Genomic DNA, 57,671 nt, shown 5'->3' on the forward strand with positions numbered 1-57,671 from the left:
AATTTCGACCTAACTCAGTCAAGGTCAGTGTCTTACATTCAATCAGTGCCTTAGAGGCCAGCATCAAGCTGTTTAATCGTTTTAGGTGAAGTTCTGGGCAGTATTGGTGTAAAGAATGTTGTAGGATATTGGCTTCGCGCATCTTGTTGTCCAAGTGTAGTTTTTAGCGAAACCATTTGATCATGCAACAAGATGCGCTTCCACCCTAATTTGATGATTTATTTGTAAATCATCAGGGGATTCTTCAGAACAAAATGCTCAATCAGTATTTTACGGATTTTGGCTGGCGTATGGTTCGCAAAGAATTATCTCAAATAAAAAAACGGCAAAAAAAGTCTCATATTGAGCTAAGCAGGGATATTATTTTGAGGTTAAAACATTATATGGAAACTCAAAAGTTAGACAGTTTTGACGAAGCCATTGATACCCTATTGTCAGAGCATAATGAAAATATTTCGCTTAATGTTTTACAACATACTGATGAGGATGTTGTAGACGACATTGTTGATGAATAGAACAAAAAAACGCGGATCTATATTTTGAAGAATATGATTTTAAAGTTGTTTTATTGCCTAAAATGGATTATCTAATAAGGGTAAGTTAGCCGTGACTTATCTGTGCAGACACGTAAAATTACTGTTAAAATCTTATGTTTACGACTAGATAACGCGGGGCATTAGAGATGAGTTTAAGTATTGCAAACGATAGGAAAATTGCGGTTTTATGCCGAATTGAACCTGGCTGTCTCGGACCTGATGGCGTAGATCATATTGAGGCTTTTTGTGCTTTAGCCCAGAAAGCGATGCAACATTTTGACGTCGATGTCGGCACTTGGGTGTTGATCCCAAGATATGATAAAACCTTAGAAGAGATGCAATATAGTCTTGCAAATAAGCTGCTTTCGCGTGAGCAGGCAACTAAATATTTAGTTTCTATAGGGCGTGACATTGATGGTTTTGAAGAAAGATTTCAGGACAAACTGACGTCGCTGATCAATCTATATCTTGCTAGAAAACCTTAAATGCTCAATTTATCGGAGATGTATTTTTTGCTGAGATTCATCTGACGTCTTGTTTTTTTATAGGAGATATTGGATCGAATTTTTACAAATCGGTTTTATTTTCATATTTAATTGCTGACTAAAAAAGTAAATTAATTGTATATTAATCATTGTGTTTCAATGAAATCCGCACCTATAATTACGCTCCTGATGAGCAGTTAAGTTGGCTTGAAAACTCAGTTGTTGCTAATTAACTCCGTAAAGTACGTCAAAATTTGCTAGACTAGTCGACTCACTTAATGCTGAATCTTTTTCTTGCGGTATACCCGAATTTTGTGGGTGGTAAGGATAAGTGTAAAGGACGGTTGATGTTCAATCCCATTCCGGAAACCAATCCATACGTTAGTTTATTGCAGCAGGATTTCGGGTTTTCTGAATTTCGCCCTGGTCAAGCGCAAACGATAACACAACTGTTAGCAGGGAAGTCGAGTTTAGCGATTTTCCCGACAGGTTCTGGTAAATCCCTTTGTTATCAATTTACAGCATTGCAGTTACCCCATTTGAGTTTAGTGATTTCGCCTTTACTCGCCTTGATGAAAGATCAGCTGGAATTTTTGCAATCTAAGGGAATTCATGCGGCCAGCATAGATTCAACCTTAAGCGCTGAGCAGAGTCAGCAAGTGATGACAGATGCACGCTCTGGCAAACTGAAAGTTTTAATGGTGTCGGTGGAGCGTTTCAAAAATGAACGCTTTAGGCAGTTTATTCAATCGGTTCCGCTGTCTATGTTGGTCGTCGATGAGGCGCATTGTATTTCAGAATGGGGTCACAATTTTCGGCCCGATTATCTTAAATTACCCGATTATCGGCGCGAGCTTGAGATCCCGCTGGTACTGTTACTGACGGCCACTGCGACACGTAAAGTGAAACTGGATATGGCCAAGCGCTTCGATATCGCGCCCGAACACATAGTACAAACGGGATTTTATCGACCCAATTTAGATTTGACTGTTCTGCCCGTGTCGACGCAAGAGAAAAATGCCTTACTGGTTAACCAGATAACATCATTCTCAGGTGCTGGTATTGTGTATGTGACGTTACAGCAAACCGCCGAAACAGTCGCACGACTCTTGTGCCAACAAGGCATAGTCGCCAGTGCTTATCATGCTGGATTTGAAGATGAAAAACGTCAACAAATTCAAAATGATTTTATGCAGGATAAGCTGCAAGTGGTGGTAGCTACCATCGCCTTTGGTATGGGAATCGATAAGAGCAATATCCGTTTTGTGATCCACTATGATTTGCCTAAATCCATTGAAAACTACAGTCAAGAAATCGGCAGAGCAGGGCGTGATGGTGCCTTATCCCATTGTGTGACTTTAGCCAATCTTGACGGACTCAATACCGTTGAAAATTTTGTGTATGGCGATACGCCTGAGCGAGAAGGTATAGCGCAAGTCATTGAAGCAATTCGACTTGAACAAGATTCTGGTCAGTGGGAATGTCAGCTTAATGGCGTGTCGATGGTGAGTAATATTCGCCAGTTGCCATTAAAAACGTTACTTGTACAGCTAGAGATTCTAGGTGTGGTTAAGCCGTTATTTGCTTATTACGCCGATGTTAATTACAAATTTTTAGTGGATAAACATGTCATTCTGAGCCGCTTTAATCCAGAGCGGCAGGCCTTTTTGACGCAAATTTTTAATCATACGCAGATGAAGAAAATATGGGGCGCGTTAGATTTTGATGCCTTGTACAGTGCGACGGGCCATGAACGCAGTCGTGTATTGGCCGCGCTGGAATATTTAGCTGAACATCAGTTGATTGAATTAGAAACCAAACGAATTACCGATGTGTATCGGGTGGATGTTGCCGCATTAGCGCGTCCGGAACTCATCGATGAGCTGTACCATTATTTTATTGATAAAGAGCAGAAAGAAATTGCGCGAATAGCGCAGTTAGTCCGCTTTTTTGAACTTGAGACGTGCTTAAGCCACAATTTATCCCGTTATTTTGATGATAATAAGACGCCGGCTATCTGCGGTCATTGCAGTGTCTGCCGCGGTCATTTCGCTAAGTTGAGTTATTCGACGGAACCGACTTGGCCGACAGATCTGCAGATGTTGGCTGATTTACATGAGTTGAAGCATCATTTAACGGCCAAAGGTATTGATGCTTTATCACTTGATACCTATTGTCGTTGCCTCGCTGGTATGTCAGTTCCTTTGGTTAGTCGTTTTCAAGTGCGTAAGTTGAGTGGTTTCGGCCGCTGTGAAAAATTGAGATATGCTGAAATTAAACAGAAAGTTGAGTCACTGTTGTCGCAACTAGATGATAAAAGAGTTGAACATGAATAAGGCCGTAAAAAAGATGTTAGCCACCCATGAACATTTGGTTCACTCTGAAGGTGTGACTGTGGTTTCGCATATGCAAAGGGAAAAAGCGGAGTGGATACAACATACTGTTATGATTGAAGATTGTGACGTGCCGTTTAAATTTAGACGGGTCAAAAAGTATCGTAATCTGCAAGGGCAAAAGATCAATGTCATCTATTACCCAGAGACAGAAACTGTGGCAGGTTTTGAAATAGAAATTATGCAAGTTGTTAGAATCAAACGATTCTAGTTAATGCGCTTCGAGTCTTTGCTTTTATCAATCAGCAAAGACTCGAAGCGCATTTGATTGATGACGCAAGAGTTAAATTCGGCTATTTACTTGGAATATTGATAGGTTGAATCTACTTTCCAAGTTCTGAAACGCAGTTCAGCGCCTTCTGGTAGATAAAACACCTTAGGCAAGCGACTGTCATAGCGCATTTTTAGTTCACCCGGAATACGTACAAAAGCTTCTTTCTTCGCCAATTCGAAACAGGCCATCATAGTGCTTGGGCCTTCAGCGATTTCATCCACTTGATAGTAGTTATAACCCCAACCTTGCACTGTCAGTTCCTTCAATTCCCCGTTTAATCCATGCTTATTGCAATCAACCATTTGAGTCTGACCAATTTGGATTTCGACCATGTAGTCATCTTCGTTTTCTAATTTAGGTAAACTTAAAATGTGCTGCACCATACCTGCTGCCGGAGCAGGGAACATCTTAGTGGCTTCCTGTGCGCTGTAATCTTTTGGATCGAAACGTTGAATACTGATCATAGGCGCATTTAACCCTGTTGGATGTGGTGGGTTCACCGCCGCGGCATTGAATGACAATAGTGCAAATGCAAGGTGAACAGTGCTAACGCTAAATAAGGTCTTCAATTTCATTTTGTTTCTCCTAATCGAACTGAATTGATGTCGATAAATTTGTCTGTGTTCTGCTCCCTATAAACGCAGCAGAGGTAAAAAAGGGTTAAATTATTCAATAAAAAATCGATTTTTTATTCAAATAATTCTTTATCAATCTGAATAATAAGGGTTAATTATACTTTCCAATGACTTATTTTGTTAAGTTCGCAGCTATTTCAATTCTTTGCTGTGGCTGTTTTATGACTCCATATCATGCGAAAAATATACGAAACAGCCTAGATAAAAACCTTAAAACTTGGATTTCAACTTGCACTGAAAAGCCACCGCTGTGTCTGTCTATAACTGCATAAGGCTGTAATAAAGCCAATCTAACTCTGCTATGTGAGCTGTTTTTACTCATAAATCAAGCGCTAATCCATTAAACCTTGCCTGATATCCTTTGCCTAGTCTAGCTGCCTATCTTAATTCACATATCAGTGTCTCGACTGATGGCAGGAGAGCAGATGCATTATGGGGATTCAAATACACGTTTAAAAGTTTGAAAACAGTATATCTTGATAAATAGTTAATTTGATCTTCATATATTTTGATTTTCAAACTATAATTCAAGCGACGAGTTTTTCACCATTAATAGCGATAGAAATGGAACAGGGGCCATACAATGAAATCAATGACAGCCGAGCAAGCGACAGGGCATCAAGCTACTACGGGAAGCCGCCAAGGGCACTCACTCGCCCAGTGGCAGCACGCCCATGAGTTTTCGAGTCAGAACCGCGATGGCGAGAAGAACACTCGCTATGTACTGTATTTAACCGTGATCACTATGGTGGCTGAAATTGCTGCCGGAACCATCTACGGTTCTATGGCACTGCTCGCCGACGGTTGGCACATGGGAACCCATGCCGCGGCCTTTATGATCACGTTATTCGCCTATTCGTATGCCCGTAAACATGCTAACGATCCTGCATTTGCTTTCGGTACTGGCAAAGTGAGTGTACTTGGCGGTTATACCAGCGCAATAGCGCTAGGACTTGTGGCACTGGTGATGTTAATTGAATCGGGAATGCGACTGATTAACCCTGAGCAAATCCATTTTAACGAAGCCATATTTGTGGCTGTCATAGGTTTGAGCGTTAATGTGCTGAGTGTATTTTTACTCAAAGATCACCATACCCACGACCATGGGCACACTCATGGTCATAGTCACGATCATGGACATCAAGATGATCATGAAGACGAGCATGCTCATCACAGCTGCGAAGCACACTCCTCCCATGACGATCACGTCCATACGGCTCATTCACATGGTGCGGGTCCACATTCACATGATGACTCACATGCACACGATGAAAGTCATCAAGATCATAGCCATTGCCATCATAAACAGGAGCACCATACTGCTGAGCATGAGAGTCAGAAGGCACACGGTGGTCATGATCACAACCTACGCGCCGCCTATTTTCACGTATTAGCCGATGCGTTAACGTCAGTGCTCGCCATTGCGGCCTTGTTGTTTGGTAAATACATGGGACTGACTTGGCTCGATCCAGTTATGGGTATCGTGGGTGCTGTGATTATTAGTCGTTGGTCATGGGGCCTCATTCAGCAAACGAGTCCTATCTTACTTGACGGTGGTGTTAAAGCGTCATTGCAGCGTAAGGTCGTGGAAACTCTTGAGGCCGTACCGGATCATCAAGTGGCCGATTTACATCTTTGGCGAGTGAGTGCCGATCACCATGCTATTATGGTGTCTATCGTGTCCCATTCACCGAAAGATGTCAGTTATTTTAATCAGTTACTGTCACAATTTCCTGAATTGGCCCATATCACTATTGAACTCCATACTTGCCGTCAGCGCGAGTGTATGGCTAAGGAAGCCTAAATGACTGTTGAACATCATCATTCATCAAACCTGAATTCAACGACTGCTCATTCAACGGCCGCACATTCAACAGATCATGCATTAAATCATGTGATTATTGAATTTTACGAAAAGCTGTCGTCTTGGGAACACGCCATTGTACGTGACAAAGGTTTTAGCCTATCGCAGGTGCACACCATTGAGTTACTCGGCGTGCACGGTGCCATGAGGATGAAAGAACTGGCGGATAAAATTGGTGTCACAACAGGCACACTAACGGTCCAAATCGACAAAATGGTAGAAGCTGAGTGGGTTGTACGTCGTCCCCATGAAACCGATCGTCGTTCGATTCTGGTGGAGTTAACCGAAAAGGGCCAAACTTTGTTCCTCGAACATGATGCATTACATCTACAACTCACTACAGATCTCACCGCTAAAATGAGCAGTGAGGAACGAATCGTACTGCTTAATTTGTTGTCTCGTATGAATAACGAGTTTTAATTTACCCTATTTCATCCACTAAAAAGCGTCCCTCGTGGACGTTTTTTTATAGCATGACATTTTTAAAAACGCGATTCATTCTAGATTAATCATCAGCTATTACAGTATCTTACCTTTTGTTACATTCTTGTTGGATTAATAGTTGAACTGGATATTAATTAAGGTAATGTAAGGGCAGATCTCAAGATGGACTTTGTTTAAAAGGAATAGAATGAATAATAAATTACTGCCTTTGTGCATTGCAGGAGTGCTCGGTATGAGCGGTCAACTTCACGCAGAAGAAGATAAATACATTTGGTTAGAAGATGTTGAAGGCGCAAAGCCGATGGAATGGGTGAAAACCCAAAATGCTGCATCTGCCGCCGAAATTAAAGCGTTTAAAGGTTTTGATACCTTAGTGGCGAACAGTCTCGCCATCCTGAACGATAAAGAACGCATTCCCTACGCGACCCACATTGGCGACAAGTTATACAACTTTTGGAAGGATGACACCCATGTGCGCGGTATTTACCGCCGTACTACCATGGAAGAATATGCTAAACCCGATCCCAAATGGGAAACCGTGCTTGATATCGATGCCCTAGGTAAAGCTGAATCCGTCAATTGGGTATTTAAGGATATTAGCTGTCAGTATCCCGAAAATGAGCGCTGTTTTGTCTCACTGTCTCGCGGCGGTGCCGATGCGGTGGAAGTGCGAGAATTTAATTTAAACACTAAATCCTTTGTTGCCACCAAAGATAAGCCATTCTTTTTGAAAGAAGCCAAATCAAGTCTGAGCTGGATAGATAAAGACCACGCCTTTGTTGGCACTGATTTTGGTGATGGTCAAAGCATGACTGACTCAGGTTATCCACGGGAAGTGAAACTCTGGCAACGTGGTACAGCACTCGAGCAAGCGAAACCGATTTTCACTGGTGACAAAACCTCAGTCGCAGTATCAGGCTGGGTTTTATTCGATGATAAAACGCCGCTGAGTTTAGTCACCGAGGCACATACTTTTTATACCGCCAGCCAATATGTCTATCAAGATGGCAAACTCATAGGGTTACCATTACCTCAAGATGCTGAGATTAAAGGTTATTTTAAAGGTAAGTTATTTATTGAGTTAAAGAGCGATTTAACCAATAAAGACGGTAACTTTAAGCAAGGTGCGGTCGTGTATGCCGATGTGGCGGATCTTATCGCCCAAAATGCCAAATTCAGTTTATTTGTGAGCCCGACTCAGACCGCATCGATAGCGCAGCTTAGTTTTAGTAAGAGTGCGATTTTCGTGAATTGGCTCGATAACGTGAAAAGCAAATTAGTGCGGTATGAGCAAGACGAAAAGGGCGCTTGGCAAAGCACCCAAGTCCCATTCGAAGCGAATGGCGCCCTGACGGTAATGGACGTTGAGCAAGACAGTGATGATTTTTTCGTGAATTACACTAGTTTTCTTGAGCCTTCAAGCCTCTATACGGTTAATGCAAAAACCTTAAATCCGAAGAAAATTAAAGGTATGCCGCAACAGTTTGCTGCGGATAAGTTTAAAACTGAGCAATACTTTGCGACGTCTAAAGATGGCACTAAAGTACCGTACTTTGTGGTGATGGCTAAGGATCTTAAGTTAGATGGCACTAATCCTACGCTACTTTATGGCTATGGTGGGTTTGAAGTCTCACTGCGTCCATCCTATTCGGCCACCATTGGTAAGAACTGGTTAGAGCAGGGCGGCGTATATGTGTTATCTAACATTCGTGGCGGTGGCGAATATGGCCCAGCTTGGCATCAAGCGGCGTTAAAGCAAAATCGACATAAAGCCTATGAGGATTTCGAGGCAATAGCGGAAGATTTGATTGCCCGTAAAATCACGTCAAGCAAACATTTAGGCATCCAAGGTGGCAGTAACGGTGGCCTGTTAATGGGGGCGGCGTTTACCCGCAGGCCTGATCTGTATAACGCTGTAGTGTGTCAAGTGCCTCTGCTTGACATGTTTAGATTCAATAAGTTACTCGCCGGTGCCAGCTGGATGGGCGAATACGGTAATCCGGATATTCCTGAGGAATGGGCTTACATTAAAACTTATTCTCCGTACCATAATCTGCATAAAGACGTGCATTATCCAAAGGTCTTTTTCACCACATCGACCCGTGATGATAGGGTTCACCCAGGTCACGCCCGTAAGATGGTTGCTAAGATGAAAGACATGGGAATTGATGTCTTGTACTACGAAAATATCGAAGGTGGCCACGCCGGCGCTGCAGATAATAATCAAGCCGCGGAACTTAATTCAATGGCGTTTGCCTACTTATTACAGCAATTAAGATAATTACCGCTGGGTTAGCATGAATTGTTAACTCTTCACTGGTAAAACCGAGCAAGACCCTAATAGGTTGGGGAGCAGAAAACGGTCGAACTTATTGAGGTTCGGCCGTTTTTTTAAGTTTATTATTTAATGTTAACAATACCCACAGATAATTTGAGCCATTGCCAAGAGCTTGCTACTATTGCGAAAAATTTCACTGTCAAAGGCCTAAGACTACCTTAAGAATACTAAGTTATTCTCGACAAACAACTAATTTGAGTGAGAGCTATCAGTGTTAGCAAGATTTAAGACTCTATCGGTGAATCGATTCACTTTTATCACAGCGTTATTTTACGTCTGTATTTTCAATATCCCATTGTTTGGCATCATTAAGAAAGGCATTGAAAAACAACCTGATGTCGATCCTATCTTCATCGCTACTGTGCCGTTGTTTTTAACCTTTGCACTCAGTTTTGTATTTTCCTTATTTACGGTAAAGTATCTCGTTAAACCGTTTTTCATCTTACTCACCTTGTTATCATCGAGTGTGTTCTTCGCTGCCTATCAATACAATGTCGTCTTCGATTACGGCATGATAGAAAACACTTTCCAAACCAATCATGCCGAAGCGTTCATGTATGTGAATTTTGCTTCGATAATGAATATGTTACTGACAAGGATTTTACCCGCGTACCTTATCTATAAAGCGGATATTCAGTACAAACCTTTCCTAAAAGAACTACTGCATAAAGTGCTTTTTATGCTAGCGATGTTGGCAGGACTGGGCATTATTGCTTTCTTCTATTTTCAAGATTACGCGGCCTTTGGCCGTAACAACGACGAGCTAAAACGTTACATCGTGCCGACATATTTTATCGGCGCTGTCTCTAAGTACATCAATGTGCAGTACTTGCAAACGCCAATGGAATATCAGCAACTTGGCCTCGATGCAAAAAATGTCAGTGCCAACTCAAATGGTAAACCGAATTTATTAGTTCTAGTCGTGGGGGAAACCGCGCGTTCAATGAGTTATCAGTATTATGGCTACGACAAGCCAACCAACTCCCATACCCAAGACCAAGGATTAATAGTCTTTAAAGATACCCATTCATGTGGCACGGCAACGGCGGTATCTTTGCCTTGCATGTTTTCTCGCATGGGACGGGAAGATTACGATTCACGCCGTGCCTATGCTCAAGACACCGCCGTTGATGTGTTGGATCATGGCGGTATTAAAGTGCAGTGGTTTGACAATGATTCTGGCTGTAAAGGGGTGTGTGACCAAGTTGAAAACATAACTATTGATTTGAACAGTGATCCTAAGTTGTGCACTGGCCAATATTGTTTCGACCAAGTATTACTGAACAAATTAGATGAAGCCTTAGCCAACGCAGAACGCAAAGATACTGTGATTGTATTGCATGTCATTGGTAGTCATGGCCCGACTTATTTCTTACGTTATCCAGCAGAACACCGTAAGTTCACACCGGATTGTCAGCGCAGTGATATACAAAACTGCAGTGAAGATGAGCTGATGAATACCTATGACAATAGTATTTTGTACACTGACTATATTATTAGCGAAGTGGTTAAAAAGTTAGAAAACCAACAAGATAAATTTGATCCAGCCATGTTGTATCTGAGCGATCATGGTGAGTCATTAGGCGAAAAAGGCATGTATTTACATGGCGCGCCTTACAGTATCGCACCGATTGAGCAGACGAGCATTCCTATGCTTGCTTGGGTGTCAAAAGATTTTAGCAAAGATAATCAATTGGATATGGATTGTTTGGCTGAGCATGCGGCGAAAGGTGGTTTCTCCCATGACAATTTATTCGATAGTCTATTGGGACTAATGAATATCAAAACTGAGGTATATCAGCCTGAATTAGATATCTTTGCTCGCTGCCGCGGTTAATTGTGGACTTAATTGTCGCGAGGTTTAGTTCGTTCTAGTTGGTTCGACACCATGATGAGGAAGAGGATGGCAACATCCTCTTTTCTTTTGCTCCCTGTCATAATAATTGATTTCTCCCATATCCAAATCGAATCAGTTGAGTTAACTTAATGCATACAAAAACATAACAAATCTATGGTTCGCGATTTATGTCTTCTACTGCAGAAAATAGAGAACTTGATTCTGCCGCGCAAATTTTGCGTTTGGCCGTGCCGCAAATGTCTGCCCTCGATATTCCTGTTACTCCTGAAAATTACACTGTTTGGTATGAATATTTTGCAGGTACAAATCTCGATTTAAATCGCGCGATTGATGGTTTTTTGGCGAATTCGGTCTCTTTTACCAAGGAAGTTAATACCAGTCTTTATAAAACCTTTATCCAAGAACAGTCACCAGAAGTAATTGAAAATGTTCAGATTGAAACACAAATCTTGATCAATAGCCTGTTGAATAAAATCAGCCAGTTGAGTCAAGGAACCGCGGCATTTTCTGGCTCATTAGCCGAGTTTGGTTTGCGATTACAAACTAATCCCGATATCAATACCTTAAACGAGCTGGTTGATGGTGTGGTCGATGAGATGCAGATGCTACTTATCAACAACCGTGAGATGGAGCAAAGTCTGTGTACCATGGGTCAAGAAGTGCAAAATCTTAAATCTGAAATGGAAAATCTTAGCCTCGCAGCGATGACAGACCAATTAACGTCTCTGCATAATCGCCGCGCCTATGAATTGAGTATTCAGGATCAAATCTACCGTTCACAAGATCACCAGACCCGCTGTAGTCTCTTACTGATTGATATCGATAACTTTAAAGCCTTTAACGACACCTATGGCCATTTGACCGGCGATAAAGTATTGGCCTATGTCGCATTAGCCTTAAAGCAATGTGTGCGTGGGGATGACTTTGTTGCGCGTTATGGCGGCGAAGAATTTGTGGTGGTGCTACCTAACACCCATTTTCACGACGCATTGCAAGTGGCTGAAAATCTGCGTGAACGTATTTCTGAGCGGCGCTTAACGGTAGGGAAAGACAAAAAGCTTTCCCTTGGCGCGATTACTGTCTCGATTGGGATGGCCTCATTGCAACAGGGGGATGATGCTGAAACGCTGTTTAGTCGCGCCGATAAAGCACTGTACCAAGCTAAGTCCGAAGGCCGTAACTGTGTTAGAGGCTGAGAATGTGATGCGAGTGTCGATGTTTCAAGGCGTTAAGTATTAGCTCGGTCGCTATTTCGTTAAATAATCATTTACTTAGGATAACAAAATGCCGCAATGATTTGCGGCGTTTTTGTTCGTCTGGATAGGTGCTATTGATCACTGGGCGGTTTTAAATCCATGTGCATTTTGATCAAATGCTCCTCCATATCGAAGGTCACTTTAAAACCGAGACTCTTGGCAAGACTGGCCATATTGCGATTCTCAAACATGGTAAAGCCGGTGAGCACGGGCGTGTCGTTGGCCTGATAATATTTGATTAATTTTTCGAGTAACAACTTGCCTAACCCTATACCTTGATGATCGCCACGCACCGCCATGGCAAACTCGGCCTCGGTATTATCAGGGTCAATAGATGCACGCACGGCACCTAAGGTGATGTCATCGCCATCGGGTCCCTTCGCCGTGGCGATAAAGGCCATCTCACGGGCGTAATCGATTTGAGTTAATACCGCCATTTCTTCATGGGTCATTTTCGAGCGCACCCCAAAATAGCGTTTGTATCTGTCTTCATCGGATAGCGAATTATCGAAGGCCAAATGTTTAGGTTCATCTTCGGGCAAAATCGGCCTTAGCATTACCTTAAGGCCATTTTTTAGCTCGGCGAATTCTTCTAATTCCTTCGGATAGGGCATGATGGCCATCCGCGATGAACTGTCGGCATTGGCATCATGCAAACGGATATTCACATCGAGCAGAGTGATGTTTTCACCCGCGGCCAGTACTGGGTTTAAATCTAACGAGGCGATTTCAGGGCAATCGATAATAATATGGGATATTTGCGTTAACATCACGCACAGGGCATTCATGTCTAGGCCCAGTGGTAAATGTCTGTCTTTTAACTTATGGGTCTTTAACGCTTGGATCACCATATAACGCGCCAGTGCCATATTCAGGGGAGGCAGGGCAACGGCAGCATCATTGGTGGGGTCCCATTCTGAGCCACCTTCGCCAAGGCAAATCGCCGGACCAAAGACGGGATCGCTTATCACGGCCACGCGGATTTCCTGTGCGCCAGCGGTCAACGCCATTTTCTGCACTATCATGCCTTCAATGATCGCTTCGGGATTGGCCTGATGCACCCTCTGGGTAATCGCATTCGCGGCGTGGCGGATATCTTCAGCCGAGGTTAAATTGAGCATTACTCCGTGCACATCGGACTTATGCAAGATGTTAGGGGATTGCACTTTTAACGCTAAGGGATAGCCCGCTTCATTCGCAATGGCCACCGCTTCATCGGCATCTTTCACAAACCAAGTGTCTATGGTGTTAAGCCCATAAGCACGCAAAATAGGGCTGGCCTCATGGGTTTCCAGTACCGATTTTCCTTTAGCTTGAGCCGCTTGTAGTAATTTGCGCGCCGTGAGGCTATCTGTCGGAATATTATCGGGGATCGATTGCGGCACTTCTTGCAGCAGTTTTTGGTTACGACGGTATTCAACCATGTGCATAAAGGCACCCACAGCACCTTCGGGTGTACGGTAGGTTGATATACCGCCCTTAGTGAAGCGTTTTCGTGCCTGATAAGCCGAGTCTTCACCGCTCCAGTTCGTCAAAATATTGAGGCGATTCTTTTTGGGATGCGCGTGGATCACACTCACCAAAGCATCAGCTATCTCAACACTTTCACCGAGTGCTGAAGGGGAGTGCAAGACCAAAATAGCGTCAAGTTCATTGGAATCCATCAAGATAGTCAAAGCTTTAGCATATCGTGATGCGTTCGCATCACCAATGATATCGATGGGGTTTTGCCTTGACCAAGTATTCGGTAACACGGCTTCTAATTTGGCTATGGTGTCTTCTGATAACTCCGCCAGTTTACCGCCGCGCATAATGAGTTCATCTACCGCTAATACGGCAGGACCGCCACCATTACTGATAATCCCTAAGCGCTCACCTTGCAGCGGATTGGAATGCGCTAAACTTTCAACCGCGGCAAACAGTTCAATTAAATCGTTAACCCGCAACATACCTGCACGGCGAAACGCCGCTTCATACACGGCATCGTTACCGCCAACACCGCCCGTATGCAATTTTGCGGCGCGGGCACCTTCGGCGCTACGGCCCGATTTAATCACTAGAATTGGTTTATTGCGTGAAGCGGCTCGAGCGGCCGAGAGGAAATGGCGCTTCTCATTCACCGAGTCGATATAAAGCATGATGGCGCTGGTGCGGCTATCGCGGCCGAGGTAATCGAGCAGTTCGTCAAAGTTAATGTCGGTGGCATCACCGAGGGAGATAAAGGAGGAAAAGCCAATACCTTTGTTATTGGCCCAATCGAGTACCGTTGTACAAATGGCGGCAGATTGAGACACAAAGGCAATTTTGCCCGGTAGGGCGCTGGCGTGTGCTAAGCTGGCGTTTAATCCCAATGGGGGTAATAGCATTCCTAAGCTATTTGGCCCCAGAATGCGCATCCCGTAACGCTTAGCATTTTGCATGGCAAGGTCGAGCAGGCTCACGCCATCTTCGTTAAATTCCTGTGCCATTCCCGCTGCCATAATAATGGCCACCTTACAGCCAAATTGCGCAAGGGTTTCAACGATGGCGGGCACACGGCAAGCGCGGGTACAAATAACCGCTAAATCGGGTTTGATGGGTAAGGCTTCAATATTGGGATAGGCGAGCACACCCATCACTGCCCGATACTTAGGGGTGACTGGCATGATAGGCCCCGAAAAACCACTCGATAGTAGGTTTTTCATCAGCACATTACCCGCGCGTTTTTCGGTATTCGAAGCGCCGATAATAGCAACGGAAGTCGGTTTAAATAAGGAGTTTAATGTACGTTGACTCATAAGCGATCCCATCCCAATCCATGACGCTTCCAGTGTAACCTAGGGTATGAGGACTGCACAGTTAAGTTTCGGGTTCCATTAAGACAAGTTTATTAGCAAATCATGAATTTACGGCAATTTACTGAGAATTAGCGCTCAATGCTGAGGATTTATATCGCGATAACTGCATTTTCCGCATTGCGACACGTAACAATGTGAATAATTTCACTTTCGTGTTTGAAAATCACCCAATATGAAACTACTTTTTAATCACTGTACAATTATTGTGAAGTCCATATGACATACAAGGATGGGGTCGTTGCGGTGCTCGCGGCAGGCGTTGGATATTCGCTGAGTTTGATGACATTGTGGGTTATCGGTCCGGTTATTTCTGTGTTGATTATGTTGCTGTGGCAATTTTATCAGCATAAGCAAATGCAGTCAGTTCAACAGCATGATGATAAGTCCTTCAACAACCAACTTGCCGCGGACTGGCAAGCCCATGTCAGTCTGTATCAAGAGTCAATCACGACGCTTAACGGCTGCGAGGCTAACATTGACAGTGTGCTAGCGGTGCAAGGTGACGCAGTCAATTTGCTCGGTGAGTCATTCGATGGTTTAGGGCGGTTAATGACGGAGCAGACAGGATTTATTTCAGATCTCGTTAAGAGTACTGATGATGCGGAGTTATTCCATTCAGATCAAATGAAGCAATTTGCCAATAATACCTCAATGACCTTAGAGCGCTTTATTCAATCCACCATAGAAATGTCGGCATCAACTATGGAATTGTTGGAAAAAGTGAATCTCATCTACGAGTCTATGCCTCAAGCAATGAAAGCCTTGCAAGACATAGATCAAATCTCGTCCCAGACTAATTTGCTCGCTTTAAATGCGGCAATTGAAGCGGCGCGGGCGGGTGATGCGGGTAGAGGCTTTGCCGTTGTGGCAGATGAAGTGCGCGCTTTATCCACTCGTAGCGCAGGTTTTAGTGAAAGCATACAAAAACAGCTTAAATCAATTCAAATTCAGATTGAGCAATTAACCGTACACGTGAGTAAAGTCGCCGCTCAAGATATGACTTATATTATTGATGCAAAAAAGGATATAGATACTGCACTAAGGCAGATTATCGTTAAAGCAGAGAAGGATTCTCAAGTGATTGAACGTATCGATTCATCGGCACATGAACTAGAACAAGCCATCTCGGATACTATTCGGGGATTGCAGTTCAGTGATATTACTTCCCAAAGCCTGATTTACACAAATCAGTCCCTAAACCATTTAAAAGAATCGCTCAATCACGTCACCACTATGTCACAACAGGAGTTTGGCATTAAGGGGGATGACATCACAATACAAATGAGTCGCCGACGTCAGGAGACTCATAATCCCGTTTCAAGGGATCAAATTACCTGTGGTGAAATTGAACTCTTTTAATTAGGGATAACACAATGTCAAATATTAAAGTTATTTCATTACCAGAGCGCTTTGACTTTTATTACCACAAGAAATTCACCAGTGATTATCAAGATATTTTAACGCATCCAGAGGTTAACCATATTATTTTAGATTTTAGTCGAGTGCTTTACCTCGATAGTTCTGCTTTAGGCATGATGGTATTGCTGCATCGTAAGGCGCAGGAGTTACATATTTCTACGTCTGTAAAAGGTGCACATGGTCAGGCGAATGAAATTCTTAGTATTGCCAATATGCAGAAAATCTACATCATAGAGTAACACTCATTATGGTATCGCTTACTCAGCCGGAACATTTTATTTTAGTTATCGATGATGACGCTATTGCGAGTCAAAGGATCAGTGACTTTATTCATAGCAAAGGTTACAACGTCATTGTCTGTAGTGATCTAGAAGAAGGTTTATTTGAAATAACGCAAAATACGGTTGATTTAATTCTGATTAACTATTGGTTAAAGGATGGTACCGCACTGGCGTTACTGGACAAGTTGAATAAGGATAAAAAAGAAACACCTGTTATCGTCATGAGCGAGACAAAAGAAAATCAATCCGTGTTAGCCTGTTTTAGAATGGGGGTTTTGGATTTTGTTGTTAAACCGATAAATGTTGAAATATTTTGGTACAAGGTTGAATGTTTACTTACCCGGGTGCAACTTCAGCATAAAGTAGAGCATCAAAGAATTGAACTTGAAAAAATGCTTTATGAAAAGGCCCGAGAAGAACACATGGCCCGGCATTTATTTGAGCACTTGGTCAATATTGATAATACTGACTTTGATTTTGTACATACTTATTGCCAAGCCAGTGCCAATTTTAGCGGTGATATTATCCTCAATGGCATAGCGCCTAATGGCAATTTCTTCTTAATTCTTGCCGATTCAACGGGTCATGGCCTGAGTGCAGCCATGCCCATCATGCGTGTTGCCAGTACATTTAGGGCCATGGTTTCAAAGGGATTTTCTTTAGTTACGTTTATTTATGAACTGAATGCTAAGCTCCACCGAGAAAACCCTGAAGACAGATTTGTTGCATGTATTATTTTAGAAGCCGATTTTAATCGTAATAAATTACACATTTGGAATGGTGGTATGCCACCCGTGTATATTCAAACGGGGGGAATTGACTGTTTAACAAACCACAATATTAAAGAAACTGACCTTTCTCGTTCAGTCAGTAATCAATCCATCGATAAATTTAAATCGACAAATATGGCCCTTGGTATTTTACCTCCGCATACTTTTATAGCAGATATTGTTACGGTTGATTTACCATCCCATGGGCATGCTTGCCTTTTTAGTGATGGTTTAATTGAGCAATATACCCATGACGGCAATCCATTTGGCATTGATAAATTAAAAGATCTATTTATTCATTTGTCAGGTGGTCTAGTTAAATATTTAGAGAGCAATATGCATGAGTACTGTTCTGCTGAAAATATTGCCGATGACATCACTATTTGTACCTTAGATTTTGAACGATTAAACACTTGGCATCAAGATCGTGATGTTAGTCGTATTAAAGCCATTATGGATGGTGAGTTCTGCTGGGATGTCAGTATTACAGGGCCTATGCTACTCAGCGCTGATTATTTAAGTTCATTGAATCAGTTTCTCAGCATATTGGGATTTGCGACTAATTTCTGTCAACGGGTTTTTACTGTTGTCGCCGAGTTATTTAGCAACGCTATTGATCATGGTGTACTAAAATTAGATTCTCGACTAAAAAATGATCCAGAAGGCTTCGAACTGTACCATAGTATTAGGGACAGTTTTACAGATAGGCTCACGGAAAATGATTGGGTAAAAGTGAGCATCATCTGGCGTTCATCGCAGGATGAATTACATATTAGCGTGGCTGACAGTGGCAAAGGCTTTGAGGGTGATGAAAATTTGATGGCGGACATTCCTCAGTTGTCTGGGCGCGGTCTCTTACTGGTGAAAACATTATCTAAGACCTACGAATTAGTACCGCCAGGGAATATAACTAAAGTCATAATGGAATAGTGCATGAGTAAAAGAATATTAATTGTTGATGATTCCGCAGCGATTCGACAAATGGTCGAAGCGACCCTTAAATCGGCTAATTATCAAGTGGTACTGGCCAAAGATGGTCGAGAAGCACTCGATATCTGTAATGGGCAGAGATTTGACTTCATTCTGACAGACCAAAACATGCCTCGAATGGATGGGCTGACCTTAATTAAATCCTTACGTGCTATGTCGGCATTTATGCGTACGCCGATCATTATGCTCACCACGGAAGCGGGCGATGACATGAAAGCCCAAGGGAAAGCCGCGGGTGCGACGGGATGGATGGTAAAACCCTTTGATCCTCAAAAGTTGTTGGCTATTACGGCTAAAGTGCTGGGTTAACTGCAACGGGGTGCGCTATGTCCATCAATATGGCCGAGTTCCATCAGGTCTTTTTTGAAGAAAGTCATGAACATCTTGAAAATATGGAACAATTGCTATTGGCATTGGACCTTGCTTCTCCCGATCCTGAAGAACTGAACACCATTTTCCGTGCTGCACATTCTATAAAAGGCGGCAGTGGTATTTTTGGTTTTACCGCATTAACCAGTGTCACCCATGTGATGGAAAACCTGCTGGATAAAACGCGTAAGGGTAACTTCCAATTAACGTCATCTATTATCGATTTACTGCTGAGTACTGTGGACACGTTATCCCATATCTTGAGCTTGTACCGCGAAGAAGAGCAGATTGATTGGCAGGAGGTCGAATACAGTAAAAGTCAGTTGGTTGCGGCGTTAAATGGTGAGCCTTTTAGTTCATCAGTTGCGATACGTAATGGTACAGACGCCGCTAGCACTCCCATCATAAATGCAACACCCACCGAACCAGTGGAGGCAGAAGATCTGGGTTTTGGATTTTTTGAAGATGAAATAGCACGTGATATTGCCATCGAAGGTGAAGACTTTGGATTTTTTGATGAGGCTTATCAAGCGGAAGACATCAGCGCTGACAGTGTGGCAAATAATAAAGAGTGTAATGCTGATCTGTGTGATGTGACAATTGACGATGATGAGTTAGGCTTTGGTTTCTTTGAAGCATTAACGCCAGAATCCTTCGCCAATGAAATCGAGTTATTAAGTTCGAAACCGCTAGTGCAGAAGGTTTATAAGCCAGCGACCACTCGAGCACATCAAGCCAAGGAAACTGGAAGTAGCCAATCCAAAAACATCTTATTTAAAGCCAAAGCGACTGAGCCCGCCGCACCTGATTCAACCGTGCCCACGAGTCCTTCTGTGAAAGCAAGCTCGCCTGCAATACTGAGTTCAAACGCAACATCAAACTCATCCGTTGCCCCAAAGCCCAATACCACAGAGGTGAAAACAGCGACAAAAAAACCAGCCGTGTCGGCTCAGGATGCCACCTTAAGGGTCGAAACCTCCAAAATAGATACCCTGGTTAATCTCGCGGGCGAGCTGGTGATCACTCAGTCCATGCTAACGCTTATCGGCAATGAAATGACGGGCGATTTAGGCGAGCGACTCAAGACCGCACTCAATGAATTGGAACGTAATACCCGTGAGATGCAAGAAGCTGTGATGTCGGTGCGTATGCTGCCGGTATCTTTTGTGTTTAACCGTTTTAACCGTTTGGTGAGGGATCTTTCTGAGCAACTGGGTAAAAACGTCAATCTCGTGATTGAAGGTGGCAACACAGAAATAGACAAGGGCATGATTGAAAAGCTCGTCGATCCGCTGACTCACTTAGTGCGCAATAGTTTAGATCACGGTATCGAAAAACCTGAAAAACGGCTCGCAGCGGGTAAATCCGAAGTAGGTGTGTTATCCCTTAAAGCCAGTCAAAGGGGCGGCAATATCGTTATCGCTGTGCGCGATAACGGCGCAGGCTTAAATCGTGAACGCATTATTCAAAAGGCGCGGGAAAATGGTTTGCAAGTGGCAGATAACAGTAGCGACAAGCAAATTTGGCAATTGATTTTTGCCGCAGGATTTTCAACTGCGGAGGAAGTCACAGATGTGTCAGGCCGCGGTGTCGGTATGGATGTGGTGCGCCGTAATATTGAAGCCTTAGGTGGACGCATTGATATTGAATCCACTGAGGGCCAAGGCTCAACCTTTGAAATCCAGTTGCCACTCACGCTCGCCATTGTCGATGGTATGACGGTTTCTGTGGGAAATCAGATCTACATTCTGCCCTTAGTGCACATCATAGAATCTATTCAGCCGCAAACGGAACAACTTAAATTTCTCGCCAAAGAAAGACTCTTAAAAGTACGTGAAGAGTACTTACCTCTGCTCAATCTTTATCAGCTGATGGAAATTGAGCCCAATGCCCGCTGCCCAGAAGAGGGCATAGTCGTATTGCTCGAAAGCAACCACAAGCGCTTTGGCCTGTGCGTTGATGCCTTAGTTGGCCAGCAGCAAGTGGTGATTAAAAGTCTTGAAAAACATTATCGCAGGATCCCCGGTGTTTCCGGCGCCACCATCATGGGCGATGGCAGCGTCGCGTTGATCCTCGATGTCGAATCGCTCGCTCTGCACATTAAAAATTAAGGAAATAGCCATGGAGAGTCGATCAACTATGACCGCCAAAGTGGAATACAACGCCCATGATGAGGTGGAGTTTTTAAGCTTTATGTTAGGCGAAGAGCACTATGCCCTCGATATTATGTCCGTCAAAGAAATTCGCGGTTATGAGTCGGTCACTAAAATCGCCAACGCCCCCAGCTTTATAAAAGGCGTGATTAATTTGCGCGGCGACATAGTGCCCATAGTGGATTTGCGGATGAAATTTGCTGTTGGAACCGCCACTTATAACGAGTTCACTATCGTTATTATGCTCAATGTGTTTGAACGTATAGTCGGCATAGTGGTCGATGCCGTCTCCGATGTGATTAAGCTGTCGGCGGAGGAAATCTTACCCGCCCCAGAATTTGGGGTGGCATTCGATAGCCGCTACCTCAAAGGCTTAGCCACGGTCGAGGATAAGATGATCATTTTAGTAAATATTCAGGCTCTGATCAGCAGTGATGAGCTGGGTCTAATTGATGCAAATAGTCTGACTGATCAGGAGTAACAATAATGAGTATCTTCAATTTTTTTGGCAATGATGAGGCGCGGGAGCAAAGGGATGAAGAGCGTCAGCGCTATTTTCAGCTACTTGATAACAGTGGCAACAGCTTTATGATCGCTGACAGTCAGCGCAATATTATTTATGCGAATAAAGCCGTCGTCCGTTTACTGCAAGAGGCAGAGGACGATATTCGTAAAGAGTTACCTCAGTTCTCGGTTGCCAAACTGATCGGCAGTAATATCGACATTTTCCATAAAAATCCTGCACATCAGCGCAATTTATTAGAACGCCTAACCCAATCCCATACCGCGCAAATCACCATAGGCAAACGTACCTTTAGGTTGATTCTGACGCCGATTATCACGGCTGAAAATAAACATTTAGGTACAGGTGTTGAGTGGATAGATCGCACCGAAAGTATCGAAGCCGAGCGAGCAACCCAGCGCATCCTCGAAGCGCTCAATAATACCAGTACCAATGTCATGATAGCCGATGCTAACCGTACGATCATTTATATGAATCGCTCGGTCGAAACTATGTTGCGCCATTCTGAAAGTGAGATCAGACAAGCCTTACCGCATTTTTCCGTGGATAAAATCCTCGGCAGCTCTATGGATATCTTCCACCGCAATCCTGCCCACCAAGCAAGTTTACTCGATAAATTAGACCGTAAATATGAATCGCTTATTAAGGTCGCGAGTTGCCATTTTCGCTTAACCGCCAGCCCCATAGTGTCTAAAGAAGGTGAGCGCTTAGGCACTGTGGTTGAATGGCTCGATCGCACCATTGAAGTCCAAACCGAGCAGGAAATTTCCCGCATAGTCACAGCCGCAGCGGCGGGTGATTTCTCCCTAAGGGCGGAAACAGATGGCAAGCAAGGTTTCTTTTTAATGCTGGCGAACAATTTAAATTCGTTAATTGAAACCTCGGAACGTGGATTGCAAGATGTGGCGCGGGTGCTGATGGCGCTGGCCGATGGCGATTTGACCACTCGCATTTATAACGACTATGAAGGCACCTTTGATGATTTGAAAAATTACTCAAATCAAACTGCTGAAAAGTTATCCTTCATGATCCAAGATATTCAACGAGCCGCGGATACCATCAATACCGCTTCGGCAGAAATAGCTCAAGGCAACGCTGATTTATCCAGCCGCACCGAAGAACAAGCTTCGAGCCTAGAGCAAACCTCGGCCAGCATGGAGGAACTCACAGGTACAGTGAAACTCAATGCGGATAATGCCAGTCAAGCCAATGCCTTAGCCTCTAAAGCGGCTGAAGTCGCTGTGGACGGTGGTGAGCTTATTCAGCAAGTTGTCCAGACCATGGCATCGATTAATGAATCGGCGCGTAAGATTGCCGACATTATTGGTGTTATCGATGGTATTGCTTTCCAAACCAATATCTTAGCGCTTAATGCCGCCGTTGAAGCTGCGCGGGCGGGTGAGCAAGGCCGTGGCTTTGCTGTAGTCGCATCAGAAGTGCGCAGTTTAGCCCAACGCTCGGCCAATGCCGCTAAAGATATCAAGGCATTGATTTCGGATTCGGTGTCTAAAATCGAGAGTGGCAACAGCCTTGTCGGTAAGTCCGGCGATACCATGAAGGAAATCGTCATCGCCATTAAACGGGTGAACGACATCATGGCGGAAATCGCCTCAGCGTCTAATGAGCAGGCAATCGGTATTGATGAGATCAGCAAAGCTGTGGTGCAAATGGATGAAATGACACAGCAGAATGCAGCATTGGTTGAAGAAGCGGCCGCCGCAGCTGAAAGCATGCAATCCCAAGCGCAGCAACTCTCAGACAGTGTCGCCAGTTTTCGCGTGGAAGACGAAGATGAAGCCCCAAGACGCAGCAACGCGAGATTAGCGGCGCCCAAAGCGAAGGCGATGAAGCCCATCAAACAGCAGCTTCAACCTATGGCAAGAGCCAGAGTGACAGAGAAACCTAAAACCAATGCGATGAAGCCCATTAAGCAAGATCAAGATGAATGGGAAGAATTTTAATTGAGTGAAAACAAACCATTGGAACGAGAGTTTGCCTATACCTCGGTGCACTTTAATACCGCGAGGACGACGCTGTACCGCTTAGCGGGGATCAAACTCGCTGATAGCAAGGATGCTATGGTGTATAGCCGTTTAGTGCGGCGGATCAGAACATTGAAATTAGCCGGATTTTCGGCTTATTTTGAGTATCTGTTAAGCCATGAAAATGAACACCAAGAATTTATCAATGCGTTAACCACTAATCAAACGGCATTTTTCAGGGAACCGCATCACTTTGAAGTGTTAAAGCAATATTTAATCGATAACCCAGATACCCGCAGGATCTGGTGTGCGGCCAGTAGCACAGGGGAAGAACCTTACTCGATTGCGATTGTCGTCGCTGAACATTTCAACAGTTTTAAAACGCCTATCGAGATCATTGCTTCCGATATCGACAGCGGCGTGCTTAAAAAGGCTGAAATGGGCATTTATCCTTTAGAGCGTATCGATACTGTCAGCGATATTCGCAAGAAACGGTTTTTTCACCGTGGAAGGGGTTCACAGTTGGGCAATGTGCGCGTTGTGCCCGAATTAAAGCAGATGCTCAAGTTTACCCGCATTAATTTACTCGATTCTTTTTGGCCGCTAAAAACGCCAATCGATGTGATTTTTTGCCGTAATGTAATGATTTATTTCGATAAAGAAACGCAGGAAGTCATATTAAAACACATGATGAACTCCCTTAGCGAGGATGGGCTTTATATTGCGGGACATTCGGAAAATTTTAATATGTTCCCGCAAATCATCACTGCCGTTGGTCAAACAACCTATCGGCCAGTGAAGGGGCTCATGAGTGCTAAAACCTAATATCGAATATGCCATTGCAGAGCCGAATCGCTATCACGATCATCATTTTGGTTGCGATGCGGTAAAAATATTACCCGGTGAGTATTTTGCAACCCGTGAAGATACCATGATAGTGACAGTGTTAGGCTCCTGCGTCTCAGTGTGCTTGTATGATCCTAAGCTCAAAATTGGCGGAATGAATCACTTTTTATTGCCAAGTGACAATAGCAATTGTACTGGGGTGCTCGCCGATTCTGCCCGTTACGGCGTGTATGCCATGGAGTTGTTAATCAACGACTTGCTCAAGCTTGGCGCACAGCGCAACTCACTCGAAGCTAAGGTGTTTGGGGGCGGCAATATGTTACGCAGTTTTACTGTGCACAACATTGGTGAGCGTAATGCTGAGTTTGTGATTGAATACCTCAATCTTGAAAATATCCCTATCGTTGCTGCCGATTTACTCGATGTGTATCCGCGCAAAGTGTATTTTTTTCCCCATTCGGGAAAAGTGAAAGTCCGCAAAATTAAATCCATGCATAACAGCACAATTCTTGACAGGGAAAGTGAGTACCGTTTACGGGTTCGTAATTTACCTTCGGGCGGCGACGTTGAACTATTTGGTGATTAAGTTATGACGATCAAAGTGTTAGTTGTTGACGATTCTGCGCTGATGCGCAGCTTGCTCGGTAAAATGATTGAGGCAGACTCTGAACTGTCTCTGGTTGGGCTCGCTGCTGATGCCTACGAGGCCAAGGATCTGGTGAATCAATTTCGCCCCGATGTGATTACCTTAGACATCGAAATGCCTAAAGTAGATGGTTTAACATTTTTGGACCGCTTGATGAAAGCCAGACCCACTGCGGTAGTGATGATTTCATCGTTAACCGAGCAGGGCGCGGATGCGACCTTTAATGCCTTGGCCTTAGGCGCGGTGGATTTTATCCCTAAACCGAAATTAGACTCGCCCCAAGGTATCCATGATTATCAGGATTTGATTTTAGATAAGATCAAATCTGCCGCGAAAGCCAAAATCATCAAGCCGCAGAAATTTGTTGAGCCAGTACGCCCTGTTTCAAGTAAGCGACCAGTATTGGCCAATACAACCCTGACTCAGCATTTAGTCGCGATAGGCGCATCTACTGGCGGTACTGAAGCCATTCTTTATGTATTACAACATTTACCCGCGGCTATGCCGCCGATAGTGATCACCCAACATATGCCAGCGGGGTTTACCCGCACTTTTGCTGAACGTTTAAATCGACAGTCACGGATCACTGTCAAAGAAGCTGAGCATGGGGAACGACTCTTACCTAGTTATGCCTATGTTGCACCAGGGGATCATCACCTTGAGATCATCAAAGTGGGTGGTAGTTATAAAGTCAAATTAACCCAAGATGAAAAGGTCAGTGGCCACAGACCTTCGGTCGATGTGATGTTTACGGCCTTGGCCCAATGTGCCGCGCCCAATATCAGCGCGATGATTTTAACCGGTATGGGCAAAGATGGCGCCGAAGGCATGGTGGCGCTACACCAAAAAGGCGTCACTACATTTGCCCAAGATGAACAAAGTTGTGTGGTATTTGGCATGCCACGAGAAGCAATAAAGTGCCGTGTAGTAGATTATGTGGTGGAGTTATCGCAGATGCCGAGCAAGCTCATTAACCATTTAAGCTCACTGTGACCGCCCACGCTGAGTGGGATTAAAAAGTAACGAATAGAGCGTGAGTCTCGCAGGAAGAGCATTACGCCGAACTGATTTGTGCGCTGCAGTGGCTCATTCTGTTTAGGGTTAGTCAGTCGTAGAAACCACGAGCTGATTTCTACCTAAACGCTTAGCTTCGTAAAGGTTTTTATCTGCCAGTAACAGGCAATCTTGAAATTCCTCACATTGATCCGAAAAGGCTAAACCGCCGCTGAGCGTCACCTTAAATTCGACGCCATCTTCAACAAATACGATATGGCTAAAGCTTTCACGGATCGCATTCAACTTGGCAATCGCCAGTGGTTTTTGCATATCTGGCAGCACTAACATAAATTCTTCACCACCGTAGCGGCCGGTAAAGTCAGTTTGACGTAAGGATTGTTGTAACAGATGGGCAAATGCCAACAACACCTTATCACCACCGGAATGACCATAAGTATCGTTGACCTTTTTGAAGTGATCTAAATCGAACATAGCGATACAAACTTGAGAGTTAATCCGTTTCGCTACGTTAAAACAGCGTCTCGCAGCCACCAGAATTTGGGTATGATTTAGCAGCCCAGTTAAGCTGTCGCGACTAGCCGAACTGCGAATATCATGACCCCGCTGAGCACGGGAAATCACCTGCGCGACGAATAAACTCGGCGCGGTTTGCTTTGAAATTAAGTCGTCTGATCCCGCTTGTATGATGCTGACTTTATTCTGCATCGTATCATCAGAGCTCAACACGAGAATTGGGCTCGAGGTGTATTTGTCCAATTGACGGATCATCTTTGCCAGCTCAAGCCCGTTCACTTCGGGCATGTACAAATCGAAGATAAACAAATCAGGCTCAAATTGCTCAAGGGCAGGCAAGACTTGCTCGGCACTGGATAACCCTTTTACCATCAAACCATGGCTGCGTAACAAGCTTGAAAAATAATCCACCATAGATTGTTGATCATCCACCAGTAACACCTTAAGCGGCTGTTTCTCTGACATCTTGAGAGATTGATGGATTTTGCGCACCAATAAAGTGGTTTCCGCAGGTTTAACAAAATATTCGCTGACGTTGGCGCGAATGGCCAATAGCCGCATGTCAAAATCTCCCCGCGAGGATAAAACAAACACTCGGGTATTGTTCTTCTCAAACTCAGTGGCGGCTTCGAACAAGGCCTCTTCAGTCCAATCGGGTAGAATTAAATCTAATAAAATCAGATCGAAGGGCGTTTTATTTTGCACTACCAGAAAGCTCGTGAAATTCAAAAAATGCTGCACACTAAAACCGAACTCTCGCAGCTGCTTTGTGATCATAGCGCCGACATTACCATCGTCTTCTATGATGGCAATATGGTGCTCATGGCGCGCCTTTGATGGTTTATAGGGGCTTTGCTGCATTTGCGCCTCTACTACCGGCGCCGACGGTTGGCCGCGCATATTGTTTTGTAACAACTGGTGGAAGAGAGTATCTAAGCCTTTGATAGTAGGCAGTTCGGGGGCTGGCGCATTGAGCAGCCCCTTAAGCAGCAACTCCAGTTTATCGACTATGTGTTTGGTATCTGACAACCCAAAGGTCTCGCTTGACCCTTTTAAGTTATGCACCTCTCGGTACACGGCAGACAGCATGTGTGCGTCCCAATTTTTACGCAATGAAATCCACAAAGTAATGATTTGTTTCTTTTTATCCGGCAGTGCATGTAAAAACTGTCGTTTAAGTTGCTCTAACGAATCTTCAAAACTCATAGGCAATAGATATCCTAAATAATTGAGCCCTAGGTCTTAATCTCTATGTAGACGCTACGCCAAGACGTTAAAACCCGTTCACTCCAACACTGAAATGGAAACTGCTCTGGAGAAGCATGTAACAGATTCAATCAATTGCACTTATCTTTACACTCACTCATAGAGTGTAAACCACTGCGACAAAAACGACGGGGAAATGCTGAGATTGCATAGGTATTGATAAGAATTTTGGGTCGAATAGCCGAAATCAGCACAGTGATCGCGAACAACATAATGCTAAATATTTTATGCAAAACAGCATGATAATGATGACATGTATTTTTTATCAAATACGACTGTGATAAGTTAGCGTCTGTAAAAACAATCACTTGTTGCAAAAGGATCGTTGTCAGTGAGCACTGTGTTTTATAATGACCACGCCGAAATACTCGCGGCACAGTATTTGTCTAAAACCTTTGAAGAAGTGCATTCGAGTTGGTTGCATCATCTTTTGCCTCTACTCACCAAAAATACATTGTCGATATTGGATGTGGGAGCAGGTTCTGGCCGGGATGTGTATTATTTAGCCGAAAAAGCACAGGGCAAAAAGACACAAACTATTGCAGTCGAACCTGCGGTTGTTTTAGCAAAAATGGGGCAGGTGTTAACTCGGGATCTACCCGTGCGTTGGATTGAGGATGGTTTACCTCAGTTGCAAAAAGTGGTTGGCCTAGCGCAACAGTTTGATCTGATTTTACTCAGCGCTGTGTGGATGCATTTATCTTCCTCAGAGCGCCCACTTGCACTAGTAACACTCTCACGCTTACTCAATTCGACTGGACTTTTAGTCATCAGTTTGCGCCATGGCCCAAGCCCCGATGCGCGCGTTATGCACCCAGTCAGTGTCGATGAGCTGCTCACACTGGCTGCAGATTGTCAGCTACAACTTTTAGATTTGAGCCAAGATGAAACCGATAAACTCGGTCGCTCACAAGTGCATTGGCAGACGCTAGTTTTTACATCCAAACTGATGCCAAACGTAAATGCACCTGAAGCAAGCGTTATTATTCAGGAGCGACTGAATGCCGATTGATGCGAGAAGACAAGTTGAATTTATTAGCTATTTACAACGTCTGTTAGTTGAAGGGGATTTCGTTGCAACTTACAAATTTGCCTTACTACATGCGATCGCCGATATCTGTATCGAACGGCCATTAATACTCAATGCCGATCCTGCGCTGAAAACCGCGATCAGTATTGATGATTTGGTAGAGAAGTTTATTGAACTTTACTGGCAACACTCTTTGCCTTTTGGTGCCAATGATGGGTATTTTGTCCTGATCCAAAATAGTGGAAAGCAATCAGCCTTGATCAACAGTTTGATTGAACTACGCCATCAAGGTGTTAACAGTCTATCCCAGTTAAAAGCGCATCTTAGTTATCCAGCTTTATTGCGTAAAACGCGCGGTACGTTTAAAGATGGCCCCTTATGGCGCTTACAAAACTTGTCACGTAATGAAGAATGTTTTCTTTATCCCCATGATAAAACTAAAAATTACATCGAGTTGAATCCGGGTATCGCATTTTGCTTCAGGCGATTTCACGATTTAGTGGTGTCATTGGCTCGTACTCAATGGGTACAAAAAATCGCCGAGTTTCCCGCAAATCAGGTCATTATAGGCAGTAAAGGCAATTTAAGTGAGTTTCTGTTTGGTAGCGACAGACAGACGATCACCTATGCTAGACCTGTACTGCTTGATATCCAAAAAGGCCAATGCTTCTATTGCCAAAAATCATTAAAAGAAACAGGCGAAGTGGATCATTTTATCCCTTGGGCACGATATCCTAATGATTTAGGCCATAATTTTGTCCTCGCACATAGCAGTTGTAATAATCAAAAACGCGATCACCTTGCCGCTCAGCACCATAAAGATAACTGGTATGAGCAAAATATTATCCAGCATGGCCAAACGTTACACTCTGAACTCAGTCGATATTTTGTCTGTGAGAGTGATCGCTCTGAAGCCATTACGACTTGGGCTTATCAGCTAGCAGGACAAAATCGCTCGCCTCTCTGGCTCGATAAAAAGACCTTTGTGCCTTTTAACGCGATAGATAATGACTTATCAAGTACAGCAATTTAGAGCATGCTCACAGTTTTATGGCACTTATTTTTAGCACTCGTCAAGGTCGAGTGACCTTAAAGCAACTGTGCTGCAATTGAATGAGCAACGCTGCCAAGCTAAAGTAATCGATGAACTATTTATATGTTATCTTGGTGGCATTACATTTTATCTTCATTGATTTTGTTACCTGTTGATATTAAAGGTTTACTTCCTGATAAGGTAATTGATTTCAAAGAAAATAAGGAGTATTTGGTGGACATATATGGCGCACTCGTTCAGTGACAACAAGCAGATGAATGCACCATGGAATTTATTGATAATACATGTCTAGTTTTGGAGGTTAGATGATGAAATCGATTTTCTTACTGCCCATATCTGTGCTTGTGCTGATAGGTTGTACAACGCCTAAATCGCCGAGCGAAGTCTATGACGAGTACAATGCTAAGGTACAGCAGGGGATGAGTTATCAAGAGGACAAGGCTTACTATACCCAACGTAAGCAAGCGGATGTCGAGTCTAAGTTCCCACAGTATATGCAGCAGATGAAGCTGTCCCGCGATGAAGTGATCGCATCTTATCTTTCATTTTCAAAAGCCGCTGCCAAGTGCAAAGCACTCACCTTAGTGTCGCAGGTGATAGAAGGGGATACGGCCGTCCTTGAATATGCACAAAAAGATCTCTGTGGTAATGCATCGGAGGCGAATGAAAAACAAAGAATTAGCATGATAAATGAAGGTGGTTGGAAAATTGATGAGCTCCAAATTAGTCTCTAAATCATTTGGAATATCGTATCAATGACAGGATTTTATGAGTTTTTTAGCCTGCCAAACGGAGTTGAGGTTACTTGCCCCCATTGTGCTGGCAGCGCCACTTTTACCTTTGCCCATGTTTTTCGTTTAGAGAAAAAAGATGCGCATTTATTTGAGGGTAGGCAGTTTGAGATCAAGCAGTTTAATCAAAGATTTGCTCATAAATGGACTGGTGTGCTGTTTTTCCCTCCGCTATTGGATGCATCTTGGCGGGAAAAATTGCCAGAAAAATACCAAGGTACTTCGACTTGGGAACATAGGGCAAACAGTGCTTTTACAGATGGTACAGATCTTGGTCTTATTTGTTGTTATCGATGTATGGCAAAACAGAAACATCAACTTGAATGGCCCAATGATGCATTTTATTCCCTTGAGTTTAAAGGTCATTCACTTTGGGCATTTAATAAACAGATGATGCTTCAGATCCGTGATTATATTCAGGTCAAAGATCGCAATGCGGTATTCGAGTCAGAGCCGATAGTCATTCGACATTTGCCGACAATTTTTAAACTGGCTAAAAATCGTGAGATATTGGTTAAAAAAATTAATAAGCTAATGAGTAACTAGTCAGATTTAGCCCAACAAAAAGTCGTCACAGGATAACCAATGACGACTCTTTAATGCGATAACGCTCGGTTAATCGGCGTAAGTTAGTCTAATAACATTACGCGCTTTTTCTCGCTTCCATTTCAGCTTGACTTGAAAGGTACTCATCGAAAGTGCCTTGGAAGTTAATCACTTTTTTATCTTTAATATCAATGATACGTGTTGCGAGTGACGATACAAACTCACGGTCATGACTGACGAATATCAAAGTGCCTTCAAAATCTTTCAACGCATTATTGAGTGCTTCGATGGCTTCCATGTCCATGTGGTTAGTCGGTTCGTCCATGATCAGCACATTGATGTCTTGCATCATTAACTTACCGAATAACAAGCGGTTTTTCTCTCCGCCTGAACAGTTACGGGCTTTCTTGTTCGCGTCATCTTCAGTGAACAACAGACGGCCTAACATGGCGCGTACCATAAGATCGTTGTGCTTAGGTTGGCGCCACTGTGACATCCAATCCATTAATGTGTAGTCATTATCAAATTCGTCACTGCTGTCTTGTGGACAGTAGCCGATTGATGCGTTTTCTGACCACTTGATCACGCCTTTATTATGTTCTAAATCATTGACTAAGCAGCGTAGGAAAGTGGTTTTTCCCACGCCGTTTTCGCCGATAATCGCTAATTTTGCACCGGCTTCGAGGATTAAGTCGCCGCCTTCGAATAGCAGCTCACCATCAAACCCGTGGGCCAAATCTTCGAGGATCAGTGCTTGGCGATGCATTTTCTTGCCGGCATCGAAACGAATAGAAGGGTGAATACGGCTTGATGATTTCACTTCATCAAGCTTGATCTTGTCCATTTTTTTCGCGCGCGAGCTGGCTTGTTTTGCCTTAGATGCGTTGGCACCGAAGCGGTTGACGAAGTCTTGCAGTTCTTCGATTTCAGCACTCTTCTTGGCGTTACCCGATAATAATTGTTCACGGATCAAAGACGATTGTGCAAGGAAGTATTCGTAGTTACCAGGGTAAATGCGCAGTTCGCCGTAATCGATATCGGCCATGTGGGTACATACGGCATTCAAGAAATGCCTATCATGGGAAATAATGATCATGGTGCATTTGCGTTTGTTCAACTCGGCTTCTAACCAGCTAATGGTATGTATGTCCAAGTTGTTGGTTGGTTCGTCGAGCAGCAAAATATCTGGGTTGGCAAATAGTGCTTGTGCCAACAATACCCGCAGTTTCCAACCCGGTGCGACTTGTTGCATTAGTCCGTAATGGAAAGATTCTTCAATACCCGCTTCGAGCAGAATTTCACCGGCGCGGCTTTCGGCGCTGTAGCCATCCATTTCGGCAAATTCACTTTCAAGATCGCCAACGCGCATGCCATCTTCTTCGGTCATATTTGGATTGGCGTAGATTGCATCGCGTTCTTGTTTGACTTTCCACAGGGCAACATCACCCATGATCACCGCATCGATCACACTGTATTGTTCAAACGCGAACTGATCTTGGCTTAGGGTACCGACTTTTAAGCCGGGCGTGATGGACACATTGCCAGAGGTTGGCGCTAACGCTCCGCTGAGGATCTTCATAAAGGTCGATTTGCCACAGCCATTCGCGCCGATCAAACCATAGCGGTGACCATTGCCAAATTTCGCTGAAATGTTTTCAAACAATGGCTCAGGGCCAAACTGCATCGTGATGTTCGCGGTAGAGATCAAAGGAGCTTTCCTAGGTATTTGCTAACGGGGATTGTGACAAACAAGCCTCAAAATGAAACATGCGCTTCACCCACTCTAAGCCAAAACATTAAAGTTGGGATAATAAGGTCGCGGAGTATACAGACTAAGGGCGAAAGATGCGAGCAAGGATGTGATGCGTAGCTATAAATTGAGCCGTTTCAGTTGCGTCTATTTTGAGGTTGACCCAAGGCATCAGCGGATCATAGGTAAAATTTAGAAACGGGTTTGAGCTTGATGCTGAGTTCATACCTGTTAGCGTGATATCGCAGATATGCAGATTAAAACTGTCAGCTACGGCGTATTTTCTTTGCCCTAAAACCGATACCAAACCTCGCTAGCGCAAATAAAAGAAGGCGTTTAGCTTATTTACCGTTATTATTCCCGCAGTTTTGTCGAGCAGCAGATTTTACGGCTAATATTTAATGGCTCAGTTTGGAGGCTTTAGGTCCTTAGGATTTAAGATCTAAGCATCACGAGCAATAAGGCTTAACGCCCTATGCTATTGCTGTAGCAACGTCAGTGGCTTATGACTTCATAACTTAAGTGATTTCTCTAATCGCGAATTTTAGTAGCGAATTTAGTCACTCGTTTAACAACTCAAAACCGTAAACTAATACAGTAAACTCAGCCAATCGGGCTGAACTTGGAATTCCCATGATTGAAGAGCAACAGAACAACCCATTACACGGCCTCAAACTCGAGACAATGATCACTGAGTTAGTCGATTTTTATGGCTGGAAAATTTTATACGCGGCATTAAAGCTAGGTTGCTTTAACACCAACCCGACCATTGAAGCCTGTATTATTTTCCTCAAGAAGACTGAGTGGGCGCGGGAGAAAGTGGAAAACTTTTACCTGTATCGATTCAAACGTATGCCTAAAGCCGTCGGTGAGCAGTTTGATCTTAAGCCACGCGAACGAGGTTTTGCCTCAGGTATCGCGCCGCGTAAACCGATGGAACTCACCATAGAATCTATCGCTAAAATGCAGGCACAAGCCAGCGCCGAGTACGAAGCGGGTAATAAACGTCCTAACTCTGGTTATGGCTCAGGTAAGAGCTTTGGTAGTGGTTCAGGTAAAAGCTCTGGCAAAAAACCTACGGGTGGACGTGGCACCGGCTCTGGATATGGTTCATCGAATAGCAACTCACAGCGTCGCAGCGAACTCCGAAACGAGCCAAGAAACGATTCAAGAATGGCTGAGCGTTCCGGACCAAGCCCATCGACGGATGACAACGATCCGTGGGGCACTAAACGCGGCTAATCCCATGTCTGCCGAATTGAGTGGGTATGGTTTTTCACAGGCGTTAGTTTTACATTCGTGATTTACAGTGACTAGACTCAACTTGCTATTTTCGTACCCGTAAAAAATTAGCTCTGGTATGAGTTAGCTTTTGTAAGAGTCGTTTTGAAGTCATGGCTCTAGTTGTATGATAGAACATCTGATTTATCGCCTGATTTAAAGAGAAGAGGTTAGCTGTTGAATACAGCTAACCTCTTTTTTATGATTAACTATTCACTTTATTGCATTAAGGTGAGAAAAATCTCGGGGATTATAGTTTTAGATTTGCATATCATGTGCATAACCAGTTAATTCATCAATTTGCAATCAGATGGTGCCGGTTGCTCATGTTTACGACCAATACCTGCGCCTTCTCTAACACCTGTGCTTTATATTCTATACCTTTGTTCATCTTAGTCTGCTAAATGCCGAGAGTTAACGTCAAGGTGTTTGACGATACAGCTCCAAGGTAACTATTTGCGCGGTTCGGGATTTTTAACGATGATGTTCTAAAACCTAGCCATGCCACATGCCATTAGTCCGAAATAATTAATCAGGCTGGTGGATAATGCGCTATCACTCTGGCAAAGCGGCGATGTTGTTTTTTTTGCTTAGGCAATTTTGGCTGCTATCCCAAAGTCGTGTGTTAACCGCTGGCATGTTTTGTACGCGGGATCTGAACGAACTTAGGCGTTTTTGGTATAAATATCATTGGCTCACTCTGCCTTGGTTACAATGCTGGCGTTGGCAAGGTGACAAAAAATGGTACTTTTTACTCCGTCTCGATGAAAAAATTTTTTATGCAACAACTTCTTTTATATGCGGTTTAGATTGCCAGCAAGTTTGAAGACCAATCAGCGTCTAATGCTGTTACCCATATTGTCAGCGCCAAGGGCTATTTCAGTCACCACTGATATGCACTGGACCGGCCAATTACCCACTTATTTCGCTGCTGACTTGCTTAAGCTTTAACACTCTCTGAAGATTGGAAAGGGATATAGCGAAGCCTAATGGGCTTAGAGTGCGTAGAAAAACAGCATGAAGATCATTTCTTATATATTCATCAACTATTTCTTTTGAATACTCGAGAGAACGCTCAGTTGTCGTCATTAGTGCAGAAATATGATCTACTCCACCCTATGAATTCCGTTTATTGTGAGTTCATAACTATTTCTCTCAGGTGTGTTGTGGCCAATAAATGTTGGCCATATCTTTAGAAGTTTTTAATATATTTTCATATCCGATATAAGCCATATTAGAATTTATTTATAGCTGACTTATGCCAAAAAAATTAGCTAGTGAATCAGACTTTCCTAGTCTGGCTCATAGGGTAACATCCAGTCATAGATATCAACTAATTACTCTTCAAACGGTATAAAAAACGCTACCGCAAAAAAGCAAATTCCTATAGCATCATTTATACCAATTGACACGGGTGTGGCAGCGGCCAAGTCCGGCAAGCGATTTATGCCCTGAAAACAGCACAGCGCATAAATACTAAGACGTTAGCTTTTTGTAGGGATGACAATGTCAACAACAGCATCATTAAAGTGTAAGTATTGTGGAAAATATAATGAAGTCGACGCGTGTTTTTTTGATGACTTTATGACCAGCAATGAAATTAATCTTTCATTTCATTGCGGAATATGTGGTAAAAATAACATTTATAGCAATCTCACACAGTCAGAACTGGAAGAAATAATTAATCCTTCAAGTGAATTAGAAAGACAGGCGGAATTCTTAGGTATCTCTGCTGCAAAACTTAGTGCATATGTTTATCCTCCGGATGTAATGAAGGAGGCAGATTTAGATAGAAGAAAAATTCGTGGTTTGTCTATAAAAGAGTACCTAAAATCATGTCGTCAGAGCTACCCAAAAAAGGAAGGGCAGAATTGGTGGCTCATTTATCAATTAAAGACATTAGATGCTGTTGTGTTCTTTCGTAGAGATTTTAAGTCATATAGGCTTCTAGATGGGAAAGGTAAATATCTTGAATTTGGAAACATCATAGAATTAGGAGATTACGTACGTGAAAGAATCTAAAAGCACTGCGGGGGCTGGCTGTCTAGGAGCTGTTCACCGTGGTTCTAGACAGTTGCTATGATATTACCAAGTCATCAGAATTGTAATGGTCAATAATCTGTGGGTATTGACACGCACACCAAGAACCTTGCCCAATATGTGTCCCGCATCAATATGCGCCTACAAAGTTGAGGGATGGATATACAAACAAAATTATGCCGAGGATGTTTAATAACCTCTTCGGCATTTATTATTTAAGAGATAGTGGTTTAAAATCAAGAAGGGAACTATCAAACTCCACAGACAACAATTTATCTTTGAAAGCTTCGGATATTATTATATTAAATGCACCACCCCACTCATACAAACGAAAGGCGTCTAAGTTTTCAGGTATTTTGTCCTTATAGACAACTGGTTCAATAAAAAATCGCCCACGCTTTGATTCCCAAACTTCTGGAATGTAACCCAGAGGCCAGCGTTCAATTTTAGAACATTCCCAATCAACACAGTCAATGTAATTAAATACATGCATCAACACATACTTTAAATTGTTATGCCTATTTATAAATGGTATTAATTGGACACCACTAACATTAATATTGTCCGCAAAAAAGACATCCTCATTAAACGCCAACAACCTGGTTCCAACCGAGGCCACCGGAGGTGATTTACCTTCTTTTAAGGTATTGAAATATAAAATACCTTTGAATCCAGATTGAATCGAAGATAGTTTCACATCACTTAATTCATTTCCTTCGCTATCTATAAAAAATGAACTAAGATTTATATAAGTCATCCATTTTTTACTTTCCGAATTTATACCTAATTTATAGTAATTCATTATTTGTTAACCTTCGTCAATATGTCAGTGCCAGCAGTAGTATCATTAAACTAGGATCCTATCTCTAAGCGCGGCGCCACCTTCATTAAAGAAGGGAGATATTTATTAGACTCCTTTGTACAGCCGAATGTGTTTCCCAGCGCTGTTATCAATGTTGCTTTGTCCATAACTGGCAACACGATCCCTGAATCACTCGAGTTTATAAAAAATAAGGTGATAACACTAGATTCTGAAGAGCACAATTTTTCAGTGTTATTAGAAATGTCCCCGCATTTTTCTGGCATTTCTTTTGGATATTTCTGGCCATTTCATTGCCAGCTAGCATCGTCTTACTTACGGGTTCTATCCTATTTGTACTCGATTCAAGAGTTACTCGCCATTCCCTCACCGATGACATTCGCAGTGGAATAGAGAAAGAAGAGTTTTTCTTAGTTTATCAGCCAGTGATGTGCCAAGAACGGTAAAGCTAAGGGAGTCGAGGCATTAGTACGTTGGCAACCCCCGCAAATGGGCTAGTGCGACCTGATTTGTTTATTCCCATTGCCGAAGAGGACAAATTAATTGTTCCATTAACTAACTATATTTTTGAGCGAGCATTAAAAGATTTTACTGATATGAAGGTTGACTCGGGCTTTAGGATTGCGTTCAACGTGGCGCCAGCGCATTGAAAGCTTACGCCAGTTGGGGATTTTAATGGCTATCGATGACTTTGGTACTGGGCAAACAACCTTATCTTTGTTACAAACCATGCCATTGGATTACTTGAAAATCGGTAAGACGTTACTAAAGAATAGCTAATCCGAATCTGGCTAAGAATAGCCAATTATCTAACAAGGTTTTGTCCCAAAGTTAGCTAGTGAATCAGACTTGCCTCCTCTGGTTCACACATAGAATCCTGCCATTTTGCGCGTTGTTTCGGATGGTGCATTTGATAAAAAGATGATAAGTTCTTTTCATACAGATAGTTAACTGTGCGCGTTTTCACTGGTCTAATGAGGTTAACGCGCAGCGCATAAAAACGAAGACGTTAAGCGAAAAGGAAGAATAGTGAAAATCTCGGAATTACAAAAAGAACGAGGCATAGAATTGCCAAGCGATTATCTTGAGTTTGTCGCAGGTATCGACGCTGGCGAAGATTACTGCTTTAACGAATTCCCAGATGAGTACCCAGATTTCGAGGGAAGGTGCTGGGCGTTTTTTGACGAAGAGTTACTTTGTGAAAACATTGAAATGTCAGGAGTAGGCAACGCTCCAGCACATCGACAATTGGAACTATATTTAAAATGCTACCAAGAGTTCTCGAACAGTGAGTTTGTTCATTCATCAGAGGGTAAGCTCCCTATAAACAGAGTAGCCAATGGGTTTGTTGTTGCAGAAGAAAACGGTGATCTATTGTACTTAGACCCAGAAGACAACTTCTCAGTATGGATATTCCATCATGATGGTAGTGATGTTAAAAAGGTATCAAATTCAATGAGCGAGTGGCTGGCTCGTACCACTAACGCTTAACAAGTCGAAACGCTCTGGCTGAAGCATTGCACTAATAAAATGTTAGGTGTCTGAAAATATGAATCGAAATACGTACCACATTATCGTTACATGGAGAGAAGGAGACTCTTCTATTCAGTCATTAAATGAAGATGACTTTGAGTCTATGCGACGAGGCATGATCGATGGGGGATTTAACAATCTTCAAATTGAGTGGTACGAATCAGGCAACTTAAATCTACCAGATCGAGTTTTGGTTTTCGTATATTGGGAAAATCCGGACACCGCGCCGGATTATGAACAGGTGCGTAAATGGGGCAGAGAAATAGCAGAATCGCACCGCATATAGGGCCCTAGGATGCAGATGAAATGAAACGGGGCAAAGCGTATTAATTTAGTGATCTCAGTACACTTGCGCTACAGCGCGGATACCGGGCTAGTCAGTATCCACAATAGAATGGGTGAAAAAGAGGTTAGCAAGATGACGGGTAACCAAAAGGGAGGTTATTAATGCGCTGGATACTATTATTGCTGCTGTTGCCATTGACCACAGCTTGTCAGACTGTTCCAACTGAGCCAAAAAATCTAGAGTGGCGCCATATGGTGGGTTCCAACTCAGATGAACTTTGGGTAACCGAGGTACTCTTTTATCGTCAGGGTAAGTTGGTGGATGCCTCAACCAATGGTTCTGCCGGATTTTTCGGGGCTGAAGGGTTAAAAGAAAAAGACTATCGCTGGAGTATTTCTAAAGGAAGTCACACCACACGGCCGATTCCGGACCAGGTGGAGCTAGAGTGGATTTCATTTCACGACAAGAAGCGCTATCGCATAAGTTTGGCGTTGCCAGCAGAGTTAGAAAGCATAATTGCGCAACCTTATCGCTTCAAAGTGAGGGATGTGTGGCGTGAAGAGCATCGTAGGAATATTGGGCTGGGTATGGCGACCGGAGGTTATGTCGAGGCGTTTATAACCAATGCCAAAGTGAAGCCTGATATCCTGCTGGCTAGGGGGATTGCTAAGGAAATTCAAACCTCGCAAGACAAGGAAAATCCCATCACCAAAGTCTACAAAGTGTGGTTCGACGATTTTGATAAAGCATATCGTGATGCCTATCAACAGTACCCTACACCCAGAGGCATGGCCTGGGCTCCAATCATGGACGCTTACCGCGCTGCACAACCCAAAACAGATACAAACCCCGTGCAATGATGATATCAATGAACAGGATACTCTTACTGCAGCTATTGCCATTGACCATAGCTTGTCACCGGTCCATCTGGGATAAAAATCAAGAGTGACGCCTTATGGTCGGTTCCAATTTGGATGAACTTTGGGTTACCCGCCAAACTGAATAAAAAACTGCTACCGCAACAAAGCCAATTCCTTTAGCGTCATTTATACCAATTGACACGGATGTAGCTACTGGCAAGTCCAAAACGCAATTTATGCCCCTTTATTAGTTACAGGCAATAAGCAGGAAATAACTGTGAAGAGCCTGTTGGCCTACTTTTACTGATCGATAAATAGCAGTCATTGATCGCTTTCGATTCAACATCAATACCAATGCTCACATTGTGCCATTTGGGCGCAACTGGTACTGGGTAACATCACAGAAAATAAGCCTTGACCTTCTCCCTGTAGCAAGGTGCAGAATTTTAGCTGCCCACTTTAGCAAAGGAGATTTACGATGTTAACGTTAAAAATTACTGATATGACCTGCAACCACTGCTTTGGCTTGATCAACCGTGCAATAAAGGAACTGGACGCCGATGCAGTTATAACAGCAGATCTCTCCAGCCGTAGTATCAATGTACAAAGCAGCCAATCGCAAGACGAAATACTCGACGCCCTAGAGGAAATTGGATATCCGGCCAAACCTGAGTAAACCTGTTGCAGTGCAGATAGAAGCTGCAAGTCGCAAAATACCGCCAATTGACAGTGCACCTTAGTGGAGGCTTGAGCTGTGTGCAGTGAAAGTTGCATGTACGGTTCTTAGGAGAGCAGCACCTAAGTAACAGAGGTGCTGTTTATCCGACCCAAACGAGTTATAAATGGTATAATTTAAGGACAGAGTAATTGAATTTGTTTCCAAAAATGTAATATCACCGCCAATATAATGGTCTGACTCTCTATACCATTGCACCTGCTCCGGTCTAATTTTATCTCAGCACTTAATTTTGAGGCAGTATGGGTAGGTGTGTGTTGGGATAATGCCTTCATTGAGCGTTTCTTTGGTAGTTTAAAACACGATTGGATTTTTAATATTGCTCAATCAACAAGAGAGTTTTTGAAGCTAGATGTGACTGCTTAAATGAAATATTAGAACTTGGAGTGACGTCATTTTGCTAATGGTGAACTGTCAACTGTAGAGTTCGAAAATTCTCAATTAAAATTGTCTAATATGGGTTGAACAGTACACTGAACGCTCACAGACAGAAGTAAATCTAATGCAATTAAGGCAATGGCACTCATGCGCTAGCCCTGATCAAACACCTGAGTGATCACCACGAATTTAATCATAGTATCAGCTCCTCTTCATTTTGATTACTGCTCAGTCTGACACTTAAGACCAGAACATCATTTCCTGATTTCAGCCTGTATCTGCTTAGTTCTAAGCTCTAAATTTGCGAGTTTACATTGTCTCATACCCAAGTAGTCGAACAGTAAAACTCGCCAGTGTTTAATGCTGTTTGTTTGGAACTGCATTCAGGCCATTTCTGCTGTCAGCCCTAACATGAATGCAACCCGTCGGCTAAAGCTACAAGCAGTAACAACACTTCCAATCGCTCTCGTTTGTAAGTGCAGTGGTCGTAGCTGCCAAGGTCGTATGTCTGGCTTTTTTGTCGAGGAAGTTTTCTTCTATGTGCATGCCTTAATACTTAGCGATTTTCGTCGCTGATCATGATTTTTTCGTCATCAGAGTTAGACTTCGCTGCGTCTCGCAAGGCCCCCCTTATTAATCAAAAAAAACACTTGACCTTCTAAGCGTAGTAAGCCGGATAAATACAGTAGGAGCTACCTCGGCTCAGCAAAACTAACTGTCGACTGCTATCGAGAAAGGAAAAAATGATGAAGGTCAAACGCATAACCATAACCACTGTGGCGCTAAGCGTTGCACTCGCTATCACAGGATGCAAGGAGGCTATTCCCTCTGCCCGTCCCGCAAAGCCACCAAGCGTTCCGGTGGCCGAAGTGATCGTTCGTCCGGTGACGCCATTTGTCGAACTCACAGGTTCGCTGACCGCGGTCAAGCGGGTTGAGCTGCGCCCGAGGGTTGCTGGCTATATACAGAACGTAAGCCTGCCCGAGGGACGCTTCGTCGAAAAGGGCAGCGAGCTCTTTCTCATTGATCCTCGGGTGTTCCAAGCCGCACTGAACGCCGCGACGGCGCACCTGCGCCAGGCTGAAGCGGCATCGATACTTGCCCAAACGGAATATGCACGAGCCGAACAGCTATTTGCCCAAAAGATCGTTGCTCGTGATCGCTTCGACATCGCAACCGCCTCTATGAATGCAAGCAAAGCACAGGTCGACGCCGCAAAGGCAGCGGTGGATGCCGCACAATTGGATCTGAGTTTCGCACGTGTCACGGCGCCGATCAGTGGACGTGTCGGCCAAGCCCTCGTTACAGAAGGCAACTACGTCTTCAGCGGCGAGACGCCACTCACGACTATTGTTTCTATCGATCCCATCCACGTCTATTTCGATGTAGACGAACGCACTTATTTGCGATCGCTCGCCGCAGGCCGAGACCACACTACCACGCATGGTCCACAGGCGGAAAAGGTCATGGTGGCACTGCTCACCGACAAGACGTATTCGAGGCCAGGCCGTGTCGACTTCCTCTCCAACACCAGCGATCGTGGGACGGGAACAGTGCGTATCCGCGCCGTTGTCAACAACCCCGATGGGTATTTGACGCCCGGTCTTTTTGCCAAGGTCAAACTAGAGACCGGAGCGCCGCAAGCTAGGGTTCTAGTTTCCGATCATTCGATTGGTACCGATCAAGGTAGCCACTATGTGCTCGTTGTCGGCAAAGACGACAAGACGGAATACCGGCCCGTCGAGTTGGGTCCTGTGGTCGAGGGGTTGCGCGTGATCGAACAAGGTCTACAGCCCGGCGAGCACATCGTTGTCAAGGGGCTGGTAGGCCCGGGCATGCAGGTCACGCCACAGTCTGCTGCGATTGACGGTACACCTATTGCGGTGTCACAAACCTCGGGAGCCGTACAATGACATTCCCACGTATTTTCATCGATCGCCCGATTTTTGCCATCGTCCTTTCAGTTTTGATGGTGCTCGCTGGCATCGTTGCTTTCTTCCAATTGCCGCTCAGCGAGTATCCGACCGTAACGCCGCCGACGGTTCAGGTGACCGCTTCCTACCCGGGCGCCAATCCCAAGGTGATTGCTGAAACGGTAGCCGCGCCACTCGAGCAGGCGATCACCGGGGTCGAGGGCATGCTATACATGTCGTCACAATCAGCCACTGACGGCCGAATGATCCTGACCGTCACGTTTGCGCAAGGGACGAATGCCGATATGGCACAGATCCAGGTACAAAACCGCGTCTCGCGCGCTCTGCCGCGTTTGCCGGAGGAGGTGCAGCGCCAAGGCGTCATCACGCAGAAGACCTCGCCGGACATCCTGATGGTGGTTCACCTGTTATCGCCAGACAAACGCTACGACCCTCTCTATATTTCGAACTACGCTTACCTCCAGGTGCGCGATGATCTGTCCCGTATCCCGGGAATCAGCGACGTTCTGGTTTGGGGAGCTGGTGAATATAGTATGCGGCTCTGGCTCGATCCGAGCCTGATCGCCGCACGAGGGCTGACAGCGGGCGATGTGATTGCCGCTGTGCGCGAGCAGAACGTACAGGTGGCGGCTGGCTCCGTCGGTCAGGCTCCCAATTCCAGTGCTGCGTTCCAAGTGACAGTGAACACGCTCGGGCGGTTAACCGATGAGGAGCAGTTCGGCGACATCATCATTCGTACGGGCGGCGACGGCCAGGTGACGCGCTTGCGCGATGTTGCCCGCATTGAGATGGGGGCCGATACCTACGCATTGCGCAGCCTGCTTGACGGTGAACCTGCCGTCGCGCTGCAAATCATCCAGAGTCCGGGCGCCAACGCACTTGACGTTGCGCAGGCGGTGCGTACAACCATGCAGCGGCTTGAAGGCAACTTTCCGGAAGGACTCAGCTCGCGCATCGCGTATGACCCGACGGTGTTTGTTCGTGCCTCGCTGGAGTCGGTGGTAACCACCTTGTTGGAGGCGATTCTTCTTGTCGTTATCGTGGTGGTGCTGTTCCTGCGCAACTGGCGTGCTTCGCTCATACCCCTTATAGCGGTGCCGGTGTCGCTGATCGGCACCTTTGCCGTCATGCATCTGATGGGCTTCTCACTGAACACGTTGTCGTTGTTTGGCCTGGTGCTTTCAATCGGGATCGTCGTCGATGACGCGATCGTAGTGGTTGAGAATGTCGAACGTCACATCGAAAATGGTGAGGAACCCATGCAGGCCGCGCGGCTTGCCATGGACGAAGTCACCGGTCCTATTATCGCGATCACCTCGGTACTTGCCACCGTTTTCATTCCGACCGCTTTTCTAAGCGGCTTACAGGGTGAGTTCTATCGACAGTTTGCGCTCACGATTGCGATTTCAACCATTCTGTCGGCAGTTAATTCACTCACGCTCAGCCCTGCGCTCGCAGGACTCTTGTTGCGCCCGCGCCAAGCGGCAATAGTGCGAGTTCCGCGCAGTCTGCGTGGCCGCGCCGAACAGTTGTTTCGGACACTAGGCCAGCCGTTCCAGCATGCACCTGACGCTTATGGCAACACGGTGCGCAAGGTCGTGCGGATTAGCGGCGTGGCGCTTCTGGTTTACGCCGGACTCCTTGCATTAACCTTCTTCGGATTCAAGGCCGTCCCGCCCGGCTTCGTGCCCATGCAGGACAAATATTATCTTGTCGCAATCGCCCAGCTGCCAAACGCCTCGTCACTGGACCGCACCGACGCAGTCGTCAAACAGATGTCGAAGATCGCGCTGACCGAATCAGGTGTCGAAAGTGTCGTTGCGTTTCCCGGCCTTTCTATCAATGGTTTCGTCAACGTGCCAAATGCCGCGGTAATATTCATCATGCTCGACCCGTTTAAAGATCGCACGACACCCGATCTCAGCGCGATGGCGATTGCGGGGCGCTTGCAAGCCCAATTTGCCAGCATCCCCGATGGTTTCCTCGGCGTGTTCCCGCCACCACCGGTGCCTGGCCTTGGCGCGACGGGTGGATTTAAGATGCAGGTCGAGGACCGCAGCGGTGCCGGGCTCGCAGCTCTGGTGCAGCAGACCCAGATCCTGATGACAAAAGCTACCGAGTCAGGTGAGGTGGCTGGACTTATGACCAGTCTTGACATCAATGCGCCGCAGTTAGATGTCACCATCGATCGCACTCAGGTTATGAGCCAGGGGGTTCGTCTGGCGGATGTGTTCGAGTCGCTTCAGGTCTATCTCGGATCTCTATATATCAACGACTTCAACCGCTTCGGTCGAACCTATAAGGTGACGGCCCAAGCCGATGCAGACCACCGCATGCAAGCCGAATCTATCGGCCGCCTGCAGGTGCGCAACGCGGCCGGAGATATGCTGCCGTTGTCCTCCTTGTCACTGTGACGCCAAGTGCCGGCCCAGAACGCGTAATGCACTACAATGGTTACCCTACGGCCGACATCTCGGGCGGTGCGATGGCTGGCGTCAGCTCGGGGCAGGCTGTTGCGGTCATGGAACGATTAGCCAAGGAGGTTTTGCCTGAAGGCATGAGCTTCGAATGGACTGATCTTACCTACCAGCAAAAACTGGCTGGCGATTCTGCGCTGTTCATTTTCCCATTGTGCGTGCTGCTCGCTTATCTCATCCTCGCCGCGCAATACAACAGCTGGCTGCTGCCTCTGGCGGTTCTGCTGATCGTGCCGATGTGTCTTTTGAGCGCGATTACTGGTGTCTGGCTGGCTGGGGGCGACAACAACGTCTTTGTGCAGATTGGGCTTATCGTGCTCGTCGGTTTGGCGGCCAAAAACGCAATATTGATCGTCGAGTTTGCACGCAGCCTCGAAGCTGCAGGAACAAGTGCGCTGGAGGCGGTCGTTGAGGCTTGTCGATTGCGGTTGCGGCCTATTGTGATGACCTCATTGGCATTTATTGCTGGCGTCGTACCGTTGATATTGGCAAGCGGTGCTGGGGCCGAAATGCGTCAGGCTATGGGGATTGCGGTCTTCGCAGGTATGCTCGGCGTGACATTGTTCGGATTATTCTTGACGCCGGTTTTTTATGTAGTGATACGTGGCTTGGAGGCTCACTTCGAGCGGCACAGTTCAAGTGCTAAGCCGCACATTGAGGAGAGCATGTCATGAGAAGTCCATACCAAGCAGTTCTGTTACCCCTGAGTGCGCTAATCTTGACTGGATGCGCGGCGGTGGGCCCAAACTACTCACTACCTTCATCGCAGTTTCCGGCCAGTTTCAGTGAGCCTCCCGCCGGTCTTGGAACAGGGGCCGTTGAGGTGAAGTGGTGGGGCACCTTCGACGATCCAGCTCTGAACATCATGATCCAGCTGGCGCTCGCGGCGAACCATGACATAGGTATCGCTGTCGTTCGGCTCGAAGAGGCAAAGGCCATGTTGGGTGAGAGCCGTCAGGGCTTCCTGCCGAGCGGTGGCGCTGAGCTTGGTTATGAGAACCGTCGCCGGAGTGAGGTCGAGACGCCCCATAGTCAGTCGCGTCAGATAGAAACCTATCGCGGCGCGGTAGACGCTTCCTGGGAAATCGATCTTTTTGGCCGTGTGCGGCGATCGGTGGAGGCCGCTCAGGCGCAAGCAGGCTCCCGCGAGGCTCTGCTGCGTGGTGTGCAGGCGGGGGTCGCTGCTGCGGTGGCTGCCACTTGGTTCGAGCTACGCGGTATCGAGGCCGAACTAGCTGTAGCCGCCGACATCAGCCAAAGCCAGCGCGAAAGCCTGAGCCTGGTCGAACGTCTCGTGCACGCCGGTTCTGCCAGCGAATTCGACCAGCTCCGTGCCGAGGCCTTGTTGCACCATGTCGAGGTGGCCGTGCCCGAACTGGAGCGCCACCGTGCGGCCTCCAGCAATGCACTGGCCATCCTTCTTGGCGAAACGCCCCTGACGTTTAGACCACCCGCTGTAACGCCTGCGCGTGAAGCGCTTGCAGTTCGAACAATCGCCGTGGGCGATCCCGCAGCACTCCTTTCTCGGCGTGCTGATATTGCGGCGGCTGAACGGACTCTCGCTGCGGCGACCGCTCGGATTGGGGTCGAGACGGCTGGTTTCTACCCCGAGATCCAAGTGCATGGTTCAATCGGGCTTGTTGCTGGAAGTCTCGATGAAGTAAATGGCTCCGGAGTGTTGTCCAGCTTCCTCGGCCCGGTCATTCGCTGGTCTCTTTTCGATACTGGGCGCGTGCGTGCCCGCATCGCCGCCAGCGAGGCACGTACCCAAGAGGCGTTGATCGTCTACGACCAGACCGTGTTGCGCGCACTGCAGGAAACCGATGATGCCTTCAAAGCCTATGGCGCCGCGGGTAGCACGCTTGAGCTGCGTCTGCTTGAGTCAGCTGCAAATCGCGAGGCGGCTCGTCTTGCCCGTGTGCGGTTCTCAGCAGGTGAAGGCATCTACCTTGATGTGCTCGAAGCCGAACGGTCCGACTTTGCAAGCCGGCGTGCGCTGGCAATCGCTCGCACCCACCAACAGCTTGCCGTTGTCAGCATCTACAAGGCGCTGGGTGGCGGCTGGGAGATCTGCGCGCAGGCGGAGCAGGACTGCAGTGGCGCCGACGGCATTTCGAACGGACGCGTCGTGAAATAAATCACACATAGGACTTGACCTTCCCATGGTTGGAAGCATTAAGCTTTTTTTAACTCAACATTTAAGGAGTAGTTCAATGGCTTCTGTTTCCTTGCCACAAAACGCCAATCAATCCGTGTCCGCAGGCACTCGTCTGAGCCTGCCTGTCGAAGGCATGACGTGTGCATCATGTGTCGGCCGTGTCGAGCGAGCGTTGAAAGCGGTCCCCGGAGTGCAGACAACCGTGGTCAATCTCGCCACTGAACGCGCCGACATGACTTTCACCGGCGTAGCCAATCCGCAGGTGGCTGTCCACGCCATTCAGAGCGCTGGCTACACCATTCGCGAAGAGACCATCGAGTTGGCGATCGAGGACATGACCTGCGCATCGTGTGTGGGCCGGGTAGAGAAAGCGCTCGTAAAAATTCCGGGCGTGCTCGAAGCCACTGTAAATCTGGCGACCGAGCGCGCGAGGGTGCGCCATTTTGCAGGGTGCGTCTCCACGGCAGATCTTGACGCCGCTGTCGAACAGGCGGGTTACAAGCCCCGTCGCTTGTCCGCCGAAACGGCGAATGCTGGCGATCAGGACTCTGAGCGTCGTGAGAGCGAGGCGCGGGCACTGCGACGTTCTTTCATCACTGCAGCCATCCTCACCTTGCCCGTATTCATCCTTGAGATGGGCTCTCACCTTATTCCCGCCATGCATCATTGGGTGATGGGGGCTCTGGGGCAACAGACCAACTGGTATGTGCAGTTCGTGCTCGCCACCCTGGTCCTGTTCGGTCCGGGTCAGCGCTTCTTCCTAAAAGGGGTGCCGGCGTTGCTGCGCGGTGCTCCTGACATGAACTCACTGGTCTCGGTCGGCACCGCGGCGGCTTATGGTTATTCGATCGTCGCAACCTTTGCCCCTGAAGCGCTGCCGCAAGGCACTGCTAACGTCTATTTTGAAGCTGCTGCGGTCATCGTTACCTTGATCCTGCTCGGACGCATGCTGGAGGCGCGCGCCAAGGGGCGAACCTCGCAAGCGATCAAGCGGCTCGTCGGACTTCAGGCTAATACCGCACGCGTCCAGCACAACGGCGAAACGTTTGAAATACCGCTCGATCAGGTGATGACTGGTGACATAGTGTTCGTTCGTCCGGGCGAGAAGATTCCGGTCGACGGCGAAGTCGTCGAAGGTGCCTCTTATGTTGACGAGAGCATGATCACCGGCGAGCCGGTGCCCGTATCTAAAGGGGTGGGAGCCGAAGTTGTCGGCGGCACTATCAACAAGACGGGCACTTTCAGTTTTTGCGTCACCAAGGTCGGCGCGAATACGGTGCTCGCGCAGATCATTCGTCTGGTCGAGCAAGCGCAGGGGTCAAAGCTGCCGATCCAGGCGCTGGTCGACAAAGTGACCATGTGGTTCGTCCCAGCGGTGATGGCAGCTGCCACGATGACCTTCCTAGTCTGGCTAATCTTCGGCCCGTCCCCAGCGCTGACCTTTGCGCTCGTTAATGCGGTCGCGGTTCTTATTATCGCTTGTCCGTGCGCTATGGGACTGGCAACGCCGACCTCAATCATGGTTGGCACCGGCCGTGCGGCCGAGCTCGGCGTACTCTTTCGTAAGGGCGAAGCCTTGCAGGCGTTGCGCGATGTGAGCGTTATCGCGCTCGACAAAACCGGCACGCTGACCAAAGGACGCCCCGAGCTGACCGATCTCGTGCCTGCCGAGGGATTTGAATACAACGAAGTTCTTGCTCTTGTTGCGGCCGTCGAGACCCGCTCCGAGCACCCGATTGCCGAATCGATCGTCACAGCCGCAAAGCAGTTGAACCTCACCCTTGCACCTATTGAGAGCTTCGACGCAACACCGGGCTTCGGCGTGTCGGCCAAGGTCGCAGGTCGTACCGTCGCCGTCGGTGCGGATCGGTTTATGACGCAGCTCGGTCTGGATGTGTCGAGCTTGCAGTCCACCGCCCTGCGTCTTGGCGAGCAAGGCAAGAGCCCACTTTATGCCGCGATCGACGGCCGCTTGGCAGCGGTGATTGCAGTCGCAGATCCAATTAAAGAAACAACGCCTGAAGCAATCAAGGCGCTGCACGCGCTCGGACTGAAAGTCGCGATGATCACTGGCGACAATGCGGCGACCGCTGCGGCGATCGCCGAGCAGCTTGGCATCGATGAAGTATTAGCCGAGGTCCTCCCCGATGGTAAAGTCGAGGCGCTGAAGAAGTTCCGGAACAATGGCGCGCGAGTCGCCTTCGTGGGAGACGGTATCAACGACGCGCCAGCACTCGCCGAAGCTGATGTTGGGCTCGCTATCGGCACGGGAACCGATGTAGCGATAGAAGCTGCTGACGTGGTGCTAATGTCGGGCGACTTGCGTGGCGTGACGAATGCGATCGCGCTTAGTCAGGCCACGATCCGTAACATTAAGCAGAACCTTTTCTGGGCCTTCGCCTACAACGCCGTGCTTATCCCGGTTGCGGCGGGTGCGCTCTACCCGTTGAATGGCACCTTGCTTTCGCCAATTTTCGCAGCGGCCGCAATGGCACTTTCCAGTATATTTGTGCTCGGCAACGCGCTCCGACTCAAGCGCTTCAGGGCTCCGATGATGGTTTAAACCCACACCAAGTCATTGGCTTTTGGGGTGGTAGCACAAAAGTCACGCTTGGTAGACGAATATTGTTGAAGGAGTAACACAACATGTTTTCACCAAATATGCCCTTGGAGCACCTCAAGTACGATTATAGCGACGCCCGAGAACATCTCTTTGCCATTGCAAGAGTCGTCACACCTGAGGTGTTGCGGGACTACGACCATGATATCCATTTGACCACCACATTAGCTCTGAGCAATCTTCAGATGGAATATAGACAACATGAATGCAATCTGAATACCTGTATGCCGACGTGTTCTTTACGCCCAGAGAAATATCTGTGCGTAGGTAAACCTCAGTTTTTGGGCGTATTTGATTAATTTACTAGAAGGAGAGAATGATGAATATTGGTCAAGCAGCCAAGTTGTCCGGCATCTCGGCGAAGATGATTCGCTACTACGAACAGATTGGCTTGATACCCAAAGCTAATCGTTCTGATGCTGGCTACCGAAATTACAGCTCGGCGGACGCGCAAAGCTTTCGCTTCATCCGTCGCGCACGCGACCTTGGCTTTTCTGTCGAACAAATCTCGGAGCTCCTGCTCTTGTGGTGCAATCGAGATCGCGCGAGCGCCGACGTTAAGGCGTTGGCGCTCTCCCATGCCGACGGACTGAAGGCGAAGATCGTTGAACTACAAGCTATGGTGCAAACGCTCGAGCAGCTAGCCGAAAATTGCCATGGCGATGGCCGCCCGGATTGCCCGATCCTTGCGGATTTGGCTGAGCCAACCGCCGCAGCGAAAGAACGTTCACAAGTTCCACATAGAACACCTCGATTTGGGAGTGACACACCCGCCTCGTCACGCCATCGTCCGCCACGGTGACTAACTCGTGAGCTTCTTCGATGGCGGCGTTTTCCAAGTTAGTTGCCACTATTGACTTACGCATCGAAGAAGCCCAAAAAGCACAATCATCAAGTTCTGTACAAGAAGAACCAATACTAACCAAAACCAGCTCCAGAGGATGACCTATATGATGAATGTTCAATAAAATTACGCTAAGCGCGATACTCATTTTTTGTTTTTCAGCCCAGGTATAAAGCCAACGCCAGCAATACAATTTACATTAATTATGTGGCCTAACATCGCAGCCTTAGTAAATCGGAGAAAAATGCACGCAAACGTAGGCGCTATTTAGGCTTACTTCATTTCAGCGAAGGTCATTCTCGTACCGCTCTCGCAAGTATGCTGGTCAGTAGAATCAGTGTGAATCGATGGATAACAGTGTTATGGGAAACAGGTTAGATTGCTGTTTGATGAAACTAAATTTTACTTCATTTCTCTCGCAAAGAAGGCGCTGGCCTCGGTGTGCCCCTTGGATATTTTTATAATTTCTTTCACCATGCGTAATTGTTTGTTTTGTATACGAAATTTATTCAACTCATTACATTCAGACTATTCAAGGTAAGGCCTTGCTGCAAGGCTTCGTGTTTTTCCTTCCAGTTGTAAAGCAGACTAGTGTAGTGGCATAGTGAATTTGGCCACTAGGTTAGACGTTTTGCCATATATAAAGTAATCCGTCAAACACTAATCAAGCAAAGCCACTGACTCATTTATGTCCAAACTCGTGTCAGGCCGATCAGTTCTGGCACGTTAATGCCCCAAAGTGTGTTTCAAAGTTAAAAATGCAAGTAGGGCGAATAAAGCTATGTCTAAAGAAAAGCTAATGTGATGAGGTTACTTTTAACCTAGAAGTCATGCCCGTCCAATCTTTCACATATCTGGATTACCATTCCCTTCAGACGTAGCGTAATGACCGATAGCAAAAGCAGCAAGCCTTATGGGATTAAGCCGATGAGGGGATAGGGTGTGAGTGTCAGCCTGAATCTGGAGCCAAAATACTGTCAACCAAGGTCAAAAATCAATCGAAAGTGAGCGTAAAAGAATGAGAAAGCTAAAACGATATCAAGTGATTACCCATCAAACTGTATAAAAAATCGCTACCGCAAAAAAGCAAATTCCAATAGCATTATTCATACCCATTTACACGGATGTGGCAGCGGCCAAGTCCAACAAGCGATTTATGCCCCGCAAACAGCGCAGCGCATAAATACTAAGACGTTAGAGATTAAAATGAACATAGTACTCCGGAAATTAACTACAACAGATTTACCCGCTTTTTCTATGCTTTGGCAATTCTATCAATACCACCAAAGTGCTTTTGATAACCAAGATATCGCCAGTACGGGCAGGTTTGATATTGATGAAGAATACCTTAGTGATGTTGCTGTGGGTGAAGAAGACTGTGATGCTTACTTAATTGTTGTTGACGGTCATATCGCGGGCTTCGTGACTGTGGAACCAACAGAAATATTAGAACGAGACATGCCTGAGTTGTCGGATATTTTTATCTTACCTAAGTATCGTTCGAAAGGTATCGCTTTGCGTACTGTCCACCAGTTAATGTTAAATAACTCATTAAATTGGCATGTGGCCGTTTATGAAAATGACCGCGAAGCATTAAAGTTTTGGGATAGACTTTTTGCTAAATTACCCATTGTGGATGTTTTGAAAGTTGAACCACCTGAAACTGAAGGTTTTCATGAATTTGTGATTACAAATAAATAAAATATGCAGGACGCGATGAGTATTACACTGGAAGAAGTAACAAGTTCAAATTATGAAGCCGTATGTGACTTAGATGTCACGGATGAGCAGCAGGAATATGTCACGAGCAATATGTGGTCTTTGGTTGAGTCACATTACTGCCAAGGGCATACCTGCAGAGCGATCTATCAAAACGATAAACCTGTCGGTTTTTTCATGTGGGTATCTGAAACGCCTGAAAAAGTCTCTATCTGGCGCTTTATGGTGGATCAACGTTTTCAAAAAACTGGTATTGGAAGAGCTGCGCTAAATTTGGCGCTCAATGAAATTAAAGCCAGTAACAAAGTAAAAGAAATAGAAATTTGCTATGACCCTGAAAACCCAGTAGCCAAAGATTTTTATTCAAGTTTTGGCTTTCAGGAAGTGGGTTTGGATGAAGATGGTGAAGATATGTTGGCAGTCATCAAGCTATGAGCTCAAAAAAACGCCAGCACAACGCACGTGTGGCGGGCGTTAAGCCATAGAAATTTTTATCCGAAAATCTCAAATTTGAGCTACGAATCTAACAAGGATATGTCCAAAAGAAGGTTAGGGCGCTTCACTCGATATCTATAAAAACTCCTGAAAATGACATATTTATGTCCATGGCGGCTCAAAATCGGCAACATCTTAGTATTTTATTGTGACTTTTGGGACAAGCATAAGCGCGTTGCTAGGTGTTTCTGGCTAGTTTGCGAGTCCAATATACCAAAGTATTCACGTAGCGACGATTAAATTGTTTTAGATACCGTCAGGTGAAACTGGTGATGTGTTCGAGCGACTCTGATGTTGATAAATCACGTCATCAACATTACAACAAATTAATAGGTAAGATTAAGCAGTGGAAATATAGCTACGAACCAATTTCAATTAAGCTTGGTAAACCGATGAATTATTGTAAGCAATCATTCTAATGGAGCGACATGATTTGATTCGGGCATTGTTTCATAAAATTCATTTCTAACACGTCATCTATACTTCAAAAGAGTTCGCATAGCTGCGTGTGAGGTGCACTTTGTCAAAAAGCAGCAAACACAAAGAACAGCTTTGCACCATAATGGAGCAAAGCTATTGGCGGAGTGAATTATAGCCTTGATATATAATAACAAAAGTCAGACTCACGAAATGACACAAAATTCATTTGGAATGACAAGCCACAAACAGAGCGGCGATGGGAACCATATAGAGCACATTTAACATAATATACATTGTGCGCAGCTCTGTATCTAATCACTCTATGCCTTTCAAATGGTCGATTGGTTTGTTGAACGCACTCTCATGACGTTCAATTTGGCTTGTGTGCAAATATTGCGATGTAGTGTCGATACTTTCGTGGCCAGCGTCGGCTTGTACATGGGATAACGGTCTGCGGTTGATATTGATATCGTGCGTAATGCCGGTGTGACGAATATTGTGGGCAGTAAGTTTGCGCATCTGCGCCGCATCTTGTGTAAAGCCATCGATTTCTATACGTTCTGCAGCCAGATTAATTATTTTTTGAATTTCGTCGCGAACATGACGAATGCCTAGATTGGCATTGAGGATACCAACATCTCGGCCGCGTCCAGCAGCTTTATGCCGTACAAACAAAGGATGATTTTCGTTTGGTCCTGGATAATCCGTTAATCCTAAAAACTGACGATATTTGACTAATGCATCGAGCAAAGCTTTTGAAATCGCAACACTGCGTCTTTTACCACCTTTACTCAACGGAATATGAAAACTCCAGATGCCCGTTTGCTGATTACGTTTAAACTGGTTCATCACCGGCGAATAACCCGCACGTGCAGACACATCTGAAATGCGTAAATAACAGCAATAAATCAATATAACGAGGAATAAACTTCTTTGATGTAACTCAGGAAATTCTTCTGCTAGTCCAGTAACGGTCGCCATAATATATGACCACTGTAATTCAGTAAATGCGAGACTATTTTCATCTTCATGACTTTGACGCTGATATTGCCTGTTTGCTGCAAATCGACTGTGATTAAGCCAGATTTGAGCAGGATTCCGCTCACAATATTCTTCACTTGTCAGATACGAATAAAACGAAGACAAAATGGCCATTTTTGTTTTTAACGCATTATCGCTTAACACATAAGGCTGGATTTGCCCGAGTTGTTTTTTGCCGACAAATGGTCGCCATTGCGAGTTTGGAACCCGTTCATCATGCAGTTTATCGTACTTAAACTGTGGCACATTAAAATAACCGATCAGTGCTATCGGCGGTGCTTGGCAATAATCAACGTAACGGCTCATGTCTTTGCGCGTAACTTGAATGGGAGACATTGAAACTACATCAAAACACCAATGCAGAAACGTAGTGAGTTCACTGCGATAAGCTTTATAGTTGTTTTCGTTATGCTTTTGCTCAAATAGCCAATCACTGGCATGCTCGATGACTAAGCCCGCATCAACCACCTTTTTCATGCTAATTTGGGTGATATATTGGTTAACAATACTATTGCCAACTTGTATGAATTCAAATGAGTCAAATAACGGGATTACTGGAGGAAGTTGCATATTACATCTGAATTATAAGAGTTTCTTGTATGATAATACTTAAACGCAAATGCCGATAATGTTATTTATCGGCATCAAGATATGTCAGATTTTTAGCGCAACTTGAAAATGAACATTGCTGACAAGTAATACGCTTTTTGCAACAGATCAAGCATAGCTGCCACACTTGCTGTTTCGATTGGCTATCTAAGCACGTGAAGTCAGATGCGCAGATGTGTCCATCATGTATCAGCTGTGCCAATTTATGCGCTGAAATTGATAAGTTAATTCGATTAGTCATGCCCTTTCCCTCCCTATCATTATTTGATAGTAATAGAATACACAAATGAGAATCGTTATCAACAACGTAATTTAAGGATTGCCACTCATCTCGCTATTTTATGCAAGATTTTGCACCGCTTTGAAATGTGTCTACTACACTGATTATGTGATCATTATTTTTACTTGAATGAGGTATCGGATGCTGATTGATCTTGCAAAGAAAAACCCTCTTTTTTCCGGTAAAAAGTCTACCGAGACAACAGAGTCTGGTATTCCTTGGAAGGTATTAGTGGTCGATGATGAACCTGATGTTCATACCGTCACTAAGCTTGCCCTCTCCCGCTTTAAACTTGATGGCCGTGCCCTCACCTTTATCAATGCTTATAGTGCCGAACAAGCAAAAGAATTACTCAATCAAGAACATGACATCGCCATTGCCTTTATTGATGTTGTCATGGAAAGTGACCATGCAGGGTTAGAACTAGTAAAGTGGATCCGTGAAGAATTACTGAATAAAACCACTCGATTGATCTTACGTACAGGCCAGCCAGGGCAAGCACCAGAAGAAGACGTTATCGTCAATTACGATATTAATGATTACAAAGCAAAAGCTGAACTCGATTCCCGTAAGCTGATGACCAGCGTCTACTCAGCCCTTCGCTCTTATCGCGATATCATGGAAATCGAGCAAGCAAGGCGCACCCAAATAAATCACCGTAAGGGCTTAGAAAGAGTACTAGAAGCCACCTCAGGATTATTTGAACTGCGCACCCTGCATAAATTCGCCGATGGGCTACTGACTCAAGTGGCCACTCTACTTAATCTCGATTCAGAAACGCTACTGCTGACTTGTAATGCAATTGATGCGATTAGTGGTCATGTTGAACCTGTCAATATAGAAATCCTTGCTGGTACTGGCCAATTTGCGAATAAATCCCACATTACGCAACTACCTGAACATATTGATCGTCTACTGCGCAGTGCGCTCACCCAACAGCGGTGCCTTTATGAAGACAATTGTTTTATCGGTTACTTTCCCACCAAAGGCGGTTTAATCAATCTACTTTATATGGATGGTATTGATAGAATTGATGATCTTGATAAGAAACTCATTGATATTTTTGCCATCAACGTGGGCATAGCCTTTGAAAATTTGCTGCTCAATCAAGAGGTGGAAGATACACAATCAGAGCTTATTTTACGTTTAGGTGATGTTGTTGAAAGCCGCTCGAAAGAAGCTGCCAATCATGTGAAACGTATGGCGGAGTATTGTTCTCAATTAGCATTACTCGCCGGTTTAAGTGAATACGAAGCCGATTTACTGCGCCGTGCCTCACCAATGCATGACATAGGCAAAATTGCGATCCCCGATGCTGTCCTACTTAAACCCGGCAAATTAGATGACGAAGAATGGAAAGTTATGCGTCATCACCCTATGATTGGCCATCAAATTCTTGCAAATTCTGAGCGACCAATACTAAAGGCCGCATCAATTATTGCACTGCAACATCATGAAAAATATGATGGTTCTGGTTATCCTGCAAATCTAAAACAAGACGAAATTCACATTTTCTCGCGGATTGTAGCAATCGCAGATGTGTTTGATGCCCTTTCCCATGCCCGCTGCTATAAAACAGCTTGGCCTTTAGAAGAGGTTTTAGCTGAAATGCGTAAAGGGGCGGCAACACACTTTGATCCTCACTTATTACAGCTCTTTATTGAAAATGTAGATATTTTTGTCAAAGTAAAAGAAAACTGGAAGGATCACTAATCTGTATAGTTGATTGTCTTGATGTTTAGAAATCCATATCAGGCACTTTCAAAGATATATCTAACCATTGTCATCTGCGAGAAAATCGAAAACAGCCGTTTTAGTTTCACCATTAACGCTAAAACTCACAAAGCCACGCCAAACCATGTAGCCACTACTACAAGAACCATAGACTAACTGACCGATATAAGTCATTTCGTCAGTTTGCTTCACATTTACAGGAATAACGCCCATAAACATGTCTCTTCCTTCTAAGCGGATTTGCACATTAGAAATTGCCATGGAAGATAACAACTGTAATGTCAATGGCTTTTCGCTTGGTGCACTCCCTGGTGACAAGCGAAAAGTGAGCTCAACATCCCCAACTTTTTTAACACAATCCCCCTTAGAAAATTGGCAAAGTGAAGGATCAAGACTGCTTTTAAGTGTGACTTGCTTTGCATCTTCCTTACAAGCTGTGAGATTGAAGCTAAATAATGCAATAAATAAATAGGGACTCAGACGAGTTAGCACAAAGATTAACCTTATGATGCAATATGTTAACATTCTATGGCGTAGGTT

The 57,671-nt window shown here is 45.3% G+C and carries 45 protein-coding genes and 6 pseudogenes; 41 read left to right on the forward strand and 10 right to left on the reverse strand.

Annotated features, from left to right (window positions below):
- Positions 1–142: pseudogene (locus L5M49_RS19150) on the reverse strand (IS4 family transposase); the annotation flags it as partial.
- 106 nt (positions 143–248) lie between these two features.
- Here L5M49_RS19150 and L5M49_RS19155 point away from each other — a divergent pair.
- The 4 genes and pseudogenes from L5M49_RS19155 to L5M49_RS19170 all read left to right on the forward strand — a co-directional run.
- Positions 249–515 (forward strand): annotated as a pseudogene (locus L5M49_RS19155) (hypothetical protein); the annotation flags it as partial.
- A 167-nt stretch (positions 516–682) separates the two neighbouring features.
- Complete coding sequence (locus tag L5M49_RS19160) at positions 683–1,021, forward strand: hypothetical protein (protein ID WP_105252539.1); 339 nt, start codon at positions 683–685, stop codon at positions 1,019–1,021.
- A gap of 347 nt (positions 1,022–1,368) precedes the next feature.
- Positions 1,369–3,357 (forward strand): ATP-dependent DNA helicase RecQ, encoded by a 1,989-nt coding sequence (locus tag L5M49_RS19165; RefSeq protein ID WP_263266658.1) that lies wholly within the window; start codon positions 1,369–1,371, stop codon positions 3,355–3,357.
- Positions 3,350–3,625, forward strand: a complete 276-nt coding sequence (locus L5M49_RS19170; protein ID WP_028759892.1) for a hypothetical protein — start codon at positions 3,350–3,352, stop codon at positions 3,623–3,625. The genes L5M49_RS19165 and L5M49_RS19170 overlap by 8 nt, the downstream gene beginning before the upstream one ends.
- 86 nt (positions 3,626–3,711) lie before the next feature.
- On the opposite strand, the gene eco is transcribed toward L5M49_RS19170, so the two are convergent.
- Positions 3,712–4,263: a serine protease inhibitor ecotin gene (gene eco / locus L5M49_RS19175; protein WP_263266659.1), complete on the reverse strand. Its 552-nt coding sequence runs from the start codon at positions 4,261–4,263 to the stop codon at positions 3,712–3,714.
- 643 nt (positions 4,264–4,906) lie between these two features.
- Between eco and L5M49_RS19180 the strand changes: the two genes are divergently transcribed.
- From L5M49_RS19180 to L5M49_RS19200, 5 genes are all read left to right on the forward strand, one after another.
- Positions 4,907–6,127: a cation diffusion facilitator family transporter gene (locus tag L5M49_RS19180; protein WP_263266660.1), complete on the forward strand. Its 1,221-nt coding sequence runs from the start codon at positions 4,907–4,909 to the stop codon at positions 6,125–6,127.
- Positions 6,128–6,607, forward strand: a complete 480-nt coding sequence (locus L5M49_RS19185; RefSeq protein WP_028759894.1) for a MarR family winged helix-turn-helix transcriptional regulator — start codon at positions 6,128–6,130, stop codon at positions 6,605–6,607.
- Positions 6,608–6,818: 211 nt separating this feature from the next.
- Positions 6,819–8,912, forward strand: a complete 2,094-nt coding sequence (locus L5M49_RS19190; protein WP_263206680.1) for a prolyl oligopeptidase family serine peptidase — start codon at positions 6,819–6,821, stop codon at positions 8,910–8,912.
- Positions 8,913–9,180: 268 nt separating this feature from the next.
- Positions 9,181–10,806: a phosphoethanolamine transferase gene (locus tag L5M49_RS19195; protein WP_263266661.1), complete on the forward strand. Its 1,626-nt coding sequence runs from the start codon at positions 9,181–9,183 to the stop codon at positions 10,804–10,806.
- A gap of 188 nt (positions 10,807–10,994) precedes the next feature.
- The gene (locus tag L5M49_RS19200; protein ID WP_263266662.1) at positions 10,995–12,023 is read left to right on the forward strand and encodes a GGDEF domain-containing protein; all 1,029 of its coding nucleotides are present in this window, start codon (positions 10,995–10,997) and stop codon (positions 12,021–12,023) included.
- 131 nt (positions 12,024–12,154) lie between these two features.
- Here L5M49_RS19200 and L5M49_RS19205 read toward each other — a convergent pair whose 3' ends face one another.
- Entirely contained in the window at positions 12,155–14,860 is a 2,706-nt protein-coding gene (locus L5M49_RS19205; protein WP_105252534.1) for an acetate--CoA ligase family protein, read from the reverse strand.
- Positions 14,861–15,136: 276 nt separating this feature from the next.
- On the opposite strand from L5M49_RS19205, the gene L5M49_RS19210 reads away from it, so the two are divergent.
- From L5M49_RS19210 to L5M49_RS19255, 10 genes are read left to right on the forward strand one after another with little or no spacing between them, the layout of a single operon-like run.
- Positions 15,137–16,279, forward strand: coding sequence for a methyl-accepting chemotaxis protein (locus L5M49_RS19210; RefSeq protein ID WP_263266663.1), 1,143 nt, complete (start codon positions 15,137–15,139; stop codon positions 16,277–16,279).
- Positions 16,280–16,293: 14 nt separating this feature from the next.
- Complete coding sequence (locus L5M49_RS19215) at positions 16,294–16,578, forward strand: STAS domain-containing protein (protein WP_219250813.1); 285 nt, start codon at positions 16,294–16,296, stop codon at positions 16,576–16,578.
- Positions 16,579–16,586: 8 nt separating this feature from the next.
- Positions 16,587–18,320 (forward strand): SpoIIE family protein phosphatase, encoded by a 1,734-nt coding sequence (locus tag L5M49_RS19220; RefSeq protein ID WP_263266664.1) that lies wholly within the window; start codon positions 16,587–16,589, stop codon positions 18,318–18,320.
- 3 nt (positions 18,321–18,323) lie between these two features.
- Positions 18,324–18,689, forward strand: a complete 366-nt coding sequence (locus L5M49_RS19225; RefSeq protein ID WP_028759902.1) for a response regulator — start codon at positions 18,324–18,326, stop codon at positions 18,687–18,689.
- Positions 18,690–18,706: 17 nt separating this feature from the next.
- The gene (locus tag L5M49_RS19230) at positions 18,707–20,860 is read left to right on the forward strand and encodes a chemotaxis protein CheA (RefSeq protein ID WP_263266665.1); all 2,154 of its coding nucleotides are present in this window, start codon (positions 18,707–18,709) and stop codon (positions 20,858–20,860) included.
- Between the two features lie 10 nt (positions 20,861–20,870).
- Entirely contained in the window at positions 20,871–21,383 is a 513-nt protein-coding gene (locus L5M49_RS19235; RefSeq protein ID WP_049821692.1) for a chemotaxis protein CheW, read from the forward strand.
- A 5-nt stretch (positions 21,384–21,388) separates the two neighbouring features.
- Positions 21,389–23,386, forward strand: coding sequence for a methyl-accepting chemotaxis protein (locus L5M49_RS19240; protein WP_263266666.1), 1,998 nt, complete (start codon positions 21,389–21,391; stop codon positions 23,384–23,386).
- On the forward strand, positions 23,387–24,232 hold the full coding sequence (locus L5M49_RS19245; RefSeq protein ID WP_263266667.1) for a CheR family methyltransferase: 846 nt from the start codon (positions 23,387–23,389) through the stop codon (positions 24,230–24,232).
- A complete protein-coding gene (gene cheD / locus L5M49_RS19250) occupies positions 24,219–24,839 on the forward strand; it encodes a chemoreceptor glutamine deamidase CheD (RefSeq protein ID WP_105252529.1) in 621 nt (206 codons plus the stop codon). The genes L5M49_RS19245 and cheD overlap by 14 nt, the downstream gene beginning before the upstream one ends.
- Before the next feature lie 3 nt (positions 24,840–24,842).
- Positions 24,843–25,892 (forward strand): chemotaxis response regulator protein-glutamate methylesterase, encoded by a 1,050-nt coding sequence (locus L5M49_RS19255; RefSeq protein ID WP_263266668.1) that lies wholly within the window; start codon positions 24,843–24,845, stop codon positions 25,890–25,892.
- A gap of 108 nt (positions 25,893–26,000) precedes the next feature.
- Here the strand turns inward: L5M49_RS19255 and L5M49_RS19260 are convergent, their stop codons facing one another.
- Positions 26,001–27,635, reverse strand: a complete 1,635-nt coding sequence (locus L5M49_RS19260) for a diguanylate cyclase (RefSeq protein WP_028759909.1) — start codon at positions 27,633–27,635, stop codon at positions 26,001–26,003.
- 391 nt (positions 27,636–28,026) lie between these two features.
- Here L5M49_RS19260 and L5M49_RS19265 point away from each other — a divergent pair, with 391 nt between their 5' ends.
- The 4 genes from L5M49_RS19265 to L5M49_RS19280 all read left to right on the forward strand — a co-directional run bounded on the left by L5M49_RS19265 (position 28,027) and on the right by L5M49_RS19280 (position 31,116).
- The gene (locus tag L5M49_RS19265) at positions 28,027–28,707 is read left to right on the forward strand and encodes a class I SAM-dependent methyltransferase (RefSeq protein ID WP_263266669.1); all 681 of its coding nucleotides are present in this window, start codon (positions 28,027–28,029) and stop codon (positions 28,705–28,707) included.
- The gene (locus tag L5M49_RS19270) at positions 28,697–29,758 is read left to right on the forward strand and encodes an HNH endonuclease (RefSeq protein WP_263266670.1); all 1,062 of its coding nucleotides are present in this window, start codon (positions 28,697–28,699) and stop codon (positions 29,756–29,758) included. The genes L5M49_RS19265 and L5M49_RS19270 overlap by 11 nt, the downstream gene beginning before the upstream one ends.
- A 326-nt stretch (positions 29,759–30,084) precedes the next feature.
- Positions 30,085–30,513, forward strand: coding sequence for a hypothetical protein (locus L5M49_RS19275; protein WP_219252384.1), 429 nt, complete (start codon positions 30,085–30,087; stop codon positions 30,511–30,513).
- A gap of 21 nt (positions 30,514–30,534) precedes the next feature.
- Positions 30,535–31,116, forward strand: a complete 582-nt coding sequence (locus tag L5M49_RS19280; RefSeq protein ID WP_263266671.1) for a hypothetical protein — start codon at positions 30,535–30,537, stop codon at positions 31,114–31,116.
- Positions 31,117–31,213: 97 nt separating this feature from the next.
- Here the strand turns inward: L5M49_RS19280 and L5M49_RS19285 are convergent, their stop codons facing one another.
- On the reverse strand, positions 31,214–32,824 hold the full coding sequence (locus tag L5M49_RS19285; protein WP_131524739.1) for an ABC-F family ATPase: 1,611 nt from the start codon (positions 32,822–32,824) through the stop codon (positions 31,214–31,216).
- 675 nt (positions 32,825–33,499) lie between these two features.
- Here L5M49_RS19285 and L5M49_RS19290 point away from each other — a divergent pair.
- The gene (locus tag L5M49_RS19290; protein WP_263161235.1) at positions 33,500–34,108 is read left to right on the forward strand and encodes a VF530 family DNA-binding protein; all 609 of its coding nucleotides are present in this window, start codon (positions 33,500–33,502) and stop codon (positions 34,106–34,108) included.
- 1,545 nt (positions 34,109–35,653) lie between these two features.
- Positions 35,654–36,169: a hypothetical protein gene (locus L5M49_RS19295; RefSeq protein WP_212601509.1), complete on the forward strand. Its 516-nt coding sequence runs from the start codon at positions 35,654–35,656 to the stop codon at positions 36,167–36,169.
- Between the two features lie 229 nt (positions 36,170–36,398).
- On the opposite strand, the gene L5M49_RS19300 is transcribed toward L5M49_RS19295, so the two are convergent.
- The gene (locus tag L5M49_RS19300) at positions 36,399–36,989 is read right to left on the reverse strand and encodes a hypothetical protein (protein ID WP_263266672.1); all 591 of its coding nucleotides are present in this window, start codon (positions 36,987–36,989) and stop codon (positions 36,399–36,401) included.
- A gap of 311 nt (positions 36,990–37,300) precedes the next feature.
- On the opposite strand from L5M49_RS19300, the gene L5M49_RS19305 reads away from it, so the two are divergent.
- The 13 genes and pseudogenes from L5M49_RS19305 to L5M49_RS19365 form a co-directional block, all read left to right on the forward strand.
- Positions 37,301–37,453 carry a hypothetical protein gene (locus tag L5M49_RS19305; RefSeq protein ID WP_263266673.1) on the forward strand — a complete coding sequence of 51 codons (153 nt, stop codon included), beginning with the start codon at positions 37,301–37,303 and terminating at the stop codon, positions 37,451–37,453.
- A gap of 175 nt (positions 37,454–37,628) precedes the next feature.
- On the forward strand, positions 37,629–37,787 hold the full coding sequence (locus L5M49_RS19310) for an EAL domain-containing protein (protein ID WP_263138763.1): 159 nt from the start codon (positions 37,629–37,631) through the stop codon (positions 37,785–37,787).
- Positions 37,788–38,036: 249 nt separating this feature from the next.
- Positions 38,037–38,498: an SMI1/KNR4 family protein gene (locus L5M49_RS19315; protein WP_263266674.1), complete on the forward strand. Its 462-nt coding sequence runs from the start codon at positions 38,037–38,039 to the stop codon at positions 38,496–38,498.
- Between the two features lie 489 nt (positions 38,499–38,987).
- Positions 38,988–39,686: a DUF2931 family protein gene (locus tag L5M49_RS19320; RefSeq protein ID WP_263266675.1), complete on the forward strand. Its 699-nt coding sequence runs from the start codon at positions 38,988–38,990 to the stop codon at positions 39,684–39,686.
- Positions 39,687–40,164: 478 nt separating this feature from the next.
- Entirely contained in the window at positions 40,165–40,362 is a 198-nt protein-coding gene (locus L5M49_RS19325) for a heavy-metal-associated domain-containing protein (protein ID WP_263199444.1), read from the forward strand.
- A gap of 306 nt (positions 40,363–40,668) precedes the next feature.
- A pseudogene (locus L5M49_RS19330) lies at positions 40,669–40,887 on the forward strand (IS3 family transposase); the annotation flags it as partial.
- A gap of 656 nt (positions 40,888–41,543) precedes the next feature.
- Positions 41,544–42,713, forward strand: coding sequence for an efflux RND transporter periplasmic adaptor subunit (locus L5M49_RS19335; protein WP_317630126.1), 1,170 nt, complete (start codon positions 41,544–41,546; stop codon positions 42,711–42,713).
- Positions 42,710–45,885 (forward strand): annotated as a pseudogene (locus L5M49_RS19340) (efflux RND transporter permease subunit). The gene L5M49_RS19335 and the pseudogene L5M49_RS19340 overlap by 4 nt, the downstream one beginning before the upstream one ends.
- Complete coding sequence (locus L5M49_RS19345; RefSeq protein WP_263161172.1) at positions 45,882–47,348, forward strand: efflux transporter outer membrane subunit; 1,467 nt, start codon at positions 45,882–45,884, stop codon at positions 47,346–47,348. Before L5M49_RS19340 ends, L5M49_RS19345 begins: the two are co-directional and overlap by 4 nt.
- Positions 47,349–47,424: 76 nt before the next feature.
- Entirely contained in the window at positions 47,425–49,932 is a 2,508-nt protein-coding gene (locus L5M49_RS19350) for a heavy metal translocating P-type ATPase (protein WP_263266676.1), read from the forward strand.
- 83 nt (positions 49,933–50,015) lie between these two features.
- Entirely contained in the window at positions 50,016–50,288 is a 273-nt protein-coding gene (locus L5M49_RS19355) for a hypothetical protein (protein WP_263266677.1), read from the forward strand.
- A 20-nt stretch (positions 50,289–50,308) separates the two neighbouring features.
- On the forward strand, positions 50,309–50,791 hold the full coding sequence (gene cueR, locus L5M49_RS19360) for a Cu(I)-responsive transcriptional regulator (RefSeq protein ID WP_049821695.1): 483 nt from the start codon (positions 50,309–50,311) through the stop codon (positions 50,789–50,791).
- A 264-nt stretch (positions 50,792–51,055) separates the two neighbouring features.
- Positions 51,056–51,190, forward strand: a pseudogene (locus L5M49_RS19365) (IS630 family transposase); the annotation flags it as partial.
- Here L5M49_RS19365 and L5M49_RS19370 read toward each other — a convergent pair.
- Positions 51,186–51,426: pseudogene (locus tag L5M49_RS19370) on the reverse strand (IS3 family transposase); the annotation flags it as partial. The pseudogenes L5M49_RS19365 and L5M49_RS19370 sit on opposite strands and share 5 nt — an antisense overlap.
- 613 nt (positions 51,427–52,039) lie before the next feature.
- On the opposite strand from L5M49_RS19370, the gene L5M49_RS19375 reads away from it, so the two are divergent.
- Both L5M49_RS19375 and L5M49_RS19380 read left to right on the forward strand, forming a co-directional pair.
- A complete protein-coding gene (locus L5M49_RS19375; protein ID WP_263266678.1) occupies positions 52,040–52,534 on the forward strand; it encodes a GNAT family N-acetyltransferase in 495 nt (164 codons plus the stop codon).
- Between the two features lie 15 nt (positions 52,535–52,549).
- The gene (locus L5M49_RS19380) at positions 52,550–52,987 is read left to right on the forward strand and encodes a GNAT family N-acetyltransferase (protein WP_263266679.1); all 438 of its coding nucleotides are present in this window, start codon (positions 52,550–52,552) and stop codon (positions 52,985–52,987) included.
- Between the two features lie 795 nt (positions 52,988–53,782).
- Here the strand turns inward: L5M49_RS19380 and L5M49_RS19385 are convergent.
- On the reverse strand, positions 53,783–55,078 hold the full coding sequence (locus L5M49_RS19385; RefSeq protein ID WP_105252485.1) for a tyrosine-type recombinase/integrase: 1,296 nt from the start codon (positions 55,076–55,078) through the stop codon (positions 53,783–53,785).
- Between the two features lie 61 nt (positions 55,079–55,139).
- Positions 55,140–55,358: a hypothetical protein gene (locus tag L5M49_RS19390; protein WP_105252484.1), complete on the reverse strand. Its 219-nt coding sequence runs from the start codon at positions 55,356–55,358 to the stop codon at positions 55,140–55,142.
- A 180-nt stretch (positions 55,359–55,538) separates the two neighbouring features.
- Between L5M49_RS19390 and L5M49_RS19395 the strand changes: the two genes are divergently transcribed.
- Positions 55,539–57,110: a DUF3369 domain-containing protein gene (locus L5M49_RS19395; RefSeq protein ID WP_263266680.1), complete on the forward strand. Its 1,572-nt coding sequence runs from the start codon at positions 55,539–55,541 to the stop codon at positions 57,108–57,110.
- Positions 57,111–57,170: 60 nt separating this feature from the next.
- Here the strand turns inward: L5M49_RS19395 and L5M49_RS19400 are convergent, their stop codons facing one another.
- Entirely contained in the window at positions 57,171–57,656 is a 486-nt protein-coding gene (locus tag L5M49_RS19400) for a hypothetical protein (RefSeq protein WP_251068866.1), read from the reverse strand.
- Positions 57,657–57,671 lie beyond the last annotated feature (15 nt).

This window comes from Shewanella sp. SM74, from assembly GCF_025653725.1.
Lineage (GTDB): Bacteria > Pseudomonadota > Gammaproteobacteria > Enterobacterales > Shewanellaceae > Shewanella > Shewanella oncorhynchi.

Coding starts and splice junctions, on each gene's coding strand:
- L5M49_RS19210 (WP_263266663.1), top strand. CDS start 15,137: ATGACATACAAGGATGGGGTCGTTGCGGTGCTCGCGGCAGGCGTTGGA.
- L5M49_RS19185 (WP_028759894.1), top strand. CDS start 6,128: ATGACTGTTGAACATCATCATTCATCAAACCTGAATTCAACGACTGCT.
- L5M49_RS19170 (WP_028759892.1), top strand. CDS start 3,350: ATGAATAAGGCCGTAAAAAAGATGTTAGCCACCCATGAACATTTGGTT.
- L5M49_RS19215 (WP_219250813.1), top strand. CDS start 16,294: ATGTCAAATATTAAAGTTATTTCATTACCAGAGCGCTTTGACTTTTAT.
- L5M49_RS19260 (WP_028759909.1), bottom strand. CDS start 27,635: ATGAGTTTTGAAGATTCGTTAGAGCAACTTAAACGACAGTTTTTACAT.
- L5M49_RS19235 (WP_049821692.1), top strand. CDS start 20,871: ATGGAGAGTCGATCAACTATGACCGCCAAAGTGGAATACAACGCCCAT.
- L5M49_RS19325 (WP_263199444.1), top strand. CDS start 40,165: ATGTTAACGTTAAAAATTACTGATATGACCTGCAACCACTGCTTTGGC.
- L5M49_RS19190 (WP_263206680.1), top strand. CDS start 6,819: ATGAATAATAAATTACTGCCTTTGTGCATTGCAGGAGTGCTCGGTATG.
- L5M49_RS19160 (WP_105252539.1), top strand. CDS start 683: ATGAGTTTAAGTATTGCAAACGATAGGAAAATTGCGGTTTTATGCCGA.
- eco (WP_263266659.1), bottom strand. CDS start 4,263: ATGAAATTGAAGACCTTATTTAGCGTTAGCACTGTTCACCTTGCATTT.
- L5M49_RS19205 (WP_105252534.1), bottom strand. CDS start 14,860: ATGAGTCAACGTACATTAAACTCCTTATTTAAACCGACTTCCGTTGCT.
- L5M49_RS19345 (WP_263161172.1), top strand. CDS start 45,882: ATGAGAAGTCCATACCAAGCAGTTCTGTTACCCCTGAGTGCGCTAATC.
- L5M49_RS19290 (WP_263161235.1), top strand. CDS start 33,500: ATGATTGAAGAGCAACAGAACAACCCATTACACGGCCTCAAACTCGAG.
- L5M49_RS19255 (WP_263266668.1), top strand. CDS start 24,843: ATGACGATCAAAGTGTTAGTTGTTGACGATTCTGCGCTGATGCGCAGC.
- cueR (WP_049821695.1), top strand. CDS start 50,309: ATGAATATTGGTCAAGCAGCCAAGTTGTCCGGCATCTCGGCGAAGATG.
- L5M49_RS19335 (WP_317630126.1), top strand. CDS start 41,544: ATGATGAAGGTCAAACGCATAACCATAACCACTGTGGCGCTAAGCGTT.
- L5M49_RS19180 (WP_263266660.1), top strand. CDS start 4,907: ATGAAATCAATGACAGCCGAGCAAGCGACAGGGCATCAAGCTACTACG.
- L5M49_RS19230 (WP_263266665.1), top strand. CDS start 18,707: ATGTCCATCAATATGGCCGAGTTCCATCAGGTCTTTTTTGAAGAAAGT.
- L5M49_RS19165 (WP_263266658.1), top strand. CDS start 1,369: ATGTTCAATCCCATTCCGGAAACCAATCCATACGTTAGTTTATTGCAG.
- L5M49_RS19240 (WP_263266666.1), top strand. CDS start 21,389: ATGAGTATCTTCAATTTTTTTGGCAATGATGAGGCGCGGGAGCAAAGG.
- L5M49_RS19380 (WP_263266679.1), top strand. CDS start 52,550: ATGAGTATTACACTGGAAGAAGTAACAAGTTCAAATTATGAAGCCGTA.
- L5M49_RS19200 (WP_263266662.1), top strand. CDS start 10,995: ATGTCTTCTACTGCAGAAAATAGAGAACTTGATTCTGCCGCGCAAATT.
- L5M49_RS19295 (WP_212601509.1), top strand. CDS start 35,654: ATGTCAACAACAGCATCATTAAAGTGTAAGTATTGTGGAAAATATAAT.
- L5M49_RS19355 (WP_263266677.1), top strand. CDS start 50,016: ATGTTTTCACCAAATATGCCCTTGGAGCACCTCAAGTACGATTATAGC.
- L5M49_RS19220 (WP_263266664.1), top strand. CDS start 16,587: ATGGTATCGCTTACTCAGCCGGAACATTTTATTTTAGTTATCGATGAT.
- L5M49_RS19225 (WP_028759902.1), top strand. CDS start 18,324: ATGAGTAAAAGAATATTAATTGTTGATGATTCCGCAGCGATTCGACAA.
- L5M49_RS19280 (WP_263266671.1), top strand. CDS start 30,535: ATGACAGGATTTTATGAGTTTTTTAGCCTGCCAAACGGAGTTGAGGTT.
- L5M49_RS19350 (WP_263266676.1), top strand. CDS start 47,425: ATGGCTTCTGTTTCCTTGCCACAAAACGCCAATCAATCCGTGTCCGCA.
- L5M49_RS19390 (WP_105252484.1), bottom strand. CDS start 55,358: ATGACTAATCGAATTAACTTATCAATTTCAGCGCATAAATTGGCACAG.
- L5M49_RS19385 (WP_105252485.1), bottom strand. CDS start 55,078: ATGCAACTTCCTCCAGTAATCCCGTTATTTGACTCATTTGAATTCATA.
- L5M49_RS19375 (WP_263266678.1), top strand. CDS start 52,040: ATGAACATAGTACTCCGGAAATTAACTACAACAGATTTACCCGCTTTT.
- L5M49_RS19395 (WP_263266680.1), top strand. CDS start 55,539: ATGCTGATTGATCTTGCAAAGAAAAACCCTCTTTTTTCCGGTAAAAAG.
- L5M49_RS19320 (WP_263266675.1), top strand. CDS start 38,988: ATGCGCTGGATACTATTATTGCTGCTGTTGCCATTGACCACAGCTTGT.
- L5M49_RS19275 (WP_219252384.1), top strand. CDS start 30,085: ATGATGAAATCGATTTTCTTACTGCCCATATCTGTGCTTGTGCTGATA.
- L5M49_RS19270 (WP_263266670.1), top strand. CDS start 28,697: ATGCCGATTGATGCGAGAAGACAAGTTGAATTTATTAGCTATTTACAA.
- L5M49_RS19300 (WP_263266672.1), bottom strand. CDS start 36,989: ATGAATTACTATAAATTAGGTATAAATTCGGAAAGTAAAAAATGGATG.
- L5M49_RS19400 (WP_251068866.1), bottom strand. CDS start 57,656: ATGTTAACATATTGCATCATAAGGTTAATCTTTGTGCTAACTCGTCTG.